Here is a 56,555-nt window from a genome sequence, read left to right as displayed (position 1 = left end):
GGATCTTCTTCCACGACCCCGACGGCACCCGGCTGGAGATCTCCGTACCGACCGGCGCCGAGGGCGCTCCGGCTCCCAGCGGAACCGCTCCGACCTGCGGATTCTTCTAATGGCCGGCGCCTACCACCAGGGCTCGCGCGCCGTCCAGGACCGGGTCGGCGTACGCGAGCTCGCCGACCACGTCGGCCGCTCCATCACCCCCGGCATCCGGGACGTGGCCGCCGCCTTCCTGGCTCAGCAGCCGTTCCTGGTCGTGGGCGCGGCGGACGAGGCGGGCCGGATGTGGGCCTCACACCTCACGGGGCCGCCCGGCTTCATGAGGGCGCAGGGCGCGCACCGGCTCGTCGTCGACGGCGGCCTCCCGGCGGGCGACCCGCTCGCCGGGGCGCTGGCCGCCGACGGCACCGCGGTGGGCACGATCGCCCTCGACCCGCGGACCCGGCGCCGGATGCGGCTCAACGGCACGCTCACGCCGGCGACGGTCGCGGGAGGTTTCACCGTCGACGCGGAGCAGGTGTTCGCCAACTGCCCGAAGTACCTGCAGAAACGGCAGCCGCTGGAGGTGGAGCCGGAAGGGCCGGGCGTGCTCCGGCGCGGGGAGCAGCTCACCGACGGGCAGGCGCGGACGGTCCGCGGGGCCGACACGTTCTTCATCGCGACCACCGCCGAGGACGGGGTCGACGCCAGCCACCGCGGCGGCAACCCGGGCTTCGTCCAGGTGCGCTCCGCGACCGAGCTGGCCTGGGCGGACTACCCCGGCAACAGCATGTTCCTCACCCTGGGCAACCTCACCGCCGACCCGCGGGCCGGGCTGCTCTTCCCGCACTGGGAGAGCGGGGGACTGCTCCAGCTCAGCGGCCGGGCCCGGGTGGAGTTCGGGCCGGACGGCGCGCGTACCACCGTCTTCACGATCGCCTCGGTCGTCGAGAGCCTGCCGGCGGGCCGGCTCCGCTGGAGCACCCCGGAGTACTCGCCGGCCAACCCTCCGGCAAACCCTCCGGCCGGCGGGCCGGCCGCCGCGCCGCCCGGCTCTGCGGCCGCCCCTCACCTCGGCAGCACCACGAGGTAGGCGGCGGGCTCGCGGTCGCCGGCCGCCGTCAGGGCGGTCCGGACGACCGCGGCCTGCTGCTCGGGGTAGTCGCGCAGCTTGCGCGGGGTGATGTGCACGACGGTCACCCCGAGCTGCTCCAGGGCGTCGCGCTTGCGGACGGCCTCCGACCACTGCTCGTCCTCGCCCTGGCGGGGCGCGCGGGTGTCGATCTCGACGGCGACTGCGTGGTCGGGCCAGTAGGCGTCCACGCTGCCCAGGTGCGGGCCCCCGGGGATCCGCAGGTCCACGTTCCAGACGGGGTCGGGCAGTTCGTAGCCGCGCACCAGGTGGTACAGCCGGTCCTCGGCGATGGCCCGGCCCTCGGCGAGCAGCGACTCCACGGCGTCCACCACGTGCGGCCGGCTCAGCAGCCGCGCCACGGTCAGCTCCCGTACGACCGCGGACGGCTCGCAGTGCCCGGCGCGGACGGACTCGCTCAGCAGCCGCCGCACGGTGACCGCGTCGGTGAGCTGTGCCACGGCGTCGGCCACGGCGCGGGCCACCGGCGCCACCGGCAGCCCGGTCACCTCGAACGGCCGCGGCGGGTGCGGGGTGCGCACCAGGCGGGCGCAGCCGGCCGACCGCAGCCGCCGGGTGCTCGGCACCAGGACGTCGATGTGCTGGAGGGCCAGCAGCGGGGGCCCGGAGGCGAACCCGTACAGCGCGAGCGCCGCCAGCCCGGTGATCATCGCCTCGCCGCCGCGCCGGCCGGCGTACATCAGCGCCGCGTGCAGCCGCTCCTCGCTGGTCGCCGGCCCGGGGTGGAGCAGGAAGACCCCGGGCAGGATCTGCTGCCAGGGCCGGTCGGCGGCCTCGGAGGCGGAGACCCCGTGCTCGCGGAGCTGGGCGAGGGTCATGACCCGGGGGCGGGTGCTGTCGGCGAGGTGGCGGAGGGGGAGGGGGGTGTTGTGGCATACGCCTGCGGCATCCCGGCCCCCCGGGCCCCCGACACCGTGTCTAACCCGCCGTCCGCAGAACAGGGCCACTCCCGACAAAAGGTCCGGCCGTCCGACGGCGGAGGGGGGGCCCCCCCGGCCCCCCCCCCCCGACGGATGGGGGACGGGGCGTCCGCGCGGGGGGGCGCGCCCCCGGCCGGGTGCCCCCGCCCCGGTCCCGGGGCGGGAGCACGCCGGCAGGCGTCAGCCCGCGGCCGCGTCGCAGGCCTGCGCGCGCAGCGCCCGGGCCAGGTCGTCGCGGGCCTCCAGGACCAGTCGGCGCAGCGCAGGGGCCGCGTCCTCGTGGGCCGAGAGCCAGGCGTCCGTCGCCTCCAGCGTCGCCTCGTCGTCCTGCAGGGCGGGGAACAGGCCCCGTACGACGTCCATGCCGATCTGGATCGAGCGCTCCGCCCAGACCCGCTCGATCACCGCGAAGTAACGCTCCGTGAACGGCGCCATCAGTGCGCGCTGCGAGGACTGCTGCATGCCGGCGATCGTCGCCTCGACGAGCGCGTTGGACAGCGCGTCGGACTCCACGACCGCCGCCCACGCCTGCTCCTTGACCGCCGCCGACGGCCGGGCCGCCAGGCAGCGCACCTGGTGCCGCTTGCCCGACGCCGTGTCGTCCCGGGAGAGTTCGGCCGCCAGCACGGGCTCGTCCACCACGCCGTGCGCGGCCAGCGGCAGCAGGAAGTCCCAGCGCAGCTCCTGGTCCACCTCCAGCCCGTCGATCCGCGCCGAGCCCTCCAGCAGGCCCAGCAGCAGCTGGAAGTCGCCCTCCGAGGAGGCGCTCGCCGCGAAGAACCGGGCCCAGGTCAGCTGGTGCTCCGAGCCCGGCTCGGCCAGCCGCAGCTCGTGCAGCGCGCCCGCGGCCAGGTCCCGCGCGCCCTGCTCCCGCCAGGCCGGCGCCGCGTAGTGCGTGACGGCGGCCAGCGCCTGCGCGTGCAGCATCTGGAGCACGCCGACGTCCGACTCGCGGCCCGCGAAGGCCAGCAGCAGCGAGAGGAAGTCCCGGGTGGGCAGCAGCCCGTCCCGCGTCAGGTTCCACAGCGCCGACCAGCACAGCGCCCGCGCCAGCGGGTCGGCCACGTCGCCCAGGTGCCGGCGCAGGGTGGCAAGCGAACCCTCGTCGAAGCGGATCTTGCAGTAGGTCAGGTCGTCGTCGTTGACCAGGACCAGGTCCGGCCGCTCCGCGCCCGCCAGCTCGCCGATCACCGTACGCTCGCCCGCGACGTCGGCCTCGGTGCGCGCGTAGCGGACGAGCCCGCCGGCGGCGTCCAGCCGGTACAGGCCGACCGCCACCCGGTGCGGGCGCAGCGTGTCGCCCTCCTGGACCACGGCCAGCTCGGCGATCCGGCCCGCCGCGTCGTAGGCGACCTGCGGCGTCAGCGTGTTCACGCCCGCCGTCTGCAGCCACGCCAGCGACCACTCGGTCATGTCCCTGCCGGAGACCTCGCCGAGCACCGACAGCAGGTCGTCGAGCGTGGTGTTGCCGTACGCGTTGGCCTTGAAGTAGCGGCGCGCGCCCTCCAGGAAGGCGTCCCGTCCGGCGTAGGCCACCAGCTGCTTGAGCACCGAGGCGCCCTTGGCGTACGTGATGCCGTCGAAGTTGAGCTTGGCGTCCTCCAGGTCGCGGATGTCGGCCGTGACCGGGTGCGTCGAGGGCTGCTGGTCGGCCCGGTACGCCCACGCCTTGCGGCTGTTGGCGAAGGTGACCCACGCCTGGTCGAAGCGGGTGGCCTCGACCTGGGAGAAGGAGCCCATGAAGTCCGCGAAGGACTCCTTCAGCCACAGGTCGTCCCACCACTTCATGGTGACCAGGTCGCCGAACCACATGTGTGCCATCTCGTGCAGGATCGTGTTGCAGCGGCGCTCGTACGCCGCCCGCGTCACCTTCCCGCGGAAGATGTACTCCTCGCGGAAGGTCACCATGCCCGGGTTCTCCATGGCGCCCAGGTTGTACTCGGGCACGAACGCCTGGTCGTACTTGCCGAAGGGGTACGGGTAGTCGAAGTGCTCGTGGAAGAAGTCGAAGCCCTGCTTGGTGACCAGGAAGACGTCGTCCGCGTCGAAGTGCTTGGCCAGCCCCTTGCGGCACATCGCGCCGAGCGGGATCGTCAGGTCCCCGCGGGTGTAGGTGTCCGTCACGTAGTGGTACGGCCCGGCCACCACGCAGGTGATGTACGTCGAGATGGGCGCGGTCTCGGCGAACCGCCACACCCCTGCCTCGCGGGACTCCTCCGCGCCGTTGCTCCACACCTGCCAGCCCTCGGGCGCGGTGACCTCGAAGCGGTAGGGGGCCTTGAGGTCGGGCTGCTCGAAGTTGGCGTAGACCCGGCGGGCGTCGGCCGGTTCGTACTGGGTGTAGAGGTAGACCTCGTCGTCCTCGGGGTCGACGAAGCGGTGCATGCCCTCGCCGGTCCGGCTGTAGGCGCAGTTCGCGTCGACCACCAGGACGTTCTCGGAGGCCAGGTCCGCCAGCGCGATGCGGGCGCCGTCGAAGACCTCGGCGGGGTCGAGGGAGCGCCCGTTGAGGGTGACGGAGTTCACCGAGGGGGCGATCAGGTCGGCGAACGTGGCGGCGCCGGGGACCGCGGACCGGAAGCGGACCGTGGTCACCGACCGGAAGGTGCGCGGTCCCTCGGCCGGCTCGGCCTCGTCCACCGCGGACCTCAGGTCGAGGGCCACCTCGTACCCGTCGACGGACAGCAGCTCGGCCCGCGCGCGGGCCTCCTCGCGGGACAGGTTCTCTCCGGGCACCGGCACTCCTTCGTGCGTGATCGCTGACCTTTCGCCGCATCCTCCCACGGGGGAATGCCGCAGGTCCGCCGAAGGTTGCTGTTCACGGATGTGACCCGTGAAGCCTTGCTGCGAGGAGACCCGATGACCGACACCCAGGTGCGCGAGAAGACCCCGGTCGACTTCTGGTTCGACCCGCTGTGCCCCTGGGCCTGGATGACCTCGCGCTGGATGCTGGAGGTCGAGAAGGTCCGCGACGTCGAGGTGCGCTGGCACGTGATGAGCCTCGCCGTCCTGAACGAGGACAAGCTGGACGAACTGCCCGAGCGCTACCGCGAGCTGCTCGGCCCCAAGGGCTGGGCGCCGGTCCGGGTGGTCATAGCCGCCCGGGAGAAGCACGGGGACGAGGCCGTCGGCAAGCTCTACACCGCGCTCGGCACCCGCTTCCACAACAACGGCGAGGGCCCGAGCCGCGAGGCGATCGCGGGCGCCCTGGCCGATGCGGGCCTGCCGGCCGAGCTGATCGACCACGCCGACTCCGACGAGTACGACGCGCTCGTGCGCGCCTCCCACGCCGACGGCATCGACCGGGTCGGCCAGGAGGTCGGCACCCCGGTGATCTCGGTGCCGGGCGCGGACGGCGACGAGGTGGCGTTCTTCGGCCCGGTCGTCACCCCCACCCCGCGCGGCGAGGCCGCGGCCCGGCTGTGGGACGGCACCCTGCTGGTCGCCTCCACCCCCGGCTTCTACGAGATCAAGCGCACCCGCACGGCGGCGCCCTCCTTCGACTAGTCGGCTCCGGTACGACAGGAAGCCCCCGCGATCCCTGTCATCGCGGGGGCTTCCTGCTCGATACGTCCGCCGGTGAAGGGTGAGAAGACGATCACGAGGCGGACGGCCTGTGCGTGCTGATCAGCCCTGGACCGGGATCAGCAGCGGGGTGCGGGCCTTGGCGTCGGCGTAGCGCTTCGCCACGTCCTGCCAGTTGACGACGTTCCACATCGCCTCGATGAAGTCCACCTTCTGGTTCTTGTACTGCAGGTAGAAGGCGTGCTCCCAGGCGTCGAAGACCAGGACCGGCACCGAGGCCTGGCCGACGTTGCCCTGGTGGTCGTAGACCTGCTCGACGATCAGGCGGCCGCTGACCGGCTCGTACGCGAGGACGCCCCAGCCGGAGCCCTGCGTGGCGGAGGAGGCGAAGGTCAGCTGCTTCTTGAACTTCGCGAAGGAGCCGAAGGACTCGGTGATCGCGTCGGCGAGCTCGCCCAGGCCGTCGGCCGCGGTCGGCTCGCCGCCGCCCTCGCCGGTCTTCGGGCTGGCCATGTTGTGCCAGTAGATGCTGTGCAGGATGTGGCCCGAGAGGTGGAAGGCGAGGTTCTTCTCCAGGCCGTTCAGGGCGGCCCAGTTCTCCTTGTCCCGTGCCTCCGCCAGCTGCTCCAGCGTGTCGTTGGCGCCCTTGACGTAGGCCGCGTGGTGCTTGTCGTGGTGCAGCTCGATGATCTGCGGGTTGATCACCGGCTCCAGAGCCGAGTACTCGTACGGAAGCTCGGGAAGCGTGTAGATGGCCATGCGTGTAGTCCGGTCCCCTCAGCGTGCCAACTGCTATTGCAATTAATGCGCAACTGCACGCTAGCAGTATCTTTTCCGGCTCACGCATAAGGGTCACCTCAGGGGCGCCTCCGTGAAAACGCAGGTGGGCCCCGTGCCGTCGCACGGGGCCCACCTGCGGTCCGGGCGAACGGATCAGGACCGGGCGGCGGCCCGTCGCTGGACCAGGCGACCGGCGGCGGCCAGGGCGAGGGTCAGTCCGCCGGTGAAGACCACCTGCAGGCGCGTGTCGGTGTCCCGGGCCATCAGGACCAGCACCCCGGCGACCCCCGCGAGCGCCACCCAGGTCAGGTACGGGAAGCCCCACATCCGCACGACCAGCTTCTCGGGCGCGGTCCGCTCCAGGCGGCGGCGCAGCACGAACTGCGAGACGGCGATGAAGCCCCAGACGACGAGGATCACCCCGCCGACCATGTTCAGCAGCCAGGCGAACAGGGTGTCGGGGTACCAGTACGACAGCAGCACCGTCACGAAGCCGAAGCCGGAGGAGGCCAGCACCGCCCGGCGCGGCACCCCGCCGGACACCGTGCCCAGCGCCCGGGGGCCCTGGCCGCGGGCGACCAGCGAATGGGCCATGCGCGAGGCGCCGTAGACGTTGGCGTTCATCGCGGACAGCAGGGCGACCAGGACGACGACGTTCATCAGCTGGCCGGCGCCCGGGATGCCCAGCTGGTCCAGCGCGGCGGCGTACGGGGCCTTGGCCGCGCCCTCGGAGTCCCACGGCACGAGGGTGACGATGACCAGCATCGAGCCGACGTAGACGATCGCGATCCGCCACATCGTGGTGCGCACCGCCCGGGCCACGCCGCGGACCGGGTCGTCGGACTCGGCGGCCGCGATGGTCACCGTCTCCAGCCCGCCGTACGCGACGACGGAGGCGAGCAGGCCCACCAGCAGGCCCTCGACGCCGTGCGGCAGGAAACCGCCGTCGTGCAGCAGGTTGGCGGCGCCCGGGGAGTCGGTGCCGGGCAGCAGGCCCAGGACGGCGAGGGTGCCCAGGGTCAGGAAGAGGCCGATCGCACCGACCTTGAGGGCGGCGAACCAGAACTCGAACTCGCCGAAGTTCCGTACGGCGGCCAGGTTGGAGCCGCAGAAGACGGTCATGAAGACCAGCACCCACATCCACTCCGGGGAGCCGGGGAACCAGCCGGTCATGATGCCCGCGGCGCCGATCGCCTCGATCGCCACGCCCACGCACAGCAGGGTCCAGAACATCCAGCCCACGGTGAAGCCGGCCCACGGGCCGATCGCCCGCTCGGCGTGCACGGAGAAGGAGCCGGAGGCCGGGTTCGCGGCGGACATCTCGCCGAGCATCCGCATCACGAACATCACCAGCAGCCCGGACGCCGCGTACGCCAGCACGATCGACGGGCCGGCGGCCGCGATGCCGGCGCCGGAGCCCACGAACAGGCCGGCGCCGATGACCCCGCCGAGGGCGATCATCGACAGGTGGCGCTGCTTGAGCCCGTTGGACAGCGGCGAGCCGGCGGCGGCCGGGGGCGGGCCGGCCGGGGTGCGGGGTTCGGGCGGCGTGGCGGTGGTCTGGCTCATGTGGGCATGCCTGTCCGGTGTGCGGTCGGATGGGGTGACTGCCCCAGTCTGATCGCCGTCCGATCACCGGGACGATCGCGTCCGGTATCCGGACGCCCGGATCACGCGACGTGATCATGCCCGTACGCCGAAGGCCCCGGTCCGTGCGGACCGGAGGCCTTCGGGGGCGGCGTGGGGATGGGCCCCGCGCCGGGGAGGTCAGGGGCCGGCCGGACCCGCCTGCGCGGCGCGGCGGGCGCGCAGCTCGCGGATGCCCGCCACCACGAGCACCGCCGCCGCGGCGCCGGTGGACCACAGCAGCTGCGGCCGCGCCTCGTCGTCGGTGAGCATCAGCATCAGCACCGCCGCCATGCCGGCCAGGGCCGCCCACGTCAGGTACGGGAACGCCCACATCTTCAGCGTCAGCCGCTCGGGCGTCTCCCGCTCGATGCGGCGGCGCAGCAGCAGCTGCGAGACGGCGATCAGGGCCCATACGAACAGCAGGACCGCGCCGACCGCGTTGAGCATGTAGAGGAAGATCGTCTTGGGCCACAGCAGGTTCAGCACGACCGAGACGAAGCCGAACGCCACCGACGCGAACACCGCCCGGCGCGGCACCCCGCCCCCGGACACCGTCAGCAGCGCCCGCGGGGCCTCGCCGCGCTCGGCGAGCGAGAAGACCATCCGCGAGGAGCCGTACAGGTTGGCGTTGAGCGCCGACAGCAGCGCCACGAACACCACGATGTTCATGATCTGGCCGGCCCCGGGGATGCCGATGGAGTCGAGCACGGCGACGTACGGGCTCTCGCCGGGCTTCATCGCGGTCCACGGCAGCAGCGTGACGATCACCAGCATCGAGCCGATGTAGAAGAAGAGGATGCGCCACACGGCGCTGCGCACCGCCCGCGCCACCGAGCGCGCCGGGTCGTCCGACTCGGCGGCGGCGATGGTGACGACCTCCAGGCCGCCGAAGGCGAAGACCACGGCGAGCACGCCGGAGACCACCCCGGACCAGCCGTTGGGCAGGAAGCCGCCCTGGCCGGTCAGGTTCGTCAGGCCGACCGGGTCAGTGTCGGGAAGCAGTCCGAAGATCGCCAGCGTGGACAGCAGCAGGAAGAGCACGATCGCGCCGACCTTGAGGGCGGCGAACCAGAACTCGAACTCGCCGAAGTTCCGTACGGCGGCCAGGTTGCTGGCGGTGAAGACCAGCATGAAGATCAGCACCCAGCCCCACTGCGGGATCCCCGGCACCCAGCCGTTCGCGATCTTCGCCGCGCCGGTGGCCTCCACGGCGAGCACGACGACCAGCAGGAACCAGTACAGCCAGCCCACCGAGAACCCGGCCCACCGCCCCATCGCCCGCTCCGCGTGCACGGAGAAGGAGCCGGAGGCGGGCATCGCGGCGGACATCTCGCCCAGCATCCGCATGACCAGCATCGCGAGCGTGCCCGCGAGGAGATAGGACAGGACGATCCCCGGCCCGGCCAGGGAGATGCCGGCGCCGGAGCCGACGAAGAGGCCGGCGCCGATGACGCCGCCCAGCCCCAGCATGGTCAGGTGGCGCTGCTTGAGACCGTGGCCGAGGGGTTCCTCGGCGAGTTCCCGCAGGGGTGCTTGTGACATCCCCACAGTGTCCCCGAGTGGTGAGCAGCCGCGCAAAACGGATGCACGGCAACCAAAAGGCCGCGTGATACGCATCACTTCGGACCTTCCGCCCCGGGCCCGCGCGGCGATCTTTGTCCGGTCCCCACCAAGACGCGGAGCGCTGCTTTGTGTTCGGCCGACGGTGGGCAGGGCGTACCGGCCGGACTAACGTCACGGTGATCCGCCCGACCCCTCATCCCACGGGAGCCCCGATGAGCACCGCCTCCGCCTCCGCCGCCGTCTTCCGGCCCGGCACCGTCCTGGCCGACCTGCTCCCCGCGAGCCGCGCCCGCGACATCGCGCTCGTCGTCGGCGGCGCCGCGCTGACCGGCCTCGCCGCGCAGCTGTCCGTGCCGGTCCCCGGCTCGCCGGTCCCGGTCACCGGCCAGACCTTCGCCGCCCTGCTCGTCGGCACCGCGCTCGGCGCCCGCCGCGGCTTCCTGGCCCTGGCCTTGTACGCGATGGCCGGCGCGGCCGGGACGCCCTGGTTCGCGGGCGGCACCTCCGGCGCGGGCGGCGCCTCCTTCGGCTACGTGCTGGGCATGCTGCTGGCGGCCACGGTCGTCGGCGCCCTGGCCCGCCGCGGCGCCGACCGCTCGGTCGCCCGTACGGCCGCCACCATGGTGCTGGGCTCCGCGATCATCTACGCCGTCGGCGTGCCGTACCTGATGGCCGCCACCGGCATGTCGCTGGACGCGGCCGTCGCCGCCGGCCTCACCCCGTTCCTGATCGGCGACGCGCTGAAGGCCGCCCTCGCGATGGGCGCGCTGCCCGCCGCCTGGAAGCTGGCGGGCCGCCGGGGCTGAGCCGCAGCCCGCAGTTCGGAGCCCGCAGGACGCAGCCCGCAGTACGCAGCCCGCGGTACGTGAAAGGGCCCGGCCCGCCTCGTGACGACACGAGGCGGGCCGGGCCCTTTGCGTTGCTCGGGTGCTGCGGGCTCAGCCCTGCAGCGAGCGCTTGCGGCGGAAGTCGAGGACCACGCCGACGACCACGACGATCGCGGCGACCACGGTCGAGAGGGTGACGACCTCGCGGTTGGCCTCGTCGACGAACATGTAGCCGATCACGAACATGATCAGGCCGGCGGTCGCCCAGGTCAGCCACGGGAACAGCCACATCTTGACCGTCAGCTTCTCCGGGGCCTCGCGGACCAGGATCCCGCGCATCTTCAACTGGGTGAAGCAGATCACCAGCCAGACGAAGAGGGCGATGGCACCCGAGGAGTTCAGGAGGAAGGTGAAGACCGTGTCCTTGAACGCGTAGTTGAAGTAGACGGCGACGAAGCCGAAGACCGTGGAGCCCAGGATCGCGGCGACCGGAACGCCCCGGGAGTTGACCTTGGCGAACGCCTTCGGGGCGTCGCCGCGCTCACCGAGCGAGAAGGCCATGCGGGAGGCGGTGTAGAGACCCGAGTTCAGGCAGGACAGCACGGCGGTCAGGACGATGACCTCCATGATCGTGCCGGCGTGCGCGATGCCGATCGAGTCCAGGGCGGCGACGTACGAGCCCTTGTCGGTGATCGACTTGTCGTTCCACGGGAGCAGGGTCAGCACCACGAAGATCGAGCCGAGGTAGAAGACGCCGATCCGCCAGATGACGGAGTTGGTGGCCTGGGTGACCGCCTTGCGCGGGTTCTCCGACTCGCCGGCCGCCAGGGTGACGATCTCGCTGCCCATGAAGGAGAAGACGACCATCAGGACGCCGGTGAGGACGGCGCCGTACCCGTTCGGGAAGAAGCCGCCGGCGTCGGTCAGGTGCGCGAAGCCGGCGCCCGGGTTGTCCGAGCCGGGCAGCACGCCGAAGACGGCCAGCATGCCGATGATCACGAAGGCGGCGATGGCCACCACCTTGATGCCCGCGAACCAGAACTCGAACTCACCGTAGGAGGCGACCGAGCCGAGGTTGGTGGCGGTCAGGACCGCCATCACGATCAGGGCCCAGGCCCACTGCGGGACGGCCGGGATCCAGCCCTCCAGGATGGCGGCACCGGCGGTGGCCTCCACGGCGAGCACGACGACCCAGAAGAACCAGTAGAGCCAGCCGATGGAGAAGCCGGCCCAGCGGCCCAGCGCGCGGTCGGCGTAGGCCGAGAAGGAGCCCGAGTTCGGGCTCGCGGCGGCCATCTCGCCGAGCATGCGCATCACGAAGACGACCATCGCGCCGACGAGGGCGTACGAGATCAGGATGGCGGGGCCGGCCTTGGCGATACCGCCGCCGGAGCCGACGAACAGGCCGGCGCCGATGACGCCGCCGATGGCGATCATGGAAAGGTGGCGGTTCTTGAGACCGGCCTTCAGACCGTCGGAAGACTCAGGGGTGCCGGGTTCGCCGGCCGGTCCGCCTGCCTTCTGAAGGGTCGTCGTGGAGCTCATGGACGGATCCTTAGGTTCTCGGATTGCGAGCCCCGGAAGTAAAACCCGGATGAACGGTGGACGGAAGACCCGAATCCGGATCGTTGCCGAAGGGCGAAGGTCCGGGCCCTTGGTCCCGAAGGCGACACCCCGCCCCATCTGGGTAGTTTGGGATTACTTGAGCTTCGGGAGTGACGTACGCCACGCTCCCGCGACCTCCGGTCGGGGGTGCCCCCGGCCGAGCCCGGTCCGGGCCTCCCGTGCCACACTCGTGGCATGCGCGTCTACCTCGGATCCGACCACGCCGGCTTTGAGCTCAAGAACCACCTCGTGGACTGGCTCAAGAACAACGGCCACGAGCCCGTCGACTGCGGGCCCCACATCTACGACGCCGTCGACGACTACCCGCCGTTCTGCCTGCGCGCCGCGGAGAAGACCGCCGCGGACCCGGACAGCCTCGGCATCGTGATCGGCGGCTCCGGCAACGGCGAGCAGATCGCCGCCAACAAGGTCCAGGGCGTGCGCGCGATCCTGGCCTGGAGCGTGGAGACCGCCAAGCTCGGCCGGGAGCACAACAACGCCAACGTGATCTCCGTCGGCGGCCGCATGCACACCCAGGAGGAGGCCACCAGCTTCATCGAGGCCTTCCTGGCGACCCCGTACTCGAACGAGGAGCGCCACACCCGCCGCATCGAGATGCTCAGCGCCTACGAGCAGACGCGCGAGCTCCCCCCGATCCCGGCCCACCACCCGCAGGACCAGTAGGCCCCCCGGAGGACCCCTCGCCCGTGCCGCCGGTCCCGCCAGGGGCAGGCGGCACGGGCATTTCCCGGGGCCGTGCGGTGTTCCCGGTGTGCTTGTCTGTTCCGCCGATCCGTCCCGTCAGGAGAGCAGCCGTGCCCGAAGGGCATACGATCCACCGCCTCGCCGCGGACCACCTCGACCGCTTCGGCGGCTGGGGCGTGCGGGTGAGCAGCCCGCAGGGCCGCTTCGCCGACAGTGCGGCCCTCCTCGACGGACGCGTCCTCGACGGGGTCGACGCCCACGGCAAGCACCTCTTCCTGGGCTTCGAGGGCACCGGCTGGATCCACATCCACCTCGGCCTCTTCGGCAAGTACGCCTTCGGCCCGGCCCCGGCCCCGCCGGCCACGGACACCGTCCGGCTGCGGATCGCCAACGACGACCAGTACGCCGACCTGCGCGGCCCGACCACCTGCGCGCTGATCACCGGAGCCGAGAAGCAGGCGATACACGACCGGCTCGGCCCGGACCCGCTGCGCCCCGCCGACGACCCGGACCTGGCCTGGCGGCGGATCTCCCGCTCCCGCACCACCATCGCCGCGCTGCTCATGGACCAGAAGGTCGTCGCGGGCGTCGGCAACGTCTACCGCGCCGAGGTCCTCTTCCGGCACGGCATCGACCCGTACCGGCTCGGCAAGGACGTCACCCGCGCCGAGTGGGACGCGATGTGGCAGGACCTGGCGGAACTGATGCGCGAGGGCGTGCGGCTGAACCGGATCGACACCGTCCGCCCGGAGCACACCCCCGAGGCGATGGGCCGGCCCCCGCGCGTGGACGACCACGGCGGCGAGGTGTACGTCTACCGCCGGGCGAACATGGCCTGCCACATCTGCGAGGGCGAGATCCGCACCGCCGACCTCGCCGCCCGCAACCTCTTCTGGTGCCCGGCCTGCCAGACCCGCTGACGGGGCCGGGCGCGCTGGCGGCGCCGGGCCCGCTGACGGCGCCGGGCGCGCCGAATCGCTCCAGAAGGCTCTAGAAGCCGTGCGGCAGCCAGGGCGCGACCTCGCCCTGGAAGGCCCGCGACGCCTCGCCCAGCGCCCCCGGCCGGCGCCCGAGCTCGCTCACCAGGCCGGCCCCGGCCAGCGAGCGGAGCGTGGTCCCGCCCAGGTAGGCGGCCCCCAGGGCGCGCACGGACACGGCCAGGTCCGCCGGCTCCTCGGTCCGCTCGCACTCCACCGCGCCCGCGGCGTCCGCCGACAGCCGCCAGCGACCCTCGTTCCACGGGCAGAACGGATCCGTGACGTCGAGCACCACGTCCACCGGCGAGCCGTAGGTCCGCGCCCGCAGCGCCGCCGGCAGGTCCACCAGCCGCACGTGCAGCGCGTCCCGGGTGAGCGCCTTCGCGCGCCGCACGTCGGACAGCATGTGCAGCACCGGATCGTCGGCCGGCCGGTTGCGGGCCCGCACGGTCCACACCAGGTCGAGGTCGAAGACGTACCGCCACAGCGCCGCGTACGCCGCCGGATCCAGCGCCTCCAGGTCCTGGACCTCCACGATGCCCGCGGCGCCCGCGGGCTCCCAGTCCGGCCGGACCCGGTAGCGCGCGTACCCGCGCAGCTCGCCGTCCGGCCCCTCCGCCAGCACGCACTTCAGCGGCGAGCGGCCGTCGCGGTCGGCCTCCGGGTCCAGCACGCCCAGCTGCTCCCAGCCCGGCAGGCGCGCCAGCATGCCGGGACGGGCCGGCACCAGCTCGGCGTAGACCTTCTCGCAGCCGGCCAGGGACTGCTCCGGGTCCGCCAGGCGCAGGCGTACCTCGTCCGTCCCCGGCGGGACGGCCAGCCGCACCCGGGTGGTGTCGATCTCCAGCGACAGCTGGTACGTGCCGGTGCCGTAGCCGAAGCGCCCGTAGATCTCCGGCTCGGAGGCCGTCAGCACGGCGAGCGGCTCGCCACCCTCGCGTACGTCGTCCAGTTGACGCCGCATCAGCGAGGTCAGCATCCCGCGGCGGCGGTGCGTCGGGGCCACGCCGACCATGGTCACGCCCGCGGCCGGCACCAGCGCCCCGCCGGGCACGGCGACCCGGAAGCTGAACGCGCCGGCCGAGCCCACGCACGTCGGACCGTCCCAGACGCCCAGCGAACGCTCCACCTCCGTCAGCGAGCGGTACAGCGTCCGCTCCTCCGGGGATTCGGTCACTCCGCCGAACGCCAGTTCCAGATGGCCGTACCAGACATCCCACTCATCGGGCCGCAATACGCGCATCTCATTCGCCATGAGGCCATCCCTATCAGGACGCCACCAACGGGTCGATCGGATTTCGACAGTCGCGGACGGGCCCGTGCAGGGGTACCCCTGCGCACGCACAGCCAGGATCGATAGGGTCCCGAAGCAATGGCCGGAGCACGGATCGAGACCTGGACGGCCCGGATGCGCAAGAGCTCGCACCGGGTCCGCACCGCCCTGCGTAAATCCGGCGTGGACTACTTCCGCGGCGACGCCTCCGACTGGCTGGCCTTCGCCGGCCTGCTGCTGACGGTCCCGGCCATCACCTTCGGCACGCTGATGCTGCCGGTCTGGTTCTCGCCCTCGGCCCTCGTCCTGCCCATCGTCGCCGGGGGCCTGCTGCTGCGTCCCGCCAGCCTGCTCGCGCTCTACGCGGCCTCCGCGGCCGCCCTGATCGTCGAGGCCCTGGTGCTCGGGCCGTACACCCAGGGGCCCGCCCGGGTCACCCCGGGCACCGTGCTGGTGGTGGCCGCCTGCGGGTTCTTCGGGCTGGTCATCGCGCAGTTCCGCAGCCGGGTCGGGGTGCCCTGGCGGCGCGGCGGCACCATGCTCTTCGACCTGCGCGAACGCATCCGGGTGCAGAGCAAGCTGCCGGGCCTGCCGACCGGCTGGCACCGCGAGATGGCCCTGCGCCCGGCGGGCGGACAGTCCTTCTCCGGCGACTTCGTGGTCGCCGCCCGCACCGGTCCGGCCGGCCGCACCCTGGAGGTCGTCCTCACCGACGTCTCCGGCAAGGGCATGGACGCCGGCTCCCGCGCCCTGCTGCTCTCCGGCGCGTTCGGCGGCCTGCTCGGCTCCCTGCCGCCGCACGACTTCCTGCCGGCGGCCAACGGCTACCTGCTGCGCCAGGACTGGGACGAGGGCTTCGCCACCTCCGTCCACCTGGTGCTGGACCTCCACACCGGCGACTACGAACTCCTCTCCGCCGGCCACCTCCCCGCCCTCCAGCTCTGCGCGGGCACCGGCCGCTGGCAGGAGAGGTCCGGCGAGGGCCCGCTGCTCGGCGTCTACGACGGCGCGGTCTTCGAGCCGGCCCGCGGCAACCTCCGCCCCGGCGACGTCCTGATGCTCTTCACGGACGGCCTGGTGGAGTCGGCGGACCGCGACATCAGCGAGGGCATCGACCGCCTCAGCGGCGAGGCCGAGCGCTACGTGACGGCGGGCTGGGAGGGCGCGGCCTGGCACCTGATCGAACGCGTCGCCAAGGACGTCAACGACGACCGCGCCCTGCTCCTGATCCGCCGGTCCCCCTGACCGCGGCCTAACTGCACCCGACGATCGCACCTGACGGCCCCTCCCCACGATCGCATCTGACCGAACCTGATCGGATGCTTTTGCGGGTGCGCACCTACTGTGGGCAGACTGAGCGCCGCCCCGCATGAGCGGGAAGTTCTTCTATGGATCCGTAGGATCCGGGGGGTTCGAGTGACTGTGAACAACAAGCGCGCGACGACCGTGGGGACGCTGCTGGCACTGGCGGTGGGGGCCGCCGTCCTGTCGGCTCCTGCCGCGCACGCGCTGCCGGGCACCGGCGAGGTGCTGCGCAGCAAGAACGCCGTACTGATCATGCAGCCCGACGGGAACCTCGTGCTGGAGCTCGCGGCCGGCGGCGTGCTGTGGTCCACCGGCACGTACGGCAACCCGGGCGCGACCGTGACGCTCCAGGAGGACGGCAACCTCGTCGTCCACAGCAGTGCCGGCGCCGTGCTGTGGGCCTCCGGCTCGTACGGCAACCCGGGCGCGCGCCTGGACCTGCAGAGCGACGGCAACCTCGTCCTCTACCGCGCCGACGGCCCGGCCGTCTGGAACACCGCCACCTGGATGGTGCAGCCGCTGCTGGCCGGCGGCGAGCAACTGGGTACGGGCAACTGGACCTGGAGCGAGAACGCCATGCTCGTGATGGAGCAGGGCGGCAACCTCACCATCCGCGACCGCGACACCCACGCGGTGCGCGGCTCCAGCAACACCTGGGGCCCGGGCGCGTACGCGCGCATGCAGGCGGACGGCAACTTCGTCGTCTACAAGAAGGACGGCGGCGAGGGCAAGGGCGGAGCCCTGTGGTCCACCGGCACCTGGAACAACCCCGGCGCCCGCCTGGTGTTCGAGCGCAACGGCGACCTCGTCGTCTACCAGAAGGACCTGGACGTCGCGCTGTGGCGCAGCGGGACGGGCCGCTGACGCGTGGCCCGGCTCGGGCGGTGACCCGTACCGGCCGTTGACTCGTACCGGCCGCTGACCCGGACTGGGCGGTGCTCCGTACTGGGCGGTGGCCGGCGCGGAACGTGCCCCGTACCGGACTGCGGCAATTCACTTTGCAACCGGATCAACGGTATGAGCAGACTGTCCCCCGGTCGGCCGAGATGATCAGCCGACTGTTCGATCGTCTGTTTCGTGGGGGGATTTGCTACATGACCGTTCAGCGCAAGCGTGCCGCCTGGACCGGTGCGGCCGTCACCGCCGCCGTGGCCGTCGGTGTCCTCGTCGCTCCGGCGGCCCAGGCCGCCGGGGCCGGTACGGCACCGGTGGAGCGGAAGGCCGCCGCCCAGGCCCAGCCCCAGTCGCTGCCGAAGGCTCCGGCCGAGCCCGGCGCCCGTTCCCTGACCGCCGACACGGTCGCCCCCGGCCTCAAGCCGGGGGAGAAGCTGCTGCCCGGCCAGTCCATCGGGGGTGCCAACGCCTACCTGAAGATGCAGGACGACGGCAACCTCGTCCTGATCCACAACGCCGGCGCCGACCTGTGGGCCACCGGCACGTACGGCAACCCGGGCGCCTACGCCGTGCTCCAGGCCGACGGCAACTTCGTCGTCTACAGCAAGGACGGCGGCGAGGGCAAGGGCGGCGCCCTGTGGCACTCCGCCACCTGGGGCAATGCCAACAGCCGCCTCGACCTCCAGGAGGACGGCAACCTCGTCCTCTACCGCGAGAACAACTCGGCCGCCTGGTCCAGCCGCACCTGGCGCGTGGGCGACAACACCCTGTCCTCCGGCGAGAACCTGGACAGCGGCACCTGGATGCAGGGCGACAACCACGTCCTCGTCATGGACGCCAAGGGCTTCTGGTTCGTCATCGACACCCGGATCGGCTACGGCAAGGCCAGCACCACGTACAGCCCCGGTGCCTACATGCGCATGCAGGCCGACGGCAACCTCGTCATCTACAAGAAGGACGGCGGCGAGGGCAAGGGCGGCGCCCTCTGGTACACCGGCACCTACAACAACCCGGGTGCGCACCTGGACTTCGGGCGTGACGGAAGCCTCCGCCTCGTCTCGGCCAACGGTTCGGTCCTGAAGGACTGGGAGACCCAGTGACACCGGCGGCCCGGCGGGCCGCGGCCGGCCGCTGACCGGCTGAACGCTGACCGCCCGGCCGCTGACCGGCTGACCGTAAGCCCCTGGTCGGAGTGGGACCCTCGCCTCCGACCAGGGGCTTCGTGCTGTCCGGACCGGGGGTGGCCGGAAGCCCTTTGCACGCGGCCGAAAACGTGTGCACACTACACGTCGCTGATCGGGACCCGGTCAGCCTCAACACGTGGGGGGTCACACCATGACTGTCATGCGCAAGCGCGCCGCCTGGACCGGCGCGCTCATCGCCTCCGCCGTGGCGGCGGGCGTCCTCGCCGCGCCGGCGGCCCAGGCCGCGGACGGTGCCGGAACGTTCAAGCACAACGCGACTGCGCCCCAGAAGGCGGCGTCGCCGAAGGCCAAGGCCAAGGCCAAGGCCATGGCCGCGTCCAAGGCCAAGGCCGCCGCCACGCAGCAGCGGACCGCCGGCAAGGCCGACGCCCGCGCGCTCGCCGAGAGCGCCGCCGCCACCACCGCCACGACCGCCACGACCGCCGAGGCGGGCGACACGCTGCAGCCGGGCCAGAAGCTGCTGCCTGGCGAGTTCATCGTCAGCGAGAACGCCTTCCTGCTGATGCAGGAGGACGGCAACCTCGTGATCGGCCACATGTCCGGCGCGGACCTGTGGGCCACGGGCACCTTCGGCAACGACGGCGCCTACGCCCAGTTCCAGGCGGACGGCAACTTCGTCGTCTACAAGAAGGACGGCGGCGAGGGCAAGGGCGGCGCCCTGTGGAACTCCGCCACCTGGGGCAACCCGAACTCCCGCCTGACCATCCAGGAGGACGGCAACGTCGTCCTCTACCGCCAGGACAACTCGCCCGCCTGGTCCAGCCGCACCTGGCGCGTGGGCGACAACACGCTGTCCGCCGGGGAGAACCTCGACAGCGGCACCTGGATGGACGCGGACCAGACCGCCCTGGTGATGGACGCGCGCGGGTACTTCGGCGTCTTCGAGAAGTTCAGCGAGGACGTCTACATGCGGGGCTACACCAACACCTACAGCCCCGGCGCCTACGCCCGCATGCAGGCCGACGGCAACTTCGTCATCTACAAGAAGGGCGGCGGCGAGGGCAAGGGCGGCGCCCTGTGGAACACCGCGACCTGGGGCAAGCCCGGCGCCCGGATGACCTTCGAGCGCAACAGCCACCTGGAGCTGCGCACGGCCGGCGGCGAGCTCCTCTGGGACGGCGAGACGGGCGACGACCAGCAGCCCCAGCCGCCGACCGCCACCAGCTGACCGCCCGGTCCCGCCTTTGCTGCGGGCCCCGGACGGCCACGTCCTGACGACACGGGGTCCGAGGACACCGGTCCGATGATCCGCCCCGCGGCCGGGGCAGGGGTTCCCCTGCCCCGGCCGCGGCATTTCCGCGAGGCCCGGCGCCTGTACTGCCGGTGTCACCGGTGTCGCTGGTGTCGCCGGCGCCGCTCTCCGCCCCCTCAGTCGAAGCGGATGTGCCGTACGCCGACCAGGGCGCGCCGGAGCCGGCCGCGCAGCGGCCCGTCCGAGGCCGGCAGCAGCGGCAGGCCCGCCGCGTCCGCGACGTGGTCCGCGACCTGCCGGACGGACAGCCGGTCCGTGGGCACGTGCTGCGCGAACGCCGGCGCGCGCAGCGCCGCCAGGCAGTCGTCCAGCCGGCCCACCGCGAAGCTCTCCCGCTTCAGCCCGCGGACCGGTCCGCGCTCGCGCAGCCGGTCCAGTACGGTCTCGCGCTCCGCGAGCAGCGCGAAATGCCGTACCTCGTGCCCCCGGTCCCGTAGCCGTCCCACGGTCTCGGCGAAGTAGCCGGGGTCGACAACCGTCATGGGCACCAGGACCGGCCCCGGATGCCGGGACGCCGCCAGGTCCAGCACCTCGAACACCCCCTGCCGCCAGGCTGCGAGGTCCTGGAAGTCACCGCGCAGCGCGGGCGGCAGCATCCGGTGCAGCCCGAATCCCACGTGCTCGGGATCGCACACGACACTGCCCGGCAGCCGTCGGTGCAGTTCGTACGCGGTCTGCGTCTTGCCCCCGCCGAACGGGCCGTTGAGCCAGACGATCACCGTGCCGCCGCCGTCCAGGGGCCGAGCCCCAGCCTGCCGGTGTTCCCCAGGTCGAGCGGACGGGTGAGCGCCAGGGTCAGGAGGGGCGCGCCCGGCCGGGGCCGGACCTCCAGGTGCCGGCCCTCCGTGGCGGGCACGGTCGCATCGGTGACGAGGTTGCGCCACAACAGGGAGAAGGACGCGTGCTGCCCCGGCTGGAGGACGATCCGCTCGGGCTGCGCGTCGAGACCGGTGCCTGACGCGACGTTGTTCGACCCGTGCCCGATGTCCACCCGCACCGGCGCCTTCGCCTTGTCCAGGACCTTCACGTCGGGGTAGCCCTCCAGCACGTACGGCTCGGTCCCGCAGTTGAGCAGCTGGACCTCGGCCACCCGCAGCCCCATCGCCGCGTCCCCCTGCCCCTCGCGCAGGACCACTCCGCCCGGCGGACAGGCCACGCCCGACTCCCGCGGCCGCCCGGCCCCGGGCGTCGCGGCCATCGGCCCCGAGGGGACGGCGGCCACGGCGGTCGGCCCCGGCGCCCGCGGTGGCGGCGGCGCCGCCTCACACCCCACGAGCGCCGCCACGGCAACAACCCCCCCGACGACCCACCCCACAACCCCTCGCCCCCGCGCCTTCGCCCCCGCGCACACCTGCCCCGACGCCCCGTCGTGCGCCCCCGCCCCCGCGTACACCTGCTCCTGCGTCCCCTCTTGCCTCTGCACCGGCCCAGCCCCCCACACCGACTCCACGTGTCCCTCAGGCACTCGGCCACGCACCTGCTCCCGCATCCGCCCCTGCTTCCGTAGCTGGTCCCGCATCCGCATCCGCATCCGCATCCGCTCCGGCGCCCGCATCGGCTCCGGCGCCCGCATCGGCTCCGGCGCCCGCATCGGCTCCGGCGCCCGCATCGGCTCCGGCGCCCGCATCGGCTCCGGCGCCCGCATCGGCTCCGGCGCCCGCATCGGCTCCGGCGCCCGCTTCGGTTCCCGCGCCCGCTTCGGTTCCCGCGCCCGCATCCGCTCCCGCGCCCGCATCGGCTCCGGCGCCCCGCGTCGTCCCCTCCCCGCTGGTTCGTCAGCTCTCGCGCCCCTATCTGCCGGCCCTCGCTTCCGCTCCCGCATTGGCCCTCGCCCCGGCCCGTGGTCCGGCTTCTGCCCCGGCCCGGAGCCGCCCCTCTCCTCAGGTTCCTGGTCCGGCTCGTGGTCCTGCCTCTGCCCGGGCCCCGCCCGGCTCGTGGTCCTGCCTCCCTCTGCCTTGCCCCCGGCTCCCCGCCTGGCCCCGGCCCCGGCCGGGCTCCGCCCCGTACCCCAGCTTCGCGATCACCTTCGACCCTACGGCCCCACGGCGGCCACTTCCCGGCGATTGGCCCGGTACCAGTGCCCCCGCCAGCTCTAGCGTGGCGACCATGCACCCCGCCCTCGCCGACGACCTCGGCCGCCTCCCCGAACTGCTCGGCCTCACCCTCGACCAGGCCGCCGAAGCCCTGCGCACCCTCGACACCCGGCCCGTCGTCCCCGCGTACGCACACCCGGCCGCGGCGGGAGAGCTGAGGGAGCCGAGGGAGCCGGAAGACCCGGGAGCCCCTGGAGAGCCGAGGGAGCGGGCCGAGCCGCGGGACCGGCGGGAGCCGACCGAGCTGGGGGACCGGCACGAGGCCGACGATGCCGCCGCCCCGCCCGCGGAGGGCGAGGAACCACCCCACGACGGCAGGGACGGCAGGGACGGTTGCAGGGACGGCAGGGACGGCAGGGACGGCAGGGACGGTTGCAGGGACGGCAGGGACGGTTGCAGGGACGGCAGGGGCCTCGCCCGCACCCTGGAGGACTTCGCCCGGACCTGGGCGCCCCGCCTCTCCGCCTCCGCCGGCCCCCGCTACCTCGGCTTCGTCACCGGCGGCGCGACCCCCGCCGCCCTCGCCGGGGACTGGCTGACCGCCGTGCACGACCAGAACTCCAACTCCGCCCTCGACGGCGCCGGCCAGGACCTGGAGCGCGAGACCGTCGGCCTGCTGCGCGACCTCTTCGGGCTCTCCTCCGCGCACACCGGCACCTTCGTCAGCGGCGCCACCATGTCCAACACCACCGGCCTCGCCATCGCCCGCGAATGGCTCGGCGAGCGCCTCGGCGTCTCCCCGGCCGACGACGGCGCGGCCGCCCTCGGCCCCGTACGCGTACTCTCCGGGGCCCCGCACTCCTCCATCGGCAAGGCGCTCTCCGTGCTCGGGCTCGGCCGGCGCGCCCTCGTCCCGGTGCCCACCCTGCCCGGCCGCGAGGCCGTCGACCCAGCCGCCCTCGACCGCGCCCTCGCCGACACGCCCGGTCCGGCCGTGGTCGTCGCCAACGCCGGCACCGTCAACACCGTCGACTTCGACGACCTCCGCGCGATCGCCGCCCTCCGCGAACGCCACGACTTCTGGCTCCACACCGACGCCGCCTTCGGAGCCTTCGCCGCGCTATCCCCGGACCACGCCCACCTCACCGCGGGCCTCGACGCCTCCGACTCCGTCTGCGTCGACCTCCACAAGTGGCTCAACGTGCCCTACGACAGCGCCGTGCAGTTCACCCGCCGCCAGGACCTCCAGGCCCGCGTCTTCGCCAACGCCGCCGCCTACCTCGGCCCCCTCGGCCCCCGCCCCGACCTGGTCCACCTCACGCCCGAGAACTCCCACCGGCTGCGCGCCCTGGCCGCCTGGTTCACCCTGCGCGCCTACGGCCGCGCCGGCCACCGCGAGATCGTCGAACGCGACATCGCCTGCGCCCACGCCCTCGGCGACGAACTCGCCGCGGACCCCGCCTTCCGCCTCCTCGCCCCGGTCCGCCTGAACGTCGTCTGCTTCACCCTCGCCGAACGGCCCACCGCCGAACGCCTGACCGCCCTGCGCGAGGCCGTCGCCGCCGAGGTCTTCGTCACTCCCACCGTCCTCGCGGGAACCCCGGCCCTGCGCGCCGCGTTCTCCAACTGGCGTACCACGCAGGCGGACGTACGCCGGGCCGCCGAGGCCCTCCGCAGCGCGGCGAAGGGAATCGAATGACATCGCCACGGTCCACCCCCACCCCCACCCCCCTCACCCTCCCCGAGGTCGAGGCGCTGGCCCGCGCGGCGCACGAGGGACAGACCGACAAGGCCGGCCGCCCGTACGCCGAACACCTCGCGGCGGTCGCCGAGGGCGTGCGCGCCCGCGGCGGCACCAGCGACCAACAGGCCGCGGCCTGGCTGCACGACGCGGTCGAGGACGGCGCGCTGAGCCGCGCCTGGCTGGATTCCGCCGCTCTGCCGCAGCCGGTGAAGGACATGGTCCTGGCGGTCACGAAGCGACCGGGCGAGCCGGTCGAGGAATACACGGCCCGCATCCTGGCCGTCCCCGGCGCCCTCCTCGTCAAGGAAGCGGACCTCGCCCACAACTCGGACCCGGCCCGCCTGGCCGTCCTCGACGCCCCCACCAGGGACCGCCTGACCGCCAAGTACGCGTACGTCCGGTCCCTCCTGGGCCTCTGAAACCCACACAGTTGACGGGAATCACCGCCTCCAGGCGGATACCGGGGGCCTGTTGGTGGCACGATGGTCCATGTGGGGGTGCGCACGGCCGTGCCCCGGGCCGACCAGGGGACGACCGAAGGTGTGATCAGAAGTGGCCATTTCGCTGTCAGTGGTGGTTCTGTTGGCGATCATCCTGGTGGTGCTGATCCGCGGCAACCACCTCAAGCCGGGCCCGGCCGTCGTAGCGGTCCTCTTCGGCTTCTTCCTGGCCTCCAGCTCCATCGCCCCGGACGTGAACCGCTTCCTGAACTCCCTGGCCGACACCATCGCGGGCATCAAGATCTGACCTCTGTCGACGCCGTACCAGACGGAACGTCGCGTTCCGCAACTATCGCTCATGTGACGGAAGTTGCGAGTCGATAAGTAAATATGATTGTGTCGCTGACGCGCTGCATCCCAAGATCCCGGCTTTGCCGCATACTCCCCCTAACGTGGCGCAGAAGGACACACCCATGCCCAAAGCTCGTTACACCTTCGAGCTCCCGGCCCACAAAGTGGAGTACGGGCAGGAGGTCCCGGTCAGGGACCTGACCATCGATCCGCAGGCCCAGCGGACGCTCAACGAGAAGCGCGCCCAGAACATCGCGAACAACCTGGTGCGCGAAGCCGTCGGCTCGATCATCGTGTCGAAGCGCGCCGACGGGGACCTCTACATCGTCGACGGCCAGCACCGCTGGCGCGCGTGCGTCCTCGCCGGCATCTCCACGATCATGGCTGAGGTCCACTACGGCCTCACGCAGGCGCAGGAAGCCATCCTCTTCCTGATCAAGAACCGTGAATCGCACAAGCCGCGTGCCATCGACGAGTACCACGTGGGGCTCACGGGCGGCGTCCCGCTCTTCGTGGACACCGACAGGATCCTCAAGAAGCACAACCTGACGCTCGGGTCGTCGTCGACGAACGGCGTGGGCGCAGTCTCCGGCGTGCTGCAGATCATGGACCGGCACGGGGCGCAGGTCTTCGACCGCACTCTGACCGTCGCCGAGGAAGCCTGGGGCCGCTCGGCCGAGAGCTGGGACGGCATGCTCCTCGGCGGCCTCGGTACCTTCATCGGCCGCCACGGCGACCTGGTGGACGACAAGGAGCTCGCGCGGAAGATCATGGACCTGGGGACGGCCGCCAAGTGGCGGTCCGAGATCCTCAGCCAGTCCTCGCGGGGAGGCTTCAACAACAGCGGCACGGGATCCCGTGTGACGACCGCCTACCGGCTCGTCGTGAACGCCTGGAACAAGGGCCGCAGGGCCGAGAACCGCATCGAGGCGTAACGAGCCAGCCCGGCCGGCCTCCGCGGGAGGTGGGCCGAAATTCCCCGGCTGGACGCGAGCACCCGGGCCGCGAAGTAGCGACGGATGACCGCTGGGCGTGACACTGTGCCGAAATCGGCCGTCACGCCATTCCGGCGACCCCGTTTCCGTACGACTGGCACGACTCCCCTGCCCTCCCTCTCGTCCTGCCGACCACCGTCGCAAAGGGTCGAATTCCGTGTTCCAGATTCTCGATGGCGCGCCTTCGTGGGTCATCGCCGTGGTGTGCGTCGTCATGGTCGTCTCGACTGCCGTCCTGGGGATGGCCCGCGTGGTCAAGAACCTGCCGAGCGCCACGGTCGGCAAGTACTTCGAACACCGCACGAGCAAGTACCGCATCATCGCGGGCGACACCAAGGGCCGCTTCGCCCTGATGCAGAAGCAGCGCTACGTCTTCCTGGGCTTTTCGCTGGTCTGCGTCGTGGTCGTCGTAGTGACCCTGCGCTGAGCCACACGCTCCTGCCACAGCCCCGCAAACGCCTCAGGGCCAGGCGGAAGAATCACCCTCCGACCTGGCCCTGAGCCATGAAGAGCGGGCGACGGGAATCGAACCCGCGTAGCTAGTTTGGAAGATCGCGTAAGCGCCTGCGCCCTGACCTGGTAAGACGCTGACCTGCGCCTTCGCGGCCGTCACCCCGCAGCTTCCCGCTGTTCCCCGCCCCGCGCCCCTCGTTCGGACACGCGGAGGGCACGCGACGAGCCATCACCGGAACAGCTGCGGCGTCGGGCAGACCTCCAACGCCTCGTCCGGCCGATCGGCCCAGTGCCACCACACATGCCGCCCGGCACGCTTCCCCAGCGACCGGCAGACCCGCTGGTCATCCTCGGCCCGTCGGCTGAGCACGAAACCACCGAACTGAATGGCCTGACTGCACTCAGAGCAGTTCGGGATGCTGTTGGTCATGCTGCGGACCCTAACGGCGCCCAAGCCTGGAATGCCATGAGTTTGGGAATCACCGATCTTGGTCCGCCCGCTAGGCGTCTGACCAGCGGATACGGAGACAGCCCGAATCCTGGCGCCGCTCAGGCTGTCCCGCATTGACCGCCGTTCACCAACCTCTGGCACGCGTCTGGCACGCCCGACCGCCTTGCCGAGGGCAAGGCGGTCCGACAGGCTTCCCGAGCCCAATCGGTACCCGGCTTCGATGGGCTCTATCCCCGCCCTCTGCACCGTTGATGTCGGGAATTTGACCTTCAGTCGATGGAGCCGCGAAGGCTCTTTCCCTTTTCAGTGAGGCGCCACGCGTACTGAGATCGAATCCTGCCAGGGACAGGCTCGATCATGTCGGCATTCTTGAGTTTGTAGAACACCTGCTTTACGCGATTCTCTGAGGCGATCCCTGTAAGGGATCGGGCAATCTTATTTGAGATCTCCTCGTTGTTGCGCAAGTACTCCAAGATGAGCTCTTCTGGTCGCGCAAGTGGAGTGTGGGCCAGAATTACTACGAATGCATTTTCTTCGACAACGAATAGCGGCGCTTTGAGCTTCGCGGCCTTCATGGCGCTCATTACCGTGTCAAGCCCCTCGCCGATATCCTTGTTGGGTGGATCGGGGTACTTGTTGAGCAGGCGCACAATGCTTGGATTTCTGGCGAACCGGTCGGTGAGGATGTTGTCGGTCGTCATGTGCCCAGGCAGTCGGCCGGGACTCCTGACCTCAACCCTGTTATCAAAGATTGAGATTAGGATGTCGTCTGAAACGTTGTAATCTCGATGGATTACGGCGTTGACGATAATCTCCTTCAGGGCCTCTGGTGGATACTTTACTGGTGCCATTTGCCCGTCAGTGCCCAGGATGGGAACGGCTTCGATGATCTCTGCCACCGCATCCAGCGTCTTTTCGATTAGGATGCGAGCCGGGCCGTCGATCGATAGCGGGGTTCCCTTGAGATACTTCCTGTCAGGGGTACTTTCCTTGCTTTCGTACCGTGCGATCTTTACGGAGCATCGCTTCGGCACGACTGCGGCAGGCTCTTCCGCGTACAGGATGGCCGCTGCGACTGTGGCCTTTCCGTCTTTCCTGGAGACGAGCCTCTGGCGTGTGAGGTACTTCTCCGGCGTTGTGGCCGGGCTGTAGGTAGAAAGGAATGTATCCAGCTCCTCTTCCTCCTTCAGTTCATCCACCTCGTAGTCGTCCAGGAGCTGATCCTCGTACGATCGAGCACCTTTGGAAAGTGCGAGGTCGGCGATTCGGTGCCCCGTGAGTTTGAGGGTCTGGGCGCCCTTTCGTTGAAATACGTCTCCTTTGGATGTCTTGTGGACGTCGGAGCTCTTCTGGATGGTCACGAGACAGCACACGCCGCGCTCGCTGTCGCCCGAGATCCACAAGTATTCCATGTCGTACGGAACGGGGGGTTGGACTTCATTTACCAGATTTTGGTGGATGAAGTTCGCGGCCTCGATATTGTGCAGCCCCTGCCACCTGTCGATCCCGGTTGCGTGCTTCTCGTCTTCGATGCCGACGATGAATTCTCCGCCCTCGGAATTGGCCAGAGAGGTGGAAATTTCTTGAATCTTCTTGCCGTCGCTCGAAGCGCTTTTGAAATCCCAGAAGTGAGATTCCTGCTTGCTGATGATTTCCTTGGCTTCCGCCAGGGAAATCTGCCGCTCCTCCACACGCACTCCAAGGTTCTGGTATGACCGACGTCGAGTTGCCAACTTTAGCTGTGAGAGGGGGAGTTGACCTACATTTTGGGTGATGCGGCACCTTCCCAAAGGTCGACACCACGACCGTTGTCCTGGCTCGGAGGTCGAAGCCTGGTCGTGGTTGCTGGTTGAACGCGGTCGTGGCGCCAGTGACAGCTCCCCACCCGCACCACAACCGAGCCGCGGCCGCAGGACGGGCCCCCTCCATCCCGGCGTTTGAGCGCCCCCGCCGGAGGCATTGTTCTGACCTTGTGGCGTCGTTGGGCCTTGGCGCCCCGGGGAGCGGCGTCTGGGATGCCTCAGCTGCTCCAGCGGGCCTGGTTGGCAATGGTGCCCGCTGAGCGGTTCAAGCGGAGGGCAGGGGACTCACACCCGGCGCTGGAAGCCTGCTTGAGCTGCAGGCAGTTGTGGAGCTGAGGGCGCTGGCCTCGTAGGGGTTGTCCCGACCGTCAACCCTCGCCGGTCTTCGGCGTGCGGCCGGCGGTCGGGCCGGAGTGGGGCGGAGACAGGAGCGCAGGCCCGGGCGACGGGCCGCGCGCGCCGCGCTGTGCGCGGCGGGTGCCTTGATGGAGTAGGGAAACTTTCACCGCACGGGGAACGGCTGGCGGCCGTCATGGCTCCGCACGTGAGGCCCGTGCCCGTCCAGGGCGTCCAGAAGTCGGATCGCGTAGACCTCGGACATCCGCTCGGAGACCTCTTCGGGCGTGAGCCACTGGACTGCCGTGGTCTCGTCGGAGGTGCGCTCGGCGCCCCCGGTCGCCTTGCACCGGAAGACCAGGGCTACGACGCCGAGTGTGACGTTCTTGTAGACGCCCGTCAGCTCCGCCACGTCTACGTCGAGACCGGTCTCCTCCAGGACCTCGCGTCGGACACCATCCTCCGGCGTCTCGGAGATCTCCAGCACTCCGCCCGGCAGCTCCCACGTCCCGTTGTCCGCCTGCCGGATCGCCAGCAACCGGCCATCGTCGCGGACCACCACACCCGCCACGGACACCGAGTGCCGTGGGGTCGAACTGGCGTCCCTGCCTGCAATGAGGCCGTCTTGCCGCGTCACGATTCGGCTGTTCCCATGTCCTTGGGGCGACATGCTTGGGGGTGGGGGATGGCTGGGCTCAAGGTGTCCCGGTGGCAGCGGCCAGGGCATGACCGCTGGTACGTGAACCTTGCTGACGGTACTGCAGTTGCGTGGGCTGACGCTCGTACCGGGCGGGTTGAGATCCTCGTGGAGGCTCACCGCAAAGAGGCCTTGCAGTTGCTTCGCCATCAGCTCACCCAGACCGTGAAGCAGCCCGTGGAAGCGCCGGGGCGCGTGGCTTCGCCTCGGACGCTGACGCTGCCTGACTTGACCGCGGCTGATGACCTGGCGTTGCACCGTCCCGGTGCCGAAATCCGGGCGCTGCTCAGTTCACGCGGCCCTGCCCCGGCGCGTCGGCTGCTCGACCGGCTGTTACGTCGGAAGGGTGAGTGGGACTCGTGGTGTCGAGGGCTCGCAGGTGAGCGGAAGGCCGGCGCGGAGCTGAATCGGCTCACCAGGCATGGATGGCGGGTGGTGCACTCAGTTCCGCGGCCGACCGGCGGGGACATCGACCATGTCCTGATCGGCCGTGGCGGGGTGTTCAGCATCAACACCAAGAACCTGACCGGCAAGACGGTATGGATCGGCGACGAGATGGTCAGGGTGGATCACGGCAAGCCGCGGCCGTATCCCGCCGTGAGTCGTAATGAGGCTGCCTACGTGCGCCGGGTTCTGGAGCGGTACTGCTCGTTCCCGGTACCGGTGGAGCCCATCCTTGTCTTCGTAGGTGTTCCGGAGCTGCCGCGCTCTGCGACACAGCTCGACGTCCGTGTCTACCGCCACAAGGACCTCGCGTCGCTCGCGCCGCTCACCGGTCGGTTCACAGACGAGCAGGTCGAAGCGCTGTATGCCGTCGCGCGTCACCGAAAGGCCTGGCTGGGCGGGGGGTGAGGTGCACTCCCAATCAGGCGTCGAAGTCGTACTCAAGGACGTATGAGGCGGAGTCGAGCGTCATCTCGTTGACTTCGACCGCCCTGCCGCTCTCGGAGAACGCCGTACGCGCGATCTGGATGACCGGAGTGCCCATCGACAGGGCCAGCCGTTCCGCCTAGCCGGCCGACGGCATACGCATACGGCATCGGATCTCTTCGCGGAAGTGCACCGGCTTGTGGCCCAGCTCGGCAAGGCGGGTATAGGTGTCGCCCGGTCCGGTGTCCTCCTGGGTGATCGCAGAGTCCGCGACGACATCTGACGGAAGGTACGAGGTGGCGAAGAGGACCGGCTTGCCGTCCAGGGCGAAGCGGCGGCTACGCACCCATACGGGGGTGCGGGGCTCGACGTCGAGCGCCCCGGCGACCCGTTCGGTCGCTGCCTCCTCGTAGACCTCGATCTGGTCGACGGTGAGCGTGCGGTCCTCGATGTCGGCCGACCAGATGGACTTGCCCGACCCCCACTGCTCTTGGGCCAACCGCTGGATGCATCGCCTGCGCAGCGGTCGGAACGCTCGGACGAAGACGCCGGCGCCCTTGCGGGCCTCGGCAAGGCCTTCGTTCTGAAGAACGCTGAGAGCCTGGCGTGCGGTCATGCGGGCCACTTCGTACCTGGCCATGAGGTCGTTCTCACCCGGCAGGCGATCGCCTGGGGCGTACTCGCCTGCCTGAATCGCGGCACGCAGCGCATCCGCGATCCGCTGAGGAGCGGCGGATCACCTTCGTGAAGGTGGGGCGGCACGTCCGCATCCCCGAGAGCGCAGTGCGGGCGTACATCGCCGCCCACACCGTCCAGCCGCGTCAGCGTGGCGTCACCCTTCGGGGGGTGGCTGCCTGATGGCTGGGAAGCGCCGTCAGTTCGGGCGGGTCCGCAGGCTCCCGTCCGGCCGCTACCAGGCCCGTTACGTCGGTCCCGACGGGCAGCTACGGCCGGCGCCCGAGACCTTCCGTACCAAGAGGGATGCGGACGACTGGCTCGCCGACAAACAGACCGAGATGCGGCGCGGCGACTGGCACGACCCGGACGCCAGGAAGGTCGCCTTCGGCCCGTACGCCGTGGCCTGGATCAAGGAGCGTGAGCTGACCAGCACCACACGGCAGCTCTACGGCTCGCTGCTCAAGCACCACCTGGAGCCGACCTTCGGCACGGTCAACGTCGCCGAGATCTCGCCTCCCCTGGTCCGGCGCTGGCGCGCGGACAAGCTCGCCGCCGGTACCGGGTCCACCACCGTCGCCAAGGCGTACGCGCTCCTGCGGGCGATTCTGGGCACAGCCGTGGCCGACCAGATGATCAGGCGGAACCCGTGCCAGATCAAGGGAGCCAGCACCGTGCACAGGGTGAGCTGATCGGGCTCCACCGCCGGGACATCGACCTCGACAACGGGACCGTGCGCGTCCGCCGGGCTGTCGCCGAGCTGGGCAACGGGCAGCGGGAGATCAAGGCGCCCAAGAGCGTGGTGGGCAAGCGGACCGTCTCGATCCCTGACGTCGTCGCCCCGGAGATCCGCGAGCACCTGAAGACGTACGCCGAACCGGGCGCCGACGGCCGGGTGTTCATCGGGGCGAAGGGGGCCACGCCGCGCCGGAACCACTTCAACCGGCTGTGGCGCAAGGCCTGCGAGAAGGCCGGGATCAAGGGGCTGCACTTTCATGATCTTCGGCACACAGGCAACACCCTCGCCGCGTCCACCGGAGCCAGTACCCGCGAGCTGATGACCCGCATGGGCCACAGCACCGCCCGCGCGGCCCTGATCTATCAGCACGCCGGCGCCGACCGCGACCGGCTCATCGCCGACGCCCTGAGCGACCTCGTCAGGAAGGGCCGACAGGGCACGGCCGGGCCGAAGGGGCACGCGGGGGACACGCCGGGCTGATCGCGACCCCCGCAAACGCCTCAGGGCCAGGCCGAGGAAACATCCTCTGACCTGGCCCTGAGCCATGAAGAGCGGGCGACGGGAATCGAACCCGCGTAGCTAGTTTGGAAGACTAGGGCTCTACCATTGAGCTACGCCCGCACAGCGGCGCCGCAGGTCGATCGAGGACCGCGGCACGGACAGCATCCTAGCGGGTCGGGCGTGCGCGTCGCACACCGCTTTTCGGGCGGGGCGGGTGCCGCGGAAAAACCAGGGGCGTCGGACCGTCTCCGGGCATGTACCCTACGTGTCGCACCGACGGGGTGTGGCGCAGCTTGGTAGCGCGTCCGCTTTGGGAGCGGAAGGTCGTCGGTTCGAATCCGGCCACCCCGACCAGCACCATCCACGGCCACCCGCGAAGATCGCGTTGTGGGCTGCTTCCCGCTTGCGGTTACTATGCAAGCTGCGTGCCCGTGTGTCTGATGTACCGGGCCCGATCCGCTGGTCCGCTGAACATGCAGCGGCGACAGCAGAACCCCAGAAGTCAGCCACAAGGAGACCGAACCGTGAAGAGCGCCGTGGAGACCCTGAACCCGACTCGGGTTCGGCTCACTGTCGAGGTGCCCTTCGAGGAGCTCAAGGACAGCCTCGACGCGGCGTACAAGAAGATCAACCAGCAGGTCACGGTCAAGGGCTTCCGCAAGGGCAAGATCCCGGCCCGGGTCATCGACCAGCGCTTCGGTCGCGGTGCGGTGCTGGAGGAGGCCGTCAACGACGCGCTCCCGAAGTTCTACACCGAGGCTGTCAACGAGGCCGAGGTCAACCCGCTGGGCCAGCCCGAGGTCGACATCACCGAGTTGAAGGACGGCGAGCTGCTGGCCTTCACCGCCGAGGTCGACGTCCGCCCGGCGATCGAGATCCCGGACTTCTCCGGCATCGAGGTCGAGGTCGACGCCATCGAGGTCTCCGACGAGGACGTCGAGAAGTCCGTCGAGCAGCTGCGCGGCCGCTTCGCCTCCACCAACGTCGTCGAGCGCGCCGCCCAGGACGGCGACGTCGTGACGATCGACCTCGAGGCCAAGGTCGACGGCGAGGTGCTGCCGGACGGCGTCGCCTCCGACGTCTCCTACACCATCGGCTCGGGCGAGCTCCTCGACGGCATCGACGAGGCCGTCAAGGGCCTGGAGGCCGGCGGCGAGGCCACCTTCACCTCGCAGCTGAAGGGCGGCTCCGCCGAGGGCAAGGACGCCGAGGTCACCGTCAAGGTCACCAAGGTCTCCGCCCGCGAGCTCCCGGAGCTGGACGACGAGTTCGCGCAGATGGCGAGCGAGTTCGACACCCTGGACGAGCTGAAGGCCGACAGCCGCAAGCGCCTCGAGAACATGAAGCAGTACGACCAGGCCACCCAGGCCCAGGAGCGCGTGCTGGAGAAGTTCATCGAGCTCGCGGAGATCCCGGTTCCCGAGAAGCTCCTCGAGGACGAGGTCAACACCCGCAAGCACAACCTCGAGCACCACCAGCTCGGCCAGATGGGCCTGACCATCGAGAAGTACCTCGAGTTCCAGGGCAAGACGGTCGAGGAGTTCGAGGCCGAGACCCGCGAGCAGGCGATCAAGGGCATCAAGACCCAGTTCCTCCTCGACGAGCTCGTCAACAAGGAGAAGCTGAACGTCAACCAGGAGGAGCTCACCGAGCACCTCATGCGCCGCGCCGCCTCCTCCGGCATGTCCCCCGACCAGTTCGCCCAGGCGGTCGTCGAGGGCGGCCAGGTCCCGATGCTGGTCGGCGAGGTCGCCCGCGGCAAGGCCCTGGCCCTGGTCGTCGAGGCCGCCAAGGTCGTCGACACCAACGGTGAGGTCGTGGACCTGTCCGACGAGGAGGACGAGGTCGAGCAGGCCGCCGAGGTCGTCGAGGCCGCCGTCGAGGGTGACGAGGCCAAGGGCGACGAGGCCAAGGGCGACGACGAGGCCAAGTAAGGCCCGTAGCCCTCGTAAGGCCCGTAGGGCCCGTAGGTTCGTACGGCCCCAGGGTCCCCGGCAGGGGCCCCGAGAGCCGAGAGCTGCCTGGAAGGGCCCGGACGCCTGTGCGTCCGGGCCCTTCCGCGTACCTGCCCGAGGGGCCGCGGGACCTTGCGCTCCGAGCGAACAGTTCGGGAAGCGGGATGGCGTTGTCCGACCTGCGCGTTAGGGTCCATGAATATGAGGGCACTGCCCTCCGAACGAGACGCTGAGACGGCACGTAGCCGTCGGAGACGAGCAGGTGGATACGTGACGAATCTGAAGCTGCCTTACGCCGCGGGTGAGCCGTCCATCGGTGGTGGCCTCGGCGACCATGTCTACAACCGGCTGCTCGGCGAGCGCATCATCTTCCTCGGCCAGCAGGTCGACGACGAGATCGCCAACAAGATCACGGCGCAGCTCCTCCTCCTGGCCGCCGAGCCGGAGAAGGACATCTACCTCTACATCAACAGCCCCGGCGGCTCCGTGACGGCCGGCATGGCGATCTACGACACCATGCAGTACATCCCGAACGACGTCGTCACGATCGGCATGGGCATGGCGGCCTCCATGGGCCAGTTCCTGCTGACCGGCGGCACCGCGGGCAAGCGCTTCGCGCTCCCCAACACCGACATCCTGATGCACCAGGGCTCCGCCGGCATCGGCGGCACCGCTTCGGACATCAAGATCCAGGCCCAGTACCTGCTGCGCACCAAGCAGCGGATGGCCGAGATCACCGCGCACCACTCCGGCCAGACGGTGGAGCGGATCATCCAGGACGGCGACCGTGACCGCTGGTTCACGGCCGAGGAGGCCAAGGAGTACGGCCTGATCGACGAGATCATCTCGGCCGCGTCCGGCGTCCCGGGTGGCGGCGGCACCGGGGCCTGACCCCGGCCGCAGGCCCGTACCGGACAGCCCCCCAGCCCGCAGAACGCCACCAGGACGGTGAACACCCAGATGCAGAACAACCTCTCCGCGAGCGGCCTCTACACCGGCGCTCCGATGGACAACCGCTACGTCGTCCCGCGCTTCGTGGAGCGCACCTCGCAGGGCGTGCGCGAGTACGACCCGTACGCGAAGCTCTTCGAGGAGCGCGTGATCTTCCTCGGCGTGCAGATCGACGACGCCTCCGCCAACGACGTCATGGCGCAGCTGCTGTGCCTGGAGTCGATGGACCCGGACCGCGACATCTCGATCTACATCAACAGCCCCGGCGGCTCCTTCACCGCGCTGACCGCCATCTACGACACGATGCAGTTCGTGAAGCCGGACATCCAGACGGTCTGCATGGGCCAGGCGGCCTCCGCCGCCGCCGTCCTGCTGGCCGCCGGCACGCCCGGCAAGCGGATGGCCCTGCCGAACGCCCGCGTGCTGATCCACCAGCCCTCCGGCGGCACCGGCCGCGAGCAGCTCTCCGACCTGGAGATCGCGGCCAACGAGATCCTGCGCATGCGCGACCAGCTGGAGTCCATGCTGGCCAAGCACTCGACCACGCCGATCGAGAAGATCCGCGAGGACATCGAGCGCGACAAGATCCTGACGGCCGAGGACGCGCTCGCGTACGGCCTGATCGACCAGATCATCTCCACCCGGAAGATGAACGCGGCCTGATACTTGCACGGGGCCCCTCAGCGGGGCCCCGGCAAGGTACCGTCGGATATGAGGCACCAGGAGCGCTGAACCAAGCGTCTCCCAGGCGAAGGGGAAGCACCTCGTGGCACGCATCGGTGACGGCGGCGACCTGCTCAAGTGCTCGTTCTGCGGAAAGAGCCAGAAGCAGGTGAAGAAGCTCATCGCAGGACCCGGTGTGTACATCTGCGACGAGTGCATCGACCTCTGCAACGAGATCATCGAGGAGGAGCTCGCCGAGACGAGCGAGGTGCGCTGGGAAGAGCTTCCCAAGCCCCGCGAGATCTACGAGTTCCTGGAGAGCTACGTCGTCGGCCAGGAGCCGGCGAAGAAGGCGCTCTCGGTAGCGGTCTACAACCACTACAAGCGCGTACAGGCCGGCGAGAACGGCGGCGCGCAGGGCCGGGACGACGCGATCGAGCTCGCGAAGTCCAACATCCTGCTGCTGGGCCCGACCGGCTCGGGCAAGACCCTGCTGGCGCAGACCCTGGCCCGCATGCTGAACGTCCCGTTCGCCATCGCCGACGCGACGGCGCTGACGGAGGCCGGGTACGTCGGCGAGGACGTCGAGAACATCCTGCTGAAGCTGATCCAGGCGGCCGACTACGACGTCAAGAAGGCCGAGACCGGGATCATCTACATCGACGAGATCGACAAGGTCGCCCGCAAGAGCGAGAACCCGTCGATCACGCGCGACGTCAGCGGCGAGGGCGTCCAGCAGGCCCTGCTGAAGATCCTGGAGGGCACGACCGCGTCGGTCCCGCCGCAGGGCGGGCGCAAGCACCCGCACCAGGAGTTCATCCAGATCGACACGACGAACGTGCTCTTCATCGTGGGCGGCGCCTTCGCCGGCCTGGAGAAGATCATCGAGTCGCGGGCGGGCGCCAAGGGCATCGGCTTCGGCGCGACGATCCGCTCGAAGCGGGAGATCGAGGCCAGCGACCAGTTCCAGGAGGTCATGCCGGAGGACCTGGTGAAGTTCGGGATGATCCCGGAGTTCATCGGCCGCCTGCCCGTCATCACCTCGGTGCACAACCTGGACCGCGAGGCCCTGCTCCAGATCCTGGTCGAGCCGCGCAACGCGCTGGTGAAGCAGTACCAGCGGCTGTTCGAACTCGACGGCGTCGAGCTGGACTTCGAGCGCGAGGCGCTGGAGGCGATCGCGGACCAGGCGATCCTCCGCCAGACGGGCGCGCGCGGCCTGCGCGCCATCATGGAGGAGGTCCTGATGTCGGTGATGTACGAGGTCCCGTCCCGCAAGGACGTGGCCCGCGTGGTCATCACGGCCGACGTGGTCCGCTCGAACGTCAACCCGACGCTGGTGCCGCGGATTGTGCCGAAGGACGCGGGGCCGCACGAGAAGTCGGCGTAGCGCGTAGCGCTCACCGCACCTGCCGTACGAACGAGGAAGGGGCGCCCCGGATGTCCGGGGCGCCCCTTCCTCGCATTTCAGGACTGTATTGACCGATTATCGGACAAGTGTTCCGTCTTGCCTCGCGATGCGGCCGCTTCCTTGATCAACTTTGTCTCGGCGCGTCTTCCACGAAGGGAACGAGACATGAAGAAGAAGCGGACGCTCGGCGTTCTGGCGGCGACCTTCGCTGCCGCCGCACTGCCGCTTGTGGCGGCCTCGCCGGCTTCGGCCGACGCGGCCGACTGCCTGCAGTACCTGAGCAACGTGGGCTATCAGGTGGGTCCGAGGACCAACGCGGCGTGCGACCGAGGCGCCGGTGGGATCGCGAATGTGTTCTGCGAACCTTCGATGATATCGATAGGGGTTAAGTGGGAGCATGCGAGCGAGGCGTGCTACCAGGCGAGCCTCTGACATTGGCCCGGTCGGCGCGGGAATGAGTGTCCGCGCCGACCGCAGGTCTGATCAGGCCTTGACCCGGGCCGTGTTGTAGACCTTCGCCGCCAGGGCCGCCACCTCGTCCAGGGTGCCGCTCGGGGCGCCGAGCAATGCCTTGGCCGGGTCGATCATGTTGACGGAGGTCAGCGTGGAGAGGTCGCCCATGGCGCAGGTGGGGATTATGAAGTCCTTCATGCCCGGGGCAGCCGACGAACCGCTCTTGGTGCTGGTCCCCTTGACGTTGGCGCACTTCATCACGCCGCCCTTGAAGCCCGACGGCTTGAACTCCTGTGGGGTGCCAACCACTTCGTAGGTGAAGTTCTTGGCTTCGGATTCCTTGTTCTTGCCGATGCTGGCGAAGTAGTTGTCGACCGCCTTCCCGGGGTCGGCTACCTCGCCGTAGAGGCCGTTGGCGTGGAGCTGCTTGGACGTCTTGTCGTCCGTGCCGTTGGCATACTGCGCGGCGACGTTGTGGGCGTTCTTGACGCCCATGGCCTCGGCCTTGGCCTTCTGCTCGCCCTCGAAAACCTTGTCCTCGATGTTGGCGGGACTCTTGGCGTTCTTCTTGAACGCGTCGATCGACTCCGGCATCACCAGCTTGTAGCCCTTGGTGTCCGAAGACACCCCGCCACCGCCGCCGCCCAGGAAGTACCAGCCGCCGCCCGCGATCACCGCGACCGCCACGACCGCCGCCGTGACGATCAGGCCCGTCTTCTTCTTCGGCGGCTGCTGCACCGGCATGCCGCCGTACGGGGGCGTCGGGGGCTGGCCCGGGTAGCCGTACGGCGGCTGCGGCGGGACGCCCGGCTGCTGGGGGTAGCCCGGCGGGGGCGGGGGAGCCTGCTGGGGGTAGCCGTAGCCAGGCGCCGGCGGCGGCGGGGCCGGCTGACCGTAGGGCTGCTGTCCGTACGGGCCCGGCTGCTGGCCGCCGTACGGCCCCGGCTGGTTGAAGCTCATTCCCGGCTCCCCCTTTGAGGTTGCTTTGCTTATGCGTTCCTCACATCCTGTCGGAAGCCGAACGCGCGTGGGGCGCCGGGGTGCCAGGCGTTACGCAACTACTACGACACTGCTACGTCTGCACCTGCATCGAGGTCCGCCCCGCGGTATCAATTCGTAACGGGGGCGGCGCCGCCCGTATCCTGTGGTCCGTGACCGAGAACACGCAGACACCCAGCAGCCCCAACTCCGAACTGCCGACCCAGTACGCGCCGGCCGAGGTAGAGGGGAAGCTCTACGAGCGCTGGGTAGAGCGTGGGTACTTCGAGGCCGACGAGAACAGCGACAAGCCGCCGTACACCATCGTCATCCCGCCGCCCAACGTCACCGGCAGCCTCCACCTGGGCCACGCCTTCGAGCACACGCTGATCGACGCACTCACCCGCCGCAAGCGCATGCAGGGCTACGAGACGCTGTGGCAGCCCGGCATGGACCACGCCGGTATCGCCACCCAGAACGTCGTCGAGCGCGAGCTCGCCAAGGAGGGCAAGTCCCGCCACGACCTCGGCCGGGAGGCGTTCGTCGAGCGCGTCTGGCAGTGGAAGGCCGAGTCCGGGGGCCAGATCTCCGGCCAGATGCGCCGCCTGGGCGACGGCGTCGACTGGTCGCGCGAGCGCTTCACCATGGACGAGGGCCTGTCCCAGGCCGTCCAGACCATCTTCAAGAAGCTCTACGACGACGAGCTGATCTACCGCGCCGAGCGCATCATCAACTGGTGCCCCCGCTGCCTCACCGCCATCTCCGACATCGAGGTCGAGTACCAGGACGACGACGGCGAGCTCGTCTCCATCCGGTACGGGGACGGCGAGGACGCCATCGTCGTCGCGACGACCCGCGCCGAGACGATGCTCGGCGACACGGCCGTCGCCGTCCACCCCGAGGACGAGCGCTACAAGCACCTCGTCGGCCGGGAGATCGAGCTGCCGCTCACCGGCCGCCGCATCCCCGTCGTCGCCGACGAGCACGTCGACCCCGAGTTCGGCACCGGCGCCGTCAAGGTGACCCCCGCCCACGACCCCAACGACTTCGAGATCGGCCAGCGCCACGGCCTGCCGAACCTCGCCGTCATGGACGAGCGCGCGGTCATCACCGCCCACGGCCCCTTCCAGGGCCTGGACCGCCTGGAGGCCCGCTCCGCCATCGTCGCCGCGCTGCGCGCCGAGGGCCGGATCGTCGCCGAGAAGCGCCCGTACGTCCACTCCGTCGGCCACTGCTCGCGCTGCAAGACCACCATCGAGCCGCGCCTGTCGATGCAGTGGTGGGTCAAGGTCGGCCCGCTCGCCAAGGCCGCCGGCGACGCGGTCCGCGACGGCAAGGTCAAGATCCACCCGCAGGAGATGGAGAAGCGCTACTTCGACTGGGTCGACAACCTCCACGACTGGTGCATCTCGCGCCAGCTGTGGTGGGGCCACCGCATCCCGGTCTGGTACGGCCCGAACGGCGAGGTCGTCTGCGTCGGACCCGACGAGCAGCCGCCGGCGGGCGAGGGCTGGCACCAGGACACCGACGTCCTCGACACGTGGTTCTCCTCCGGCCTGTGGCCGTTCTCCACGCTCGGCTGGCCGCAGCAGACCGAGAGCCTGGCGAAGTTCTACCCGAACTCCGTCCTGGTCACCGGCTACGACATCCTCTTCTTCTGGGTCGCCCGGATGATGATGTTCGGCCTGTACGCGATGGACGGCACCCCGCCGTTCCACACCATCGCCCTGCACGGCATGGTCCGCGACCAGTTCGGCAAGAAGATGTCGAAGTCCTTCGGCAACGCGGTGAACCCGCTGGACTGGATGAACGAGTACGGCTCCGACGCCGTCCGCTTCACCCTCGCCAACGGTGCCAACCCGGGCGTCGACGTCCCGATCGGCGAGGACTGGGTCAAGGCCTCCCGGAACTTCGCCAACAAGATCTGGAACGCGACCCGCTTCGCCCTGATGAACGGCGCGACGATCGAGGGCGAGCTGCCCCCGGTCGAGCAGCTGTCCGCGACCGACCGCTGGATCCTGTCCCGCCTGAACAAGACGGTCGCGCAGGTCGACGCATACTACGAGGACTACCAGTTCGCGAAGCTCAGCGACGCGCTGTACCACTTCGCGTGGGACGAGGTCTTCGACTGGTACGTCGAGCTGTCCAAGACGACCTTCTTCGCCGGCGGCGAGCAGGCCAAGGTCTCCGGCCGGGTCCTCGGCGAGGTCCTGGACGTCATGCTGCGCCTGCTGCACCCGGTCGTCCCGTTCGTCACCGAGACGCTGTGGACCACGCTCACCGGCCGCGAGTCCATCGTGATCGCCGAGTGGCCCACCGACAGCGGGTTCCGCGACGAGGCCGCCGAGGCCGAGATCGAGAACCTCCAGCAGGTCGTCACCGAGGTCCGCCGCTTCCGCGCCGACCAGGGGCTGCAGCCCGGCCAGAAGGTCCCGGCCCGGCTGGAGCTGGCCGGCACCCCGCTGGCCGCCCACGAGGGTGCCATCCGGCAGCTGCTGCGCCTGACGCCGGAGGGCGAGGGCTTCAACGCCACCGCCAGCCTGCCGGTCGCCGGGGCCACGGTCGCGCTGGACCTGTCCGGCACGATCGACGTCGCGGCCGAGCGCAAGCGCCTGGCCAAGGACCTCGGCGCCGCCGAGAAGGAGAAGGCCCAGGCCGAGGCCAAGCTCGGGAACGAGGCGTTCCTCGCCAAGGCCCCGGACAACGTCGTGGACAAGATCAAGGGCCGGCTGGCCAAGGCCGAGCAGGACATCGCCCGGATCCAGGCCCAGCTCGCGGCCCTGCCCGCCGCGTAAGCGCTCCGCCGGTCGGCCGGCAGCGCAGGACACACCGAGGGCCCCGCACCGCGCACCCGCGCGACGCGGGGCCCTCGGCCGTTCCCCCGCGGCCCGGGCCCGCCGTCCGTCCGTAGACTGGCCCTGTGAGTGAGCAGCAGCCCGAGCCCAGCGACGACCGCTTCGACGAGTTCGACGAGATCGTGGCCGAAGAAACCCACCGCGACCCCGACCTGGCGGTGATCGAGGCCGGCAGCCGCACCCTGCGCGCCCAGGCCGGTGCGCCGCAGGGCGACCCGGTGCCCGCCCGCCCCGAGGACCCGGAGGTGGACAAGGCGCTGCGCGAGGTGGAGCAGGAGCTGTCCACCCGCTGGGGCGAGACCAAGCTGGAGCCTTCGGTCACCCGGATCGAGGCCCTGATGGACGTCCTCGGCCAGCCGCAGCGCGCGTACGCCTCGATCCACGTCACCGGCACCAACGGCAAGACCAGCACCGCCCGCATGATCGAGGCGCTGCTCGGCGCCTTCGAGCTGCGCACCGGCCGGTACACCAGCCCGCACGTGCAGACCATCACCGAGCGCATCAGCCTGGACGGGGCCCCGATCGAGGCGGAACGCTTCATCGAGACCTACCACGACATCAAGCCCTACGTGGAGATGGTCGACGCGTCCCAGGAGTACCGGCTGTCCTTCTTCGAGGTGCTCACCGCGATGGCGTACGCGGCCTTCGCGGACGCCCCGGTGGACGCGGCCGTCGTCGAGGTCGGCATGGGCGGCAGCTGGGACGCGACCAACGTCATCGACGCCTCGGTCGCCGTGATCACGCCGATCAGCCTGGACCACACCGACCGGCTGGGCGCCACGCCCGCCGACATCGCCGCCGAGAAGGGCGGGATCGTCAAGCAGGGCGCCACCGTCATCCTGGCGCAGCAGCCGGTGGACGCGGCGCAGGTGCTGCTGAAGAAGGCCGTCGAGGTGGACGCGACGGTCGCCCGCGAGGGCATGGAGTTCGGCGTCGTGTCCCGCGAGGTCGCCGTCGGCGGCCAGCAGCTGGTGCTGCGCGGGCTGGGCGGCGAGTACGAGGACATCTTCCTGCCGCTGTACGGGGCGCACATGGCGCACAACGCGGCGGTGGCGCTCGCGGCGGTCGAGGCCTTCTTCGGCATCGGCGCGGAGCACGCGCGGCCGCTGGACGTGGAGACGGTCCGCCGGGCCTTCGCCACGGTCACCTCGCCCGGCCGCATGGAGGTCGTCCGGCGCAGCCCGACGGTCGTCCTGGACGCCGCCCACAACCCGGCGGGCGCGCGGGTGACCGCCGACGCGATCACCGAGGCCTTCGGGTTCAGCCGGCTGATCGGCGTCGTGGGCACGAGCGAGGGCAAGGACGTGCGCGGGGTCCTGGAGGCCTTCGAGCCGATCTTCGCCGAGGTCGTCGTCACGGAGAACTCCACCTACCGGGCGATGAGCGCGGACGAGCTGGCGGCCATCGCGGTCGAGGTCTTCGGGGCCGACCGGGTGCAGGTCGAGCCGCGGCTCGACGACGCCCTGGAGGCGGCGATCACCCTGGCGGAGGAAGAGGCCGAGTACGGAGGGGCCGGCGTCCTGGTGACCGGCTCCGTGATCACGGTGGGCGAGGCGCGCCTGCTGCTCAAGAGGGGCTGACCTGTGCGGACCTTGTGCGCGTCGACGCTGATCGGCGAGTTCTTCGTGGTCGGTTTCGCCGGCCTGGTGGCCATGAAGGACCCGGACCTCACCCAGGCCACCGTCTGGACCGTGTGCGGCGTCGCGATGCTGCTGTCGGTGCTGCTGTGCGGGATGCTCAGCCGCCCGGGCGCGCTGCAGATCGGCTGGGCGCTGCAGATCGGCCTGATCGCCAGCGGCTTCGTCGTCCCGACGATGTTCTTCCTGGGGGCGGTCTTCGCCGGCCTGTGGTGGGCCTCGGTCCACTACGGCCGCAAGATCGACGAGGCGAAGGCCCGCTGGGCGGCGCAGAGTGAGGCCCAGGCCTGAGGCTGTGCCCTGCGGGTGCCACGTGCTTCGATGCCTGTGGCACCCGGGCCTTCCCCGCCTCTGCGGGGTGTTCCGCCGGAGGCTGTCCGTCGAGGTCTTGTCGGCGAGCGGTCCGGGTGCTGCCGGTTCGCTCCTTCCCTGTAGCCTCGTGCTACCGCACCCGTATGCCGCAAGGAGCCACACCATGTCCCAGCGCACGCTCGTCATCCTCAAGCCTGACGCGGTCAGGAGGGGGCTGGTCGGCGAGATCATCGGCCGCATCGAGCGCAAGGCCGGCTGGACCATCCTGGCGATGGAGCTGCGCACGCTGGACGAGGAGACCCTTGAGGCCCACTACGGCGAGCACAAGGGCAAGGTTTTCTACGAGCCCCTCATGGGCTTCATGGCCTCCGGCCCGTCCGTCGTCCTCGTCGTCGAGGGCGAGCGCGTGATCGAGGGCCTGCGCCAGCTGGCCGGTCCGACCGACCCGATCGCCGCCGCGCCCGGCTCCATCCGGGGCGACTTCGGCACGATCGTGCGCGAGAACCTGATCCACGCCTCGGACGGCGAGGAGTCCGCCGAGCGCGAGCTGAAGCTGTTCTTCCCGGGCCTGTGAAAGTCCTGTGAGTCTTCGCGGGCGGTGATCCCCCGGACGGGGCCCTTACGGCGCCCGGGCGATCCCGTCGCGAGCCCGTCGCGGGCCCGCCCGCGCCATGCGCGTCCTGACGCGACATCAGCCGAATAGCGCTCATGACCTGGGGCGACCGAAGTAATTTCGGTCGCCCTTCGGTATTCGCGGCCCCCGCGGGGAACGCATGGGCAACACGCAACGTCACCACTAAGGGGACGGGTTTCCGTATCCCCGGGAAAGCCGGAGTCCCGTCGCGCGATGTCCATACGTGCGGCACTACGATGGGGCTTCCACCCACACACCCACCTCGCCGACCTGACAGCAGCCGCTATCAACTGGAAGGCCAGACGCTCCTCATGGGGAACAAGGGGAACTCAATGTCGTTCATCGGCCGTGACATGGCTGTCGACCTCGGGACCGCCAACACGCTGGTGTACGTGAGGGGCCGGGGCATCGTGCTGAACGAGCCGTCCGTCGTCGCGATCAACACCAACACCGGCGGCATCCTCGCGGTCGGTTCCGAGGCGAAGAAGATGATCGGGCGCACCCCCGGCAACATCGTCGCCGTACGTCCGCTCAAGGACGGCGTCATCGCCGACTTCGAGATCACCGAGCGGATGCTCCGCTACTTCATCCTCAAGATCCACAAGCGTCGCTACCTGGCCCGCCCGCGCGTCGTGGTCTGCGTCCCCTCCGGCATCACCGGGGTCGAGCGCCGCGCCGTCATCGAGGCGTCCACCCAGGCCGGCGCCCGTCAGGTGCACATCATCGAGGAGCCCATGGCCGCGGCCATCGGCTCGGGCCTCCCGGTCCACGAGGCCACCGGCAACATGGTCGTGGACATCGGCGGCGGCACCACCGAGGTCGCCGTCATCTCCCTCGGCGGAATCGTCACGGCGCAGTCCATCCGGGTGGCCGGCGACGAGCTGGACAACGCGATCATCCAGCACATCAAGAAGGAGTACAGCCTCCTCCTGGGTGAGCGCACCGCCGAGCAGATCAAGATCACGATCGGGTCGGCGTACGACCTCGACAAGGACGAGCACACCGAGATCCGCGGCCGCGACCTCGTCTCCGGACTGCCCAAGACGGTCGTCATCTCCGCCGCCGAGGTCCGCAAGGCCATCGAGGAGCCCGTCAACGCGATCGTGGACGCGGTCAAGACCACCCTCGACAAGTGTCCGCCGGAGCTGTCCGGCGACATCATGGACCGCGGCATCGTGCTCACCGGCGGCGGCGCGCTGCTGCGCGGCCTCGACGAGCGGCTGCGCCGCGAGACCGGCATGCCCATCCACATCGCCGAGGACCCGCTGGACTCCGTCGCGCTCGGCTCCGGCAAGTGCGTCGAGGAGTTCGAGGCGCTCCAGCAGGTCCTGGACGCCCAGCCCAGGCGTTGACATCCGCCCCGCAGGGGCATATGCGGAACACGATGATCCGCCGTACGGGTGCTACCGCGCCGGTGCGGCGGATCGTTGATATACAGGCAGAGAAAATTCCTAGAGGGAAGGCACGGCCGCCGCACGTGAGGGACACACGAGAGAGCCGGCTGCTCCTGGTGCTGCTGATCGCCATCGCGTTCGCACTGATCACGGTGGACATCCGGGCGGGCGAGGAGTCCCCGGTCGACGGCGCCCGGCGGGCCGCCGCCGCGGTCTTCGGCCCGGTGGAGAAGGGCGTGTCGACCGCCGTCGACCCGGTCGCCAACGCCATAGGGGCGGTACGGGACTCCGGCGAGCGGCACAACCGGATCGCGACGCTCGAACGCGAGAACGCGGCCCTGAAGGCCCGGCTCGGCAGCGACGACCGCACCCGCAGCCGCATCCAGGAACTCGACGCCATGCTCAAGCGGGCCGGCGCCGGCCAGTACGGCATCAAGGGCGCCGAGGTCATCGCCATAGGGTCCGCCCAGGGCTTCTCCTGGACGGTCACCATCGACGCCGGCAGCAAGGACGGCATCGAGCGGGACATGACCGTGCTCAACGGCGACGGACTCGTCGGCCGGGTCACCACGGTCGGCCCCGACACCGCCACCGTCCTGCTCGCCAACGACCCCGACTTCACCGTCGGCACCCGCCTGGAGGGCACCGGCGAACTCGGCTTCGCCACCGGCCAGGGCGACCGCCCCCTGTCCGTGCAGATGCTCAACGGCCGGGCCAAGGTCAACCCCGGCGACCGCCTGGTCACCTTCGGCTCCCGCGCCAACAAGCCCTTCGTACCGGGCGTCCCGCTCGGCGAGGTGGTCCAGGTCGACAAGTCCGGCGGCGGCCTCACCCGGACCGTGCACGTCCGCCCGTTCGTCGGCTTCTCCCGCCTCGACATCGTCGGCGTGGTCGTGATGCCGCCCCGGGAGGACCCGCGCGACACGGTCCTGCCGCCCAAGCCGGAACCCCCCAAGCCCACGCCGACGGTCACCGTCACGGTCACGCCCTCCCCGAGCGTCTCCGGCCGGCCCGTGGGCGAGGAGGAGAGCTAAAGCCATGCGCTTCAACCGGATCCTGCTCTCCGCCACCCTCGTCGTGGTCGCCCTCGTCGTCCAGGTCACCATCTTGGGCCGGCTCCAACTCCCCGGAGCCGTCCCCGACCTGATACTGCTCACCGTCGTCGCCCTGTCCCTGGTGTACGGGCCGACGTCCGGCGCCCTGCTCGGCTTCGGCGCCGGACTGCTCGCCGACCTGGCCCCGCCCGCGGACCACGCCGCCGGCCGCTACGCCCTGGTGCTCTGCGTGATCGGCTACGCCGCCGGTCTGGCCCGGCCCGACAACGGCCGGTTCCGCTCCGCCTGGGGCCCCATGCTCACCGTGCTGGCCGCCGCCGTCGGCTCGATCCTGCTCTACGTCGGCGTGGGCACCCTGGTCGGCGACATCGCCGAGCGCCACGTCGGTCTCGTCGGCCTGCTGTTCACCGCGGTCCTCTACGACCTGCTGCTGGCCCCGTTCACGGTGCCGTTCATCATGGCGCTGGCCCGCCGCGCCGAGAACGACCCGATGGCCGTGGAGGCGAACGGCGGGCCGTCGCAGGGCGCCGACGTCTCCTCCGGCTGGCTGGCCGGCGGAACCGGCCTGCGCATCGGCGGCCGGCGCGGCGGCCTGCGCCTGAGCGCGGCCCGCGGCCGCGCCAACCGGGCCGGCCGGATAAAGGGGATCAAGGGCGTGAAGAGCGTCAAGAAGCTGTGACGGGGGAGCACGACGCATGACCAACATTCCCGAGACCGGCCGCACCCCCCGGGTGCAGATCCGGCTCGTCATCATCCAGGTGCTCGTCTTCTCGCTGCTGTTCACCCTCGGCGGACGCCTGTGGTACCTGCAGATCCGCAACGGCCACGAGTACGCCGACGTGGCCAGGAGCAACCACGTCCAGCGCGTGGTGCAGCCCGCCGTGCGCGGCTCCGTCCTGGACGCCCGCGGCGTCCCGCTCGCCGACAACGAGACCCGCCTGGTGGTCTCCGCGTCCCGCACCGAGCTGATGCGGATGAAGGACAAGGGCAAGGCCGTCCTGACCCGGCTGGCCGGCGTCCTGGACATGAAGCCGCAGGACGTCATGGACAAGGTCCGGCTCTGCGACTCCAAGACCCCCAAGCCCTGCTGGAACGGCTCCCCGTACCAGCCGATCCCGGTCACGCTGGAGGCCACCACCCAGCAGGCCCTCACCATCCGCGAACGCCCCGAGGACTTCCCCGGCATCACCGCCGAACCCACCGCGGTCCGCCGCTACCCGGCGCCCGGCGGGGCCCGTACCGCACAGGTGCTCGGCTACCTCTCGCCGGTCACCGACGACGAGATCCAGAAGGCCAAGGACACCGACTCGCCGCACCTGCGCTCGGACCAGGTCGGCCGCTCCGGTATCGAGCGCACGTACGACAAGCAGCTGCGCGGCAAGGCGCAGGTCACCTCGTACGAGGTCGACAACCTCGGCCGGGTCATGGACCAGACGAAGTCCGACCCGGGCGTGGCCGGATCCACCCTCGTCACCAGCATCGACGCCCGGGTCCAGGCCGTCGCCGAGTACGAGCTCGCCCAGGCCATGAAGGTCGTCCGGAACGAGACGGACAACATCACCGGCCGCAAGTACGAGGCCGACTCCGGCGCCGTCGTCGTCATGGAGACCAAGACCGGCCGCGTCGTCGCCATGGCCTCCCAGCCCGACTACGACCCCAACGCCTGGGTCGGCGGCATCTCCGGCCAGGACTACGCCAACCTCACCAGCAAGAACTCCAACTACCCGCTGCTCAACCGGGCCATCCAGGGCCAGGCCCCCGCCGGCTCCATCTTCAAGGTGGTCTCCGCCAGCGCCGCCGTACGCGCCGGCCACGACTTCGACGACAAGTACAACTGCAGCGCCTCCTACAACATGGGCGGCCGCAGCTTCGCGAACTTCGAGTCCAAGGGCCACGGCCCCATCACCCTCGGCGAAGCCCTCAAGTACTCCTGCAACACCGTCTTCTACGCCCTCGGCCACCAGGAGTGGCAGCGCGACGGCGGCCTCGAACCCAAGAAGGACGCCCACGACTGGTTCTACCGCACCGCCCGCGAGTTCGGACTCGGCTCCGAGACCGGGATCGACCTGCCCAACGAGGTCACCGGCCGGATCCCCGACCGCCAGTGGAAGAAGAGCTTCTGGGAGGCCAACAAGGACGCCTGGTGCAAGCAGGGCAAGAAGGGCGGCACCTACGTCGAGCAGATCGCCTACGAGAGCTGCCTCGAAGGCAACCAGCTCAAGGCCTACGACAGCATCAACTTCGCCATCGGCCAGGGCGACGTCCTCGTCACCCCCATCCAGATGGCCACCGCCTACTCCGCCATCAGCAACGGCGGCACCCTCTACAACCCCACCGTCGGCAAGGCCGTGATCAGCCCCGAGGGCAGGATCGAGGAGATCCAGCCCCAGGCCCACGGCAAGCTCCCGATCGACGCCAAGACCGTCCGCGACCTCGACAAGGGCCTGCGCTCCGTCGTCGAACCCGGCGGCACCGCCGCCTGGCGGTTCGGCGGCTGGCCGCTGGACAGGATCCCGCTGCGCGCCAAGACCGGCACCGCCCAGGTCTACGGCAAGCAGACCACCTCGTGGCTCGCGACGTACACCGACGACTTCACCATCGTGATGACGATCTCCCAGGCCGGCACCGGCTCCGGCGCCTCGGGCCCCGCCGTACGCAACATCTACAACGCGATGTACGGCCTCACCATGGACGGCAAGGACAACGGCAAGGCCCTCCTGCCCAAGCCGCAGGCACAGCTGCCCACCGTCCACCCCGACGGCACCATCGACGCCCCCGAGATCAAGCCGTACGTGCCCCCGTCCCCGGAGGAGCTGGCGCCGCCCGCGCTCGCCGGCCCGCCGCCCCTGCGGCATGACTGAGACGTGATGATGCAGACCGCCAACAAGTTCTCCGTGTCCCGGTACGCGCCGCAGAAGGGCCCGCTCGCCCGGCTGACGGCCCGCGACTCGGTCCTGCGCCGGCTCGACTGGCCGATACTGCTCGCGGGCCTCGGGCTGTCGCTGATCGGTTCGCTGCTGGTGTGGTCCGCGACCCGCCACCGCGACTACCTCAACCAGGGCGACCCGCAGTACTTCCTGTGGCGCCACCTGCTCAACACCGGCATCGGCCTGGTCCTGATGATCGGGACGGTCTGGCTCGGCCACCGCACCCTGCGCGGGGCCGTGCCGGTCCTGTACGGGCTCTCGATCGTGCTGGTCGCCGCCGTGCTCACCCCGCTCGGCGCCACCATCAACGGCGCCCACGCCTGGATCGTCATCGGCGGCGGCTTCTCGCTCCAGCCCTCGGAGTTCGTGAAGGTCACGATCATCCTGGTGATGGCGATGCTGCTGGCCGCCCGGGTGGACGCGGGCGACCTGGTGCATCCCGAGCACCGGACCGTGGTCAAGGCACTGTGCCTGGCCGCCGCACCCATGGGCATCGTGATGCTGATGCCCGACCTCGGGTCGGTCATGGTGATGGTCGTGATCGTGCTGGGCGTGCTGCTGGCCTCCGGCGCCTCCAACCGCTGGGTGCTCGGGCTGATCGGCTCCGGGACGGTGGGCGCGATCCTGATCTGGCAGCTCGGCGTGCTCGACGAGTACCAGATCAACCGCTTCGCCGCCTTCGCCAACCCCGAGCTCGACCCCGCCGGCGCCGGCTACAACACCAACCAGGCGCGGATCGCGATCGGCGGCGGCGGCGCGCTCGGCTCGGGCCTGTTCAAGGGACCGCAGACCACCGGACAGTTCGTACCGGAACAGCAGACCGACTTCGTGTTCACCGTGGCCGGCGAGGAGCTGGGCTTCGTCGGCGGCATCCTCATCCTCGGCCTGCTCGGGGTCGTGCTGTGGCGGGCCTGCGTGATCGCACGGGAGACCACCGAGCTCTACGGGACGGTCGTGGCGGCCGGGATCATCGCCTGGTTCGCCTTCCAGTCCTTCGAGAACATCGGGATGAACCTGGGCATCATGCCGGTGGCGGGCCTGCCCCTGCCGTTCGTGTCCTACGGCGGCTCCTCGATGTTCGCCGTCTGGGTGGCGGTCGGACTCCTCCAGTCGATCAGGGTGCAGCGACCGATGTCGGCCTAATCCGCTGTTCACCCTGCCGACGCGATCCGTTCAGGACTAGGTTCGGGTTATGGCGGACACGAAGCGCGAGATCGAGCGGAAATTCGAGTTCACGAAGCCCAAGGCCAGCAGACGCGGAGTCCCGGACCTGACGGGCACGGCGGGGATCGCCGCCGTCCTCGACCGGGGCACCGCCGACCTCGACGCCGTCTACTACGACACCCCCGACGGGCGCCTGGCCGCCGACGGCCTGACACTGCGCCGCCGCACCGGCGGCGAGGACGAGGGCTGGCACCTGAAACTGCCCGTCTCCCCGGGCGTGCGCGACGAGGTCCGGGCCGCCCTCAGCGACACCGTCCCGCGCAGCCTCGCCGCCCTCGTGCGCTCCCGGGTCCGCGACACCGACCTGTCCCCGCAGGTCCGGCTGCTGTCCTCGCGCAAGATCGCCCACCTCGTGGACGCCGACGGCGCACTGCTCGCCGAGCTCAGCACCGACACCGTCACGGCCGAACGCGCCGACACCAGCGCTGGCTGGACCGAGGTCGAGGTCGAGCTCGCCGACGGCACCGACCCCGCCCTCCTCGACGCCGTGGAGAAGGCCTTCCGCAAGGCCGGCCTCAAGGTCTCCGACGCCCCGTCCAAGCTCGCCCGGGCCCTCGACGAGACCGGCGCCCGGCCGGCGCCCCGCCCGGCACCGGACCTCGACCCCGGCACGGCCGGCGCGGAGGTCCTCGCGTACCTGCGCGAACAGCGCGACGCACTCGTCGCCCAGGACCCGGCCGTCCGCCGCGACCTGCCCGACTCCGTGCACCAGCTGCGCGTGGCGACCCGGCGGCTGCGCAGCGCCCTGAGGACGTACGCCAAGGTCCTGGACCGCGAGGTCACCGACCCGCTCGGCGAGGAGCTGAAGTGGCTGGCCGGCGAGCTCGGCGTCGACCGCGACCAGGAGGTGCTCATGGAGCGCTTCCAGAGCGGCCTCGACGAGGTCCCCCGCCCCCTGCTCCTCGGCTCGGTCCGCGGCCGGCTGCGCATCTGGAACAACGCCCGCCGGGCCGGCGCCCGACGGCGCACCCTGGCCGCCCTCGACAGCCGCCGCCACCTCGCCCTGCTCGACGCCCTCGACGCGCTGCTCGCCGACCCGCCGCTGCTGCCGGGCGCCGCGGACCCCGCCCCGAAGGCCCTGGCCAAGGCGGTCCTGCGCGACCACCGCCGGCTGGCCGACCGGATCGGCCGCGCGCTGGACCTCGACCCCGGACACGAGCGCGACCTCGCCCTGCACGAGGCCCGCAAGGCGGCCAAGCGCGCCCGCTACGCGGCGGAGTCCGCCACAGGCGTCCTCGGCGGACCCGCCAAGCGGCTCGGCAAGGCCGTGAAGTCGCTCCAGACGGCCCTCGGCGAGCACCAGGACAGCGTCGTCGCCCGCGAGGCCCTGCGGCAGCTGGCCGTCCAGGCGAACGGCGCGGGCGAGTCCTCGTTCACCTGGGGCCTGCTGTACGGCCGCGAGGAGGCCCTGGCCGACCGCCTGGAACGCGAGCTCCCCGAGCTCTGGGCCGAGGCCGGGGCGCCGTCCCTGCTGTCCCCCCTGAAGAACTGAGGCGGCGGGGGCGGCCCTGCACCCGGGTTACGCTAGATAGTCGCCCCCTGCCAGCTCACGAAGGTCGCGAGATGCCCGCCGAGTCCGTTTTTCCTCAGCTCGAGGCTCTGCTCCCGCACGTCCAGAAGCCCATCCAGTACGTCGGCGGTGAACTCAACTCCACCGTCAAGCCCTGGGAGAGTGCGGACGTCCGCTGGGCGCTCATGTACCCGGACGCGTACGAGGTCGGTCTGCCCAACCAGGGCGTCATGATCCTCTACGAGGTGCTCAACGAGCGCGAGGGCGTCCTCGCCGAGCGCACCTACAGCGTGTGGCCGGACCTGGAGGCCCTGATGCGCGAGCACGGGGTCCCGCAGTTCACGGTGGACTCGCACCGCCCGGTGGGCGCGTTCGACGTGTTCGGCCTGTCCTTCTCCACGGAGCTGGGCTACACGAACATGCTCACGGCCCTGGACCTCGCGGGCATCCCGCTGGAGTCCAAGGACCGCACCGTCGACCACCCGATCGTGCTGGCGGGCGGCCATGCGGCCTTCAACCCGGAGCCGATCGCGGACTTCATCGACGCGGCGGTCATCGGCGACGGCGAGCAGGCCGTCCTCGACATGACCGAGATCATCCGCGCGTGGAAGGCGGAGGGCCGTCCCGGCGGCCGCGAGGAGATCCTCTTCCGCCTCGCGAAGACCGGCAACATCTACGTCCCCGGCTTCTACGACGTCGAGTACCTGCCGGACGGCCGCATCGGCCGGGTCGTCCCCAACCGCTCCGGCGTGCCGTGGCGCGTGTCCAAGCACACCGTCATGGACCTCGACGAGTGGCCCTACCCCAAGCAGCCGCTGGTCCCGCTCGCCGAGACCGTCCACGAGCGGATGTCGGTGGAGATCTTCCGCGGCTGCACCCGCGGCTGCCGTTTCTGCCAGGCCGGCATGATCACGCGCCCCGTGCGGGAGCGAAGCATCACCGGCATCGGCGAGATGGTGGAGCGCGGCCTGAAGGCCACGGGCTTCGAGGAGGTCGGCCTGCTCTCCCTGTCGTCCGCGGACCACACGGAGATCGCCGACATCGCCAAGGGCCTCGCGGACCGGTACGAGGAAGACAAGATCGGCCTGTCCCTCCCCTCCACCCGGGTGGACGCCTTCAACGTCGACCTGGCCAACGAGCTGACGCGCAACGGCCGCCGCTCCGGCCTGACCTTCGCCCCCGAGGGCGGGTCCGAGCGCATGCGCAAGGTCATCAACAAGATGGTGTCGGAGGAGGACCTCATCCGCACCGTCGCCACCGCCTACGGCAACGGCTGGCGCCAGGTGAAGCTGTACTTCATGTGCGGCCTGCCGACCGAGACCGACGAGGACGTGCTCCAGATCGGCGACATGGCGGTCAACGTCATCGCCAAGGGCCGCGAGGTCTCCGGCCAGAACGACATCCGCTGCACGGTCTCGATCGGCGGCTTCGTCCCGAAGCCCCACACCCCGTTCCAGTGGGCCCCGCAGCTCTCGGCGGAGGAGACGGACGCCCGTCTCGAAAAGCTCCGCGACAAGATCCGCGGCGACAAGAAGTACGGCCGCTCGATCGGCTTCCGCTACCACGACGGCAAGCCCGGCATCGTCGAGGGCCTGCTCTCGCGCGGTGACCGCCGCATCGGCGACGTCATCCGCGCCGTGTACGAGGACGGCGGCCGCTTCGACGGCTGGCGCGAGCACTTCTCCTACGACCGCTGGATGCAGGCGGCCGAGAAGACCCTGCCCGAGTACGGCGTGGACGTCGCCTGGTACACCACGCGCGAGCGCACGTACGAGGAGGTCCTGCCCTGGGACCACCTGGACTCCGGCCTGGACAAGGACTGGCTCTGGGAGGACTGGCAGGACGCCCTGGACGAGTCGGAGGTCGAGGACTGCCGCTGGACCCCGTGCTTCGACTGCGGCGTGTGCCCGCAGATGGACACGCACATCCAGATCGGCCCCACCGGCAAGAAGCTGCTGCCGCTGTCGGTCGTGAAGTAGCCGCGGTCGCGGCTCGCGCCTGTGCCCCCACCGGGATTCCCGGTGGGGGCATATTCATTCGAATGCGCAGGAATGTTTCTGCATGGACCTCGTCTGGATATCCTGATTGCATAGTGCTGGGTATCGAAAGGTGGGGCCATGGCCAAGACCGTGATCGATCTTGACGAGGAAGCGCTCGCGCTGGCCGCAGCGGCGCTCGGAACCAGGACCAAGAAGGACACCGTGAACGCGGCCTTGGCGGAAATAGGAGCACGGGTCAGGAGGGAGAAGGCCCTGGCCAGACTCGTCGAGCTGGACGAGGAGGGAGCCTTCGACAAGGGGCGGGAGGCTGGGTTCAAGGAGGAGGTGCGCGGACCGTGGGGGATCGAGACGCCGGTTTCCTGATCGACACCTCGGCGGCGCACCGCATCACGCTGCCCGGACCCTTCTCCGTGTGGCGTTCCGCGCTCACCGCGGGCCGTATCGGGATGTGTGCGGCGACCGAGGCGGAGGTGCTGTACTCGGCGCGGTCCGCCGAGCAGTACACGACCATGCGCGAAACCCTCGGTGACCTCTACACCTGGTACGGAATCCCGGACGACGTCTGGGTGAAGGTATTGCTGCTGCAGGACACCCTGGCGGGCGCCGGCTGCCTCCGCTCCGCCGGGGTCGTCGACCTCGTGGTGGCGGTCACCGCCGCGCATCACCGGCTCACCGTCCTCCACTACGACCGGGACTTCGAGACGATCGCCAAGCACACCGACCTGCGAACCCGCTGGCTGGCCGAGCCGGGGTCCGTCGACTGAACCCCTCCCGAAGGCCCCCGACCTGCAACGGTCGGGGGCCTTCGGGCGTCTTGACCTGCATGGAAGAAGGCTGGTTGGTCCGGGCCGTGCGGTTCCCGGTCAAGGTGGTGGCGGTGCTCGTCGTGCTGCCGGTGCGTGCGCTGTGGGAGCTGCTCGCCGCGTGCGGACGGTTCCTCGGGCGGTATGTGCTCGGGCCGCTGTGCACGTATGTGCTGGTACCGCTGCTCAAAGCGGTGTTCGTCTGGCCCTGGGTCGCCTTGTGGCGGTACGTGGTGGTGCCCGTCGGGCGGTTCCTGTACCGGTTCGTCGTCGTTCCGCTGGCCTATGTGTTCGGGCCGCTCGCGCTGGCCGTGGCCTGGCTGGACCAGGCGCTCACCCTGGTGCTGATCGTCTGGCCGTGGACGGTGGTTTACCGGGGGCTGCTGAGGCCGGTGGGGCTGGCCGTGGGCTGGATCGCGCGGATGCTCGGCCGGTACGTGCTCCGGCCGCTGTACGACTATGTGCTCGCCCCGCTCGGACAGCTGCTCGCCTGGGCCTGGGGCGTCGCCGGGCGGATCCTCGCCTGGTTCGGGCGCGGTCTGCGGTGGGTGGCCTGGGTGGTGCTCGGGCTGCCGGCCGTGTGGATCTACCGGCACGTGCTCACCCCGGTCGGGCACGCCGTACGCGCGGTGTGGCGGACGGTGACCGAGCCGGTGCGCCAGGCGTGGTCCGAGGTGCGCCGGGCCCTCTTCGGTGCGCCGCCGCAGGAACCGGCGAGGTCACGGGCGCGTACTCTGGGTAGTACGACAGCCGGCAGGCGCGGCCGCTGAGCCGCCCCCCGCTGCGAACGACGTCCTAGGGCGGAGCCTGAGTGCTCGCGCCCCGCACAAGGAGAAGAACCACTGGGCAAGCGACAGCCCGAAGGCCCGCCGCCCGCACCGGCGGTGCAGCGCATCCGACTGCGCTACACCAAGCGCGGCCGCCTCCGGTTCACCAGCCACCGAGACTTCCAGCGCGCCTTCGAGCGGGCCCTGCGCCGCGCCGAGGTGCCGATGGCGTACTCGGCAGGCTTCACCCCGCACCCGAAGGTCAGCTACGCGAACGCCGCGCCGACCGGTACCGGAAGCGAGGCCGAGTACCTGGAGATCGCCCTCACCGCACACCGCGACCCCGAGAAGCTGCGCGAGCTGCTCGACGAGTCGCTGCCCGACGGCCTCGACATCGTCGATGCCGTCCAGGCCCGTACGTCCGGTCTCGCCGACCGGCTGACCGCCTCCGTCTGGGAGCTGCGCCTGGACGGCGTGGAGCCGGAGGAGGCCGAGCGCGCGGCGCAGACCTTCCTGGCCGCGGAGACCGTCGAGGTCCAGCGCCGCACCAAGAACGGCGTGCGCACCTTCGACACCCGGGCGGCCGTGGTGAGCCTGGACGCCCGTCCGGCGGCAGCCGATAGGCCGCTGGACAATGCCTGTGCGATACTGCGGCTGGTTGTTCGGCACGTGACACCTGCCGTGCGACCCGACGACGTCCTGTCCGGTCTCCGAGCTGTGGCCGACCTGGCGCCGCCGGTCCCCGCAGCGGTGACCAGGCTGGCGCAGGGGCTCTTCGACGAGGAGTCCGGCACGGTGACCGACCCGCTCGCGCCCGACCGCGACGCCGACACGGCCGCTCCACCCACGGCCGCCGTGACAGCCGACGCGAAGGCGCCGGAAGGTCCCGCGTAAGGGCTGTCGTCGCGTGCAGCCCTGGCACTCGGGAGCCACCTGGGTCGGGCCGCGCACAGACCTGAAGACTTCCGTCAGGCCGTGCGACATCACGTACGGAACCGGCGGCATTGGACTACAGCTCCCGTGAGGCGCATGCGCCCCGGAGGCCGGCTCCGCGCTCATCACGCGGAGCCGTGCCGGACCGGATGTCAGCCGCGGCGCCCGGGAGCGTGACGGGAGAACCCCCGCATGCCCCAGAACGTTGACAACAGCACCCCCAGCGACAACCTGCCGCCGCGTCGCCGCCGTCGTGCGGCGTCCCGCCCGGCGGGCCCGCCCGGTGGCACCGCTGCCGCCGAGCAGGTGACCGACACCACGGCCGGCGAGGCCGTGGCCGCGGCCGTTGCCGCCGAGTCCGCGCCGTACCGGCTGCTGCGGGTCCGCGGCGGCCACTGCGGCGGCCAGGACGGCGGT

54 protein-coding genes, 2 tRNA genes and 1 pseudogene (1 of these 57 running past the window's edge) are annotated in these 56,555 nt (G+C 70.6%); 42 read left to right on the top strand and 15 right to left on the bottom strand.

What is annotated here, in order from left to right; translation table 11 throughout:
* Positions 1–110: the final stretch of a VOC family protein gene (locus GPJ59_RS02080; protein WP_219664601.1), read on the top strand. Its footprint begins 352 nt before the window's first position; the window shows 110 of its 462 coding nt (coding positions 353–462); its start codon lies off the left edge, out of view; its stop codon occupies positions 108–110.
* Positions 110–1,069 carry a pyridoxamine 5'-phosphate oxidase family protein gene (locus tag GPJ59_RS02075; RefSeq protein WP_219664600.1) on the top strand — a complete coding sequence of 320 codons (960 nt, stop codon included), beginning with the start codon at positions 110–112 and terminating at the stop codon, positions 1,067–1,069. Before GPJ59_RS02080 ends, GPJ59_RS02075 begins: the two co-directional genes overlap by 1 nt.
* On the opposite strand, the gene GPJ59_RS02070 is transcribed toward GPJ59_RS02075, so the two are convergent.
* Complete coding sequence (locus tag GPJ59_RS02070; protein ID WP_219664599.1) at positions 1,045–1,947, bottom strand: hypothetical protein; 903 nt, start codon at positions 1,945–1,947, stop codon at positions 1,045–1,047. The two genes, GPJ59_RS02075 and GPJ59_RS02070, sit on opposite strands and share 25 nt — an antisense overlap.
* Before the next feature lie 282 nt (positions 1,948–2,229).
* Positions 2,230–4,785 carry an aminopeptidase N gene (pepN, locus tag GPJ59_RS02065; protein ID WP_219664598.1) on the bottom strand — a complete coding sequence of 852 codons (2,556 nt, stop codon included), beginning with the start codon at positions 4,783–4,785 and terminating at the stop codon, positions 2,230–2,232.
* Positions 4,786–4,908: 123 nt separating this feature from the next.
* On the opposite strand from pepN, the gene GPJ59_RS02060 reads away from it, so the two are divergent.
* Positions 4,909–5,556, top strand: a complete 648-nt coding sequence (locus GPJ59_RS02060; protein ID WP_219664597.1) for a mycothiol-dependent nitroreductase Rv2466c family protein — start codon at positions 4,909–4,911, stop codon at positions 5,554–5,556.
* Between the two features lie 120 nt (positions 5,557–5,676).
* Here the strand turns inward: GPJ59_RS02060 and GPJ59_RS02055 are convergent, their stop codons facing one another.
* The 3 genes from GPJ59_RS02055 to GPJ59_RS02045 all read right to left on the bottom strand — a co-directional run bounded on the left by GPJ59_RS02055 (position 5,677) and on the right by GPJ59_RS02045 (position 9,525).
* Positions 5,677–6,333 carry a superoxide dismutase gene (locus tag GPJ59_RS02055; protein WP_219664596.1) on the bottom strand — a complete coding sequence of 219 codons (657 nt, stop codon included), beginning with the start codon at positions 6,331–6,333 and terminating at the stop codon, positions 5,677–5,679.
* A gap of 174 nt (positions 6,334–6,507) precedes the next feature.
* The gene (locus GPJ59_RS02050) at positions 6,508–7,923 is read right to left on the bottom strand and encodes an amino acid permease (RefSeq protein ID WP_219664595.1); all 1,416 of its coding nucleotides are present in this window, start codon (positions 7,921–7,923) and stop codon (positions 6,508–6,510) included.
* Between the two features lie 198 nt (positions 7,924–8,121).
* Positions 8,122–9,525 (bottom strand): amino acid permease, encoded by a 1,404-nt coding sequence (locus GPJ59_RS02045; protein WP_219664594.1) that lies wholly within the window; start codon positions 9,523–9,525, stop codon positions 8,122–8,124.
* 233 nt (positions 9,526–9,758) lie between these two features.
* Between GPJ59_RS02045 and GPJ59_RS02040 the strand changes: the two genes are divergently transcribed.
* The gene (locus GPJ59_RS02040; protein ID WP_219664593.1) at positions 9,759–10,352 is read left to right on the top strand and encodes a biotin transporter BioY; all 594 of its coding nucleotides are present in this window, start codon (positions 9,759–9,761) and stop codon (positions 10,350–10,352) included.
* 132 nt (positions 10,353–10,484) lie between these two features.
* Here the strand turns inward: GPJ59_RS02040 and GPJ59_RS02035 are convergent, their stop codons facing one another.
* Complete coding sequence (locus GPJ59_RS02035; RefSeq protein WP_219664592.1) at positions 10,485–11,918, bottom strand: amino acid permease; 1,434 nt, start codon at positions 11,916–11,918, stop codon at positions 10,485–10,487.
* Between the two features lie 255 nt (positions 11,919–12,173).
* Here GPJ59_RS02035 and GPJ59_RS02030 point away from each other — a divergent pair, with 255 nt between their 5' ends.
* Both GPJ59_RS02030 and GPJ59_RS02025 read left to right on the top strand, forming a co-directional pair.
* On the top strand, positions 12,174–12,662 hold the full coding sequence (locus GPJ59_RS02030; RefSeq protein ID WP_219664591.1) for a ribose-5-phosphate isomerase: 489 nt from the start codon (positions 12,174–12,176) through the stop codon (positions 12,660–12,662).
* A 131-nt stretch (positions 12,663–12,793) separates the two neighbouring features.
* A complete protein-coding gene (locus tag GPJ59_RS02025; protein ID WP_219664590.1) occupies positions 12,794–13,603 on the top strand; it encodes an Fpg/Nei family DNA glycosylase in 810 nt (269 codons plus the stop codon).
* Between the two features lie 70 nt (positions 13,604–13,673).
* Here the strand turns inward: GPJ59_RS02025 and GPJ59_RS02020 are convergent, their stop codons facing one another.
* Positions 13,674–14,915, bottom strand: a complete 1,242-nt coding sequence (locus GPJ59_RS02020; RefSeq protein ID WP_219664589.1) for a GNAT family N-acetyltransferase — start codon at positions 14,913–14,915, stop codon at positions 13,674–13,676.
* A gap of 117 nt (positions 14,916–15,032) precedes the next feature.
* Between GPJ59_RS02020 and GPJ59_RS02015 the strand changes: the two genes are divergently transcribed.
* The 4 genes from GPJ59_RS02015 (at position 15,033) to GPJ59_RS02000 (ending at position 19,505) form a co-directional block, all read left to right on the top strand.
* The gene (locus GPJ59_RS02015; protein ID WP_219664588.1) at positions 15,033–16,178 is read left to right on the top strand and encodes a PP2C family protein-serine/threonine phosphatase; all 1,146 of its coding nucleotides are present in this window, start codon (positions 15,033–15,035) and stop codon (positions 16,176–16,178) included.
* 171 nt (positions 16,179–16,349) lie between these two features.
* Positions 16,350–17,102: a hypothetical protein gene (locus tag GPJ59_RS02010; protein WP_219664587.1), complete on the top strand. Its 753-nt coding sequence runs from the start codon at positions 16,350–16,352 to the stop codon at positions 17,100–17,102.
* A gap of 230 nt (positions 17,103–17,332) precedes the next feature.
* Positions 17,333–18,232 carry a hypothetical protein gene (locus GPJ59_RS02005; RefSeq protein WP_219664586.1) on the top strand — a complete coding sequence of 300 codons (900 nt, stop codon included), beginning with the start codon at positions 17,333–17,335 and terminating at the stop codon, positions 18,230–18,232.
* Between the two features lie 244 nt (positions 18,233–18,476).
* Positions 18,477–19,505, top strand: a complete 1,029-nt coding sequence (locus GPJ59_RS02000; protein ID WP_219664585.1) for a hypothetical protein — start codon at positions 18,477–18,479, stop codon at positions 19,503–19,505.
* Positions 19,506–19,705: 200 nt separating this feature from the next.
* Here the strand turns inward: GPJ59_RS02000 and GPJ59_RS01995 are convergent, their stop codons facing one another.
* Complete coding sequence (locus GPJ59_RS01995; RefSeq protein WP_219664584.1) at positions 19,706–20,308, bottom strand: AAA family ATPase; 603 nt, start codon at positions 20,306–20,308, stop codon at positions 19,706–19,708.
* Positions 20,305–20,745, bottom strand: coding sequence for a DUF4232 domain-containing protein (locus tag GPJ59_RS01990; protein WP_308120078.1), 441 nt, complete (start codon positions 20,743–20,745; stop codon positions 20,305–20,307). Before GPJ59_RS01990 ends, GPJ59_RS01995 begins: the two co-directional genes overlap by 4 nt.
* Here GPJ59_RS01990 and GPJ59_RS38815 point away from each other — a divergent pair.
* The 6 genes from GPJ59_RS38815 to GPJ59_RS01960 all read left to right on the top strand — a co-directional run bounded on the left by GPJ59_RS38815 (position 20,657) and on the right by GPJ59_RS01960 (position 25,579).
* Positions 20,657–21,685: a hypothetical protein gene (locus tag GPJ59_RS38815; protein ID WP_219664581.1), complete on the top strand. Its 1,029-nt coding sequence runs from the start codon at positions 20,657–20,659 to the stop codon at positions 21,683–21,685. The genes GPJ59_RS01990 and GPJ59_RS38815 overlap by 89 nt on opposite strands.
* Before the next feature lie 10 nt (positions 21,686–21,695).
* On the top strand, positions 21,696–23,321 hold the full coding sequence (locus tag GPJ59_RS01980; protein WP_258023719.1) for a pyridoxal phosphate-dependent decarboxylase family protein: 1,626 nt from the start codon (positions 21,696–21,698) through the stop codon (positions 23,319–23,321).
* Complete coding sequence (locus tag GPJ59_RS01975) at positions 23,318–23,785, top strand: HD domain-containing protein (RefSeq protein WP_219664579.1); 468 nt, start codon at positions 23,318–23,320, stop codon at positions 23,783–23,785. Before GPJ59_RS01980 ends, GPJ59_RS01975 begins: the two co-directional genes overlap by 4 nt.
* A gap of 133 nt (positions 23,786–23,918) precedes the next feature.
* Complete coding sequence (locus GPJ59_RS01970; RefSeq protein WP_219664576.1) at positions 23,919–24,113, top strand: hypothetical protein; 195 nt, start codon at positions 23,919–23,921, stop codon at positions 24,111–24,113.
* A gap of 166 nt (positions 24,114–24,279) precedes the next feature.
* Positions 24,280–25,092 carry a DUF6551 family protein gene (locus GPJ59_RS01965; RefSeq protein WP_219664574.1) on the top strand — a complete coding sequence of 271 codons (813 nt, stop codon included), beginning with the start codon at positions 24,280–24,282 and terminating at the stop codon, positions 25,090–25,092.
* Positions 25,093–25,309: 217 nt separating this feature from the next.
* Positions 25,310–25,579 (top strand): hypothetical protein, encoded by a 270-nt coding sequence (locus GPJ59_RS01960; protein ID WP_219664572.1) that lies wholly within the window; start codon positions 25,310–25,312, stop codon positions 25,577–25,579.
* A 255-nt stretch (positions 25,580–25,834) separates the two neighbouring features.
* Here GPJ59_RS01960 and GPJ59_RS01955 read toward each other — a convergent pair whose 3' ends face one another.
* The 3 genes from GPJ59_RS01955 to GPJ59_RS01945 all read right to left on the bottom strand — a co-directional run bounded on the left by GPJ59_RS01955 (position 25,835) and on the right by GPJ59_RS01945 (position 28,771).
* Positions 25,835–26,035 carry a dehydrogenase gene (locus tag GPJ59_RS01955; protein ID WP_219664570.1) on the bottom strand — a complete coding sequence of 67 codons (201 nt, stop codon included), beginning with the start codon at positions 26,033–26,035 and terminating at the stop codon, positions 25,835–25,837.
* A gap of 290 nt (positions 26,036–26,325) precedes the next feature.
* On the bottom strand, positions 26,326–27,747 hold the full coding sequence (locus GPJ59_RS01950) for an RNA-binding domain-containing protein (RefSeq protein WP_219664569.1): 1,422 nt from the start codon (positions 27,745–27,747) through the stop codon (positions 26,326–26,328).
* Positions 27,748–28,360: 613 nt separating this feature from the next.
* Positions 28,361–28,771: an NUDIX hydrolase gene (locus tag GPJ59_RS01945; RefSeq protein ID WP_308120077.1), complete on the bottom strand. Its 411-nt coding sequence runs from the start codon at positions 28,769–28,771 to the stop codon at positions 28,361–28,363.
* Positions 28,772–28,999: 228 nt separating this feature from the next.
* On the opposite strand from GPJ59_RS01945, the gene GPJ59_RS01940 reads away from it, so the two are divergent.
* Positions 29,000–29,743 (top strand): nuclease-related domain-containing protein, encoded by a 744-nt coding sequence (locus GPJ59_RS01940; RefSeq protein WP_308120076.1) that lies wholly within the window; start codon positions 29,000–29,002, stop codon positions 29,741–29,743.
* Positions 29,744–29,756: 13 nt separating this feature from the next.
* Here GPJ59_RS01940 and GPJ59_RS01935 read toward each other — a convergent pair.
* Positions 29,757–30,479: pseudogene (locus GPJ59_RS01935) on the bottom strand (GntR family transcriptional regulator).
* Between GPJ59_RS01935 and GPJ59_RS01930 the strand changes: the two are divergent.
* The 3 genes from GPJ59_RS01930 to GPJ59_RS38365 are packed head-to-tail and all read left to right on the top strand — an operon-like array spanning position 30,431 to position 31,655.
* Positions 30,431–30,619, top strand: a complete 189-nt coding sequence (locus GPJ59_RS01930; protein ID WP_374200764.1) for an excisionase family DNA-binding protein — start codon at positions 30,431–30,433, stop codon at positions 30,617–30,619. The pseudogene GPJ59_RS01935 and the gene GPJ59_RS01930 sit on opposite strands and share 49 nt — an antisense overlap.
* The gene (locus GPJ59_RS38370) at positions 30,619–31,128 is read left to right on the top strand and encodes a hypothetical protein (RefSeq protein WP_308120075.1); all 510 of its coding nucleotides are present in this window, start codon (positions 30,619–30,621) and stop codon (positions 31,126–31,128) included. Before GPJ59_RS01930 ends, GPJ59_RS38370 begins: the two co-directional genes overlap by 1 nt.
* Complete coding sequence (locus GPJ59_RS38365; RefSeq protein WP_308120074.1) at positions 31,086–31,655, top strand: tyrosine-type recombinase/integrase; 570 nt, start codon at positions 31,086–31,088, stop codon at positions 31,653–31,655. The genes GPJ59_RS38370 and GPJ59_RS38365 overlap by 43 nt, the downstream gene beginning before the upstream one ends.
* A gap of 70 nt (positions 31,656–31,725) precedes the next feature.
* On the opposite strand, the gene GPJ59_RS01920 is transcribed toward GPJ59_RS38365, so the two are convergent.
* A tRNA-Gly gene (locus tag GPJ59_RS01920) sits at positions 31,726–31,796 on the bottom strand.
* A gap of 157 nt (positions 31,797–31,953) precedes the next feature.
* On the opposite strand from GPJ59_RS01920, the gene GPJ59_RS01915 reads away from it, so the two are divergent.
* From GPJ59_RS01915 to GPJ59_RS01890, 6 genes are all read left to right on the top strand, one after another.
* Positions 31,954–32,030, top strand: a tRNA-Pro gene (locus tag GPJ59_RS01915).
* Between the two features lie 170 nt (positions 32,031–32,200).
* Positions 32,201–33,610, top strand: coding sequence for a trigger factor (gene tig / locus GPJ59_RS01910; RefSeq protein ID WP_219664564.1), 1,410 nt, complete (start codon positions 32,201–32,203; stop codon positions 33,608–33,610).
* Between the two features lie 291 nt (positions 33,611–33,901).
* Positions 33,902–34,522: an ATP-dependent Clp protease proteolytic subunit gene (locus GPJ59_RS01905; protein ID WP_219664562.1), complete on the top strand. Its 621-nt coding sequence runs from the start codon at positions 33,902–33,904 to the stop codon at positions 34,520–34,522.
* A gap of 69 nt (positions 34,523–34,591) precedes the next feature.
* Positions 34,592–35,245 carry an ATP-dependent Clp protease proteolytic subunit gene (locus GPJ59_RS01900; RefSeq protein WP_219664609.1) on the top strand — a complete coding sequence of 218 codons (654 nt, stop codon included), beginning with the start codon at positions 34,592–34,594 and terminating at the stop codon, positions 35,243–35,245.
* A 103-nt stretch (positions 35,246–35,348) separates the two neighbouring features.
* Positions 35,349–36,635, top strand: a complete 1,287-nt coding sequence (gene clpX / locus GPJ59_RS01895) for an ATP-dependent Clp protease ATP-binding subunit ClpX (protein ID WP_219664559.1) — start codon at positions 35,349–35,351, stop codon at positions 36,633–36,635.
* A 186-nt stretch (positions 36,636–36,821) separates the two neighbouring features.
* On the top strand, positions 36,822–37,088 hold the full coding sequence (locus tag GPJ59_RS01890; RefSeq protein WP_219664557.1) for a hypothetical protein: 267 nt from the start codon (positions 36,822–36,824) through the stop codon (positions 37,086–37,088).
* 51 nt (positions 37,089–37,139) lie between these two features.
* Here GPJ59_RS01890 and GPJ59_RS01885 read toward each other — a convergent pair whose 3' ends face one another.
* Entirely contained in the window at positions 37,140–38,069 is a 930-nt protein-coding gene (locus GPJ59_RS01885; RefSeq protein ID WP_219664555.1) for a hypothetical protein, read from the bottom strand.
* A gap of 191 nt (positions 38,070–38,260) precedes the next feature.
* Here GPJ59_RS01885 and GPJ59_RS01880 point away from each other — a divergent pair, with 191 nt between their 5' ends.
* The 16 genes from GPJ59_RS01880 to GPJ59_RS01805 all read left to right on the top strand — a co-directional run.
* Positions 38,261–40,882 carry a valine--tRNA ligase gene (locus tag GPJ59_RS01880; RefSeq protein WP_219664553.1) on the top strand — a complete coding sequence of 874 codons (2,622 nt, stop codon included), beginning with the start codon at positions 38,261–38,263 and terminating at the stop codon, positions 40,880–40,882.
* A gap of 125 nt (positions 40,883–41,007) precedes the next feature.
* A complete protein-coding gene (gene folC / locus GPJ59_RS01875) occupies positions 41,008–42,522 on the top strand; it encodes a bifunctional tetrahydrofolate synthase/dihydrofolate synthase (protein WP_219664551.1) in 1,515 nt (504 codons plus the stop codon).
* Positions 42,523–42,525: 3 nt separating this feature from the next.
* Positions 42,526–42,870 (top strand): DUF4233 domain-containing protein, encoded by a 345-nt coding sequence (locus GPJ59_RS01870; protein WP_219664549.1) that lies wholly within the window; start codon positions 42,526–42,528, stop codon positions 42,868–42,870.
* A gap of 184 nt (positions 42,871–43,054) precedes the next feature.
* Complete coding sequence (gene ndk / locus GPJ59_RS01865; protein ID WP_219664548.1) at positions 43,055–43,465, top strand: nucleoside-diphosphate kinase; 411 nt, start codon at positions 43,055–43,057, stop codon at positions 43,463–43,465.
* Between the two features lie 392 nt (positions 43,466–43,857).
* On the top strand, positions 43,858–44,877 hold the full coding sequence (locus GPJ59_RS01860; RefSeq protein ID WP_125647420.1) for a rod shape-determining protein: 1,020 nt from the start codon (positions 43,858–43,860) through the stop codon (positions 44,875–44,877).
* A 125-nt stretch (positions 44,878–45,002) separates the two neighbouring features.
* Positions 45,003–45,953 carry a rod shape-determining protein MreC gene (mreC, locus tag GPJ59_RS01855; RefSeq protein WP_219664546.1) on the top strand — a complete coding sequence of 317 codons (951 nt, stop codon included), beginning with the start codon at positions 45,003–45,005 and terminating at the stop codon, positions 45,951–45,953.
* 4 nt (positions 45,954–45,957) lie between these two features.
* Positions 45,958–46,653 (top strand): rod shape-determining protein MreD, encoded by a 696-nt coding sequence (mreD, locus tag GPJ59_RS01850; protein WP_219664544.1) that lies wholly within the window; start codon positions 45,958–45,960, stop codon positions 46,651–46,653.
* A 16-nt stretch (positions 46,654–46,669) separates the two neighbouring features.
* Positions 46,670–48,835: a penicillin-binding protein 2 gene (gene mrdA / locus GPJ59_RS01845; RefSeq protein ID WP_219664542.1), complete on the top strand. Its 2,166-nt coding sequence runs from the start codon at positions 46,670–46,672 to the stop codon at positions 48,833–48,835.
* A 9-nt stretch (positions 48,836–48,844) separates the two neighbouring features.
* Positions 48,845–50,044, top strand: a complete 1,200-nt coding sequence (gene rodA / locus GPJ59_RS01840; RefSeq protein ID WP_219664608.1) for a rod shape-determining protein RodA — start codon at positions 48,845–48,847, stop codon at positions 50,042–50,044.
* Positions 50,045–50,093: 49 nt separating this feature from the next.
* A complete protein-coding gene (locus GPJ59_RS01835; protein ID WP_219664539.1) occupies positions 50,094–51,617 on the top strand; it encodes a CYTH and CHAD domain-containing protein in 1,524 nt (507 codons plus the stop codon).
* A gap of 71 nt (positions 51,618–51,688) precedes the next feature.
* The gene (locus GPJ59_RS01830) at positions 51,689–53,614 is read left to right on the top strand and encodes a TIGR03960 family B12-binding radical SAM protein (RefSeq protein WP_219664537.1); all 1,926 of its coding nucleotides are present in this window, start codon (positions 51,689–51,691) and stop codon (positions 53,612–53,614) included.
* A 138-nt stretch (positions 53,615–53,752) separates the two neighbouring features.
* On the top strand, positions 53,753–53,998 hold the full coding sequence (locus GPJ59_RS01825) for a hypothetical protein (protein WP_258023715.1): 246 nt from the start codon (positions 53,753–53,755) through the stop codon (positions 53,996–53,998).
* Positions 53,971–54,399 carry a PIN domain nuclease gene (locus tag GPJ59_RS01820; protein ID WP_219664535.1) on the top strand — a complete coding sequence of 143 codons (429 nt, stop codon included), beginning with the start codon at positions 53,971–53,973 and terminating at the stop codon, positions 54,397–54,399. Before GPJ59_RS01825 ends, GPJ59_RS01820 begins: the two co-directional genes overlap by 28 nt.
* Before the next feature lie 59 nt (positions 54,400–54,458).
* Positions 54,459–55,208, top strand: a complete 750-nt coding sequence (locus GPJ59_RS01815) for a hypothetical protein (protein WP_219664533.1) — start codon at positions 54,459–54,461, stop codon at positions 55,206–55,208.
* Between the two features lie 114 nt (positions 55,209–55,322).
* Positions 55,323–56,099 (top strand): TIGR03936 family radical SAM-associated protein, encoded by a 777-nt coding sequence (locus GPJ59_RS01810; protein ID WP_219664532.1) that lies wholly within the window; start codon positions 55,323–55,325, stop codon positions 56,097–56,099.
* A gap of 231 nt (positions 56,100–56,330) precedes the next feature.
* Positions 56,331–56,555: hypothetical protein (locus GPJ59_RS01805; RefSeq protein ID WP_219664529.1), on the top strand; the 225-nt coding region annotated here is incomplete at its 3' end.

Source organism: Streptomyces bambusae, assembly GCF_019400985.1.
GTDB lineage: Bacteria > Actinomycetota > Actinomycetes > Streptomycetales > Streptomycetaceae > Streptomyces > Streptomyces bambusae_A.
The sequence above is the reverse complement of the archived record's forward strand: the minus strand, read 5'-3'. Positions and strand labels throughout refer to the sequence as shown.

Excerpts from the sequence above, each read along its gene's own strand:
- GPJ59_RS01830 (WP_219664537.1), top strand. The coding sequence starts at position 51,689 with ATGCCCGCCGAGTCCGTTTTTCCTCAGCTCGAGGCTCTGCTCCCGCAC.
- GPJ59_RS01835 (WP_219664539.1), top strand. The coding sequence starts at position 50,094 with ATGGCGGACACGAAGCGCGAGATCGAGCGGAAATTCGAGTTCACGAAG.
- GPJ59_RS01860 (WP_125647420.1), top strand. The coding sequence starts at position 43,858 with ATGTCGTTCATCGGCCGTGACATGGCTGTCGACCTCGGGACCGCCAAC.
- GPJ59_RS02030 (WP_219664591.1), top strand. The coding sequence starts at position 12,174 with ATGCGCGTCTACCTCGGATCCGACCACGCCGGCTTTGAGCTCAAGAAC.
- GPJ59_RS02020 (WP_219664589.1), bottom strand. The coding sequence starts at position 14,915 with ATGGCGAATGAGATGCGCGTATTGCGGCCCGATGAGTGGGATGTCTGG.
- GPJ59_RS02045 (WP_219664594.1), bottom strand. The coding sequence starts at position 9,525 with ATGTCACAAGCACCCCTGCGGGAACTCGCCGAGGAACCCCTCGGCCAC.
- GPJ59_RS02040 (WP_219664593.1), top strand. The coding sequence starts at position 9,759 with ATGAGCACCGCCTCCGCCTCCGCCGCCGTCTTCCGGCCCGGCACCGTC.
- GPJ59_RS01885 (WP_219664555.1), bottom strand. The coding sequence starts at position 38,069 with ATGAGCTTCAACCAGCCGGGGCCGTACGGCGGCCAGCAGCCGGGCCCG.
- GPJ59_RS02015 (WP_219664588.1), top strand. The coding sequence starts at position 15,033 with ATGGCCGGAGCACGGATCGAGACCTGGACGGCCCGGATGCGCAAGAGC.
- GPJ59_RS01965 (WP_219664574.1), top strand. The coding sequence starts at position 24,280 with ATGCCCAAAGCTCGTTACACCTTCGAGCTCCCGGCCCACAAAGTGGAG.
- GPJ59_RS02035 (WP_219664592.1), bottom strand. The coding sequence starts at position 11,918 with ATGAGCTCCACGACGACCCTTCAGAAGGCAGGCGGACCGGCCGGCGAA.
- GPJ59_RS02005 (WP_219664586.1), top strand. The coding sequence starts at position 17,333 with ATGACCGTTCAGCGCAAGCGTGCCGCCTGGACCGGTGCGGCCGTCACC.
- mrdA (WP_219664542.1), top strand. The coding sequence starts at position 46,670 with ATGACCAACATTCCCGAGACCGGCCGCACCCCCCGGGTGCAGATCCGG.
- GPJ59_RS01900 (WP_219664609.1), top strand. The coding sequence starts at position 34,592 with ATGCAGAACAACCTCTCCGCGAGCGGCCTCTACACCGGCGCTCCGATG.
- GPJ59_RS01825 (WP_258023715.1), top strand. The coding sequence starts at position 53,753 with ATGGCCAAGACCGTGATCGATCTTGACGAGGAAGCGCTCGCGCTGGCC.
- GPJ59_RS02075 (WP_219664600.1), top strand. The coding sequence starts at position 110 with ATGGCCGGCGCCTACCACCAGGGCTCGCGCGCCGTCCAGGACCGGGTC.
- GPJ59_RS01815 (WP_219664533.1), top strand. The coding sequence starts at position 54,459 with ATGGAAGAAGGCTGGTTGGTCCGGGCCGTGCGGTTCCCGGTCAAGGTG.
- GPJ59_RS02070 (WP_219664599.1), bottom strand. The coding sequence starts at position 1,947 with ATGACCCTCGCCCAGCTCCGCGAGCACGGGGTCTCCGCCTCCGAGGCC.
- GPJ59_RS38370 (WP_308120075.1), top strand. The coding sequence starts at position 30,619 with ATGGCTGGGAAGCGCCGTCAGTTCGGGCGGGTCCGCAGGCTCCCGTCC.
- GPJ59_RS01955 (WP_219664570.1), bottom strand. The coding sequence starts at position 26,035 with ATGACCAACAGCATCCCGAACTGCTCTGAGTGCAGTCAGGCCATTCAG.
- rodA (WP_219664608.1), top strand. The coding sequence starts at position 48,845 with ATGCAGACCGCCAACAAGTTCTCCGTGTCCCGGTACGCGCCGCAGAAG.
- GPJ59_RS01980 (WP_258023719.1), top strand. The coding sequence starts at position 21,696 with ATGCACCCCGCCCTCGCCGACGACCTCGGCCGCCTCCCCGAACTGCTC.
- GPJ59_RS02055 (WP_219664596.1), bottom strand. The coding sequence starts at position 6,333 with ATGGCCATCTACACGCTTCCCGAGCTTCCGTACGAGTACTCGGCTCTG.
- GPJ59_RS01975 (WP_219664579.1), top strand. The coding sequence starts at position 23,318 with ATGACATCGCCACGGTCCACCCCCACCCCCACCCCCCTCACCCTCCCC.
- GPJ59_RS01890 (WP_219664557.1), top strand. The coding sequence starts at position 36,822 with ATGAAGAAGAAGCGGACGCTCGGCGTTCTGGCGGCGACCTTCGCTGCC.
- ndk (WP_219664548.1), top strand. The coding sequence starts at position 43,055 with ATGTCCCAGCGCACGCTCGTCATCCTCAAGCCTGACGCGGTCAGGAGG.
- GPJ59_RS02050 (WP_219664595.1), bottom strand. The coding sequence starts at position 7,923 with ATGAGCCAGACCACCGCCACGCCGCCCGAACCCCGCACCCCGGCCGGC.
- GPJ59_RS02060 (WP_219664597.1), top strand. The coding sequence starts at position 4,909 with ATGACCGACACCCAGGTGCGCGAGAAGACCCCGGTCGACTTCTGGTTC.
- mreD (WP_219664544.1), top strand. The coding sequence starts at position 45,958 with ATGCGCTTCAACCGGATCCTGCTCTCCGCCACCCTCGTCGTGGTCGCC.
- GPJ59_RS02000 (WP_219664585.1), top strand. The coding sequence starts at position 18,477 with ATGCGCAAGCGCGCCGCCTGGACCGGCGCGCTCATCGCCTCCGCCGTG.